The 49,947-nt window shown below is 70.5% G+C and carries 44 protein-coding genes and 2 pseudogenes; 19 read left to right on the top strand and 27 right to left on the bottom strand.

What is annotated here, in order from left to right; translation table 11 throughout:
- Window positions 1-170 precede the first annotated feature (170 nt).
- Window positions 171-1,145, bottom strand: coding sequence for an HpcH/HpaI aldolase/citrate lyase family protein (locus tag B8W67_RS13655; RefSeq protein WP_264033560.1), 975 nt, complete (start codon window positions 1,143-1,145; stop codon window positions 171-173).
- Between the two features lie 234 nt (window positions 1,146-1,379).
- Here B8W67_RS13655 and B8W67_RS13650 point away from each other — a divergent pair, with 234 nt between their 5' ends.
- A complete protein-coding gene (locus tag B8W67_RS13650) occupies window positions 1,380-2,711 on the top strand; it encodes a lytic transglycosylase domain-containing protein (RefSeq protein WP_234806761.1) in 1,332 nt (443 codons plus the stop codon).
- A gap of 24 nt (window positions 2,712-2,735) precedes the next feature.
- Window positions 2,736-3,887, top strand: a complete 1,152-nt coding sequence (locus tag B8W67_RS13645) for an Mrp/NBP35 family ATP-binding protein (protein ID WP_085304500.1) — start codon at window positions 2,736-2,738, stop codon at window positions 3,885-3,887.
- A 51-nt stretch (window positions 3,888-3,938) separates the two neighbouring features.
- Here B8W67_RS13645 and tatB read toward each other — a convergent pair whose 3' ends face one another.
- The 4 genes from tatB to sigE all read right to left on the bottom strand — a co-directional run bounded on the left by tatB (window position 3,939) and on the right by sigE (window position 7,096).
- The gene (gene tatB, locus B8W67_RS13640) at window positions 3,939-4,343 is read right to left on the bottom strand and encodes a Sec-independent protein translocase protein TatB (protein WP_069392108.1); all 405 of its coding nucleotides are present in this window, start codon (window positions 4,341-4,343) and stop codon (window positions 3,939-3,941) included.
- Entirely contained in the window at window positions 4,343-5,833 is a 1,491-nt protein-coding gene (gene htrA, locus B8W67_RS13635; RefSeq protein ID WP_069392109.1) for a serine protease HtrA, read from the bottom strand. Before htrA ends, tatB begins: the two co-directional genes overlap by 1 nt.
- A 92-nt stretch (window positions 5,834-5,925) precedes the next feature.
- Window positions 5,926-6,324, bottom strand: coding sequence for an anti-sigma E factor RseA (rseA, locus tag B8W67_RS13630; RefSeq protein ID WP_069392110.1), 399 nt, complete (start codon window positions 6,322-6,324; stop codon window positions 5,926-5,928).
- Window positions 6,325-6,415: 91 nt separating this feature from the next.
- Window positions 6,416-7,096, bottom strand: a complete 681-nt coding sequence (gene sigE / locus B8W67_RS13625) for an RNA polymerase sigma factor SigE (RefSeq protein ID WP_069392111.1) — start codon at window positions 7,094-7,096, stop codon at window positions 6,416-6,418.
- Between the two features lie 292 nt (window positions 7,097-7,388).
- Here sigE and B8W67_RS13620 point away from each other — a divergent pair, with 292 nt between their 5' ends.
- From B8W67_RS13620 to B8W67_RS13600, 5 genes are all read left to right on the top strand, one after another.
- On the top strand, window positions 7,389-8,057 hold the full coding sequence (locus tag B8W67_RS13620; protein ID WP_069392112.1) for an O-methyltransferase: 669 nt from the start codon (window positions 7,389-7,391) through the stop codon (window positions 8,055-8,057).
- A gap of 94 nt (window positions 8,058-8,151) precedes the next feature.
- A complete protein-coding gene (locus B8W67_RS13615) occupies window positions 8,152-8,820 on the top strand; it encodes a TetR/AcrR family transcriptional regulator (RefSeq protein ID WP_069392113.1) in 669 nt (222 codons plus the stop codon).
- The gene (locus B8W67_RS13610) at window positions 8,810-9,760 is read left to right on the top strand and encodes an ABC transporter ATP-binding protein (protein ID WP_069392114.1); all 951 of its coding nucleotides are present in this window, start codon (window positions 8,810-8,812) and stop codon (window positions 9,758-9,760) included. The genes B8W67_RS13615 and B8W67_RS13610 overlap by 11 nt, the downstream gene beginning before the upstream one ends.
- Complete coding sequence (locus B8W67_RS13605; protein ID WP_109470100.1) at window positions 9,757-11,397, top strand: ABC transporter permease; 1,641 nt, start codon at window positions 9,757-9,759, stop codon at window positions 11,395-11,397. The genes B8W67_RS13610 and B8W67_RS13605 overlap by 4 nt, the downstream gene beginning before the upstream one ends.
- Window positions 11,398-11,410: 13 nt before the next feature.
- Entirely contained in the window at window positions 11,411-12,085 is a 675-nt protein-coding gene (locus B8W67_RS13600; RefSeq protein ID WP_069392156.1) for a methyltransferase family protein, read from the top strand.
- Here the strand turns inward: B8W67_RS13600 and B8W67_RS13595 are convergent.
- Window positions 12,073-13,917 carry a DUF7159 family protein gene (locus B8W67_RS13595; RefSeq protein ID WP_085304498.1) on the bottom strand — a complete coding sequence of 615 codons (1,845 nt, stop codon included), beginning with the start codon at window positions 13,915-13,917 and terminating at the stop codon, window positions 12,073-12,075. The genes B8W67_RS13600 and B8W67_RS13595 overlap by 13 nt on opposite strands.
- Before the next feature lie 125 nt (window positions 13,918-14,042).
- Window positions 14,043-15,257, bottom strand: a complete 1,215-nt coding sequence (gene glgC, locus B8W67_RS13590; protein WP_069392116.1) for a glucose-1-phosphate adenylyltransferase — start codon at window positions 15,255-15,257, stop codon at window positions 14,043-14,045.
- A gap of 90 nt (window positions 15,258-15,347) precedes the next feature.
- On the opposite strand from glgC, the gene glgA reads away from it, so the two are divergent.
- The gene (glgA, locus tag B8W67_RS13585; protein ID WP_069392117.1) at window positions 15,348-16,529 is read left to right on the top strand and encodes a glycogen synthase; all 1,182 of its coding nucleotides are present in this window, start codon (window positions 15,348-15,350) and stop codon (window positions 16,527-16,529) included.
- Window positions 16,530-16,547: 18 nt separating this feature from the next.
- Here the strand turns inward: glgA and B8W67_RS13580 are convergent, their stop codons facing one another.
- The 7 genes from B8W67_RS13580 to B8W67_RS13550 form a co-directional block, all read right to left on the bottom strand.
- Entirely contained in the window at window positions 16,548-16,715 is a 168-nt protein-coding gene (locus B8W67_RS13580) for a DUF3117 domain-containing protein (RefSeq protein WP_069392118.1), read from the bottom strand.
- A gap of 132 nt (window positions 16,716-16,847) precedes the next feature.
- Window positions 16,848-17,450, bottom strand: coding sequence for a DNA-3-methyladenine glycosylase I (locus B8W67_RS13575; RefSeq protein ID WP_069392119.1), 603 nt, complete (start codon window positions 17,448-17,450; stop codon window positions 16,848-16,850).
- Window positions 17,447-17,830 (bottom strand): DivIVA domain-containing protein, encoded by a 384-nt coding sequence (locus tag B8W67_RS13570; RefSeq protein ID WP_069392120.1) that lies wholly within the window; start codon window positions 17,828-17,830, stop codon window positions 17,447-17,449. The genes B8W67_RS13575 and B8W67_RS13570 overlap by 4 nt, the downstream gene beginning before the upstream one ends.
- A 69-nt stretch (window positions 17,831-17,899) precedes the next feature.
- Window positions 17,900-18,877 (bottom strand): glucosyl-3-phosphoglycerate synthase, encoded by a 978-nt coding sequence (locus B8W67_RS13565; protein ID WP_069392121.1) that lies wholly within the window; start codon window positions 18,875-18,877, stop codon window positions 17,900-17,902.
- Entirely contained in the window at window positions 18,874-19,749 is an 876-nt protein-coding gene (gene folP / locus B8W67_RS13560) for a dihydropteroate synthase (RefSeq protein ID WP_069392157.1), read from the bottom strand. The genes B8W67_RS13565 and folP overlap by 4 nt, the downstream gene beginning before the upstream one ends.
- A gap of 26 nt (window positions 19,750-19,775) precedes the next feature.
- The gene (gene fadD6 / locus B8W67_RS13555; protein ID WP_069392122.1) at window positions 19,776-21,554 is read right to left on the bottom strand and encodes a long-chain-acyl-CoA synthetase FadD6; all 1,779 of its coding nucleotides are present in this window, start codon (window positions 21,552-21,554) and stop codon (window positions 19,776-19,778) included.
- Window positions 21,555-21,610: 56 nt separating this feature from the next.
- Entirely contained in the window at window positions 21,611-22,153 is a 543-nt protein-coding gene (locus B8W67_RS13550; RefSeq protein ID WP_069392123.1) for a cytokinin riboside 5'-monophosphate phosphoribohydrolase, read from the bottom strand.
- Window positions 22,154-22,221: 68 nt separating this feature from the next.
- Between B8W67_RS13550 and B8W67_RS13545 the strand changes: the two genes are divergently transcribed.
- The gene (locus B8W67_RS13545) at window positions 22,222-24,285 is read left to right on the top strand and encodes an AAA family ATPase (RefSeq protein ID WP_069392124.1); all 2,064 of its coding nucleotides are present in this window, start codon (window positions 22,222-22,224) and stop codon (window positions 24,283-24,285) included.
- Here the strand turns inward: B8W67_RS13545 and dapE are convergent.
- Entirely contained in the window at window positions 24,270-25,331 is a 1,062-nt protein-coding gene (gene dapE, locus B8W67_RS13540) for a succinyl-diaminopimelate desuccinylase (RefSeq protein ID WP_069392125.1), read from the bottom strand. The two genes, B8W67_RS13545 and dapE, sit on opposite strands and share 16 nt — an antisense overlap.
- Window positions 25,332-25,418: 87 nt before the next feature.
- Between dapE and B8W67_RS13535 the strand changes: the two genes are divergently transcribed.
- Window positions 25,419-26,237 (top strand): nucleotidyltransferase family protein, encoded by an 819-nt coding sequence (locus B8W67_RS13535; RefSeq protein ID WP_069392126.1) that lies wholly within the window; start codon window positions 25,419-25,421, stop codon window positions 26,235-26,237.
- Here the strand turns inward: B8W67_RS13535 and B8W67_RS13530 are convergent.
- On the bottom strand, window positions 26,234-27,256 hold the full coding sequence (locus B8W67_RS13530; RefSeq protein ID WP_084228765.1) for a carbon-nitrogen hydrolase family protein: 1,023 nt from the start codon (window positions 27,254-27,256) through the stop codon (window positions 26,234-26,236). The two genes, B8W67_RS13535 and B8W67_RS13530, sit on opposite strands and share 4 nt — an antisense overlap.
- A gap of 75 nt (window positions 27,257-27,331) precedes the next feature.
- Between B8W67_RS13530 and dapD the strand changes: the two genes are divergently transcribed.
- Window positions 27,332-28,276: a 2,3,4,5-tetrahydropyridine-2,6-dicarboxylate N-succinyltransferase gene (gene dapD, locus B8W67_RS13525; protein ID WP_069392128.1), complete on the top strand. Its 945-nt coding sequence runs from the start codon at window positions 27,332-27,334 to the stop codon at window positions 28,274-28,276.
- 29 nt (window positions 28,277-28,305) lie between these two features.
- On the opposite strand, the gene B8W67_RS13520 is transcribed toward dapD, so the two are convergent.
- Window positions 28,306-28,590 (bottom strand): hypothetical protein, encoded by a 285-nt coding sequence (locus tag B8W67_RS13520; protein WP_069392129.1) that lies wholly within the window; start codon window positions 28,588-28,590, stop codon window positions 28,306-28,308.
- Window positions 28,591-28,702: 112 nt separating this feature from the next.
- A complete protein-coding gene (locus B8W67_RS13515) occupies window positions 28,703-30,109 on the bottom strand; it encodes an acyl-CoA synthetase (RefSeq protein WP_069392130.1) in 1,407 nt (468 codons plus the stop codon).
- A 165-nt stretch (window positions 30,110-30,274) separates the two neighbouring features.
- Between B8W67_RS13515 and B8W67_RS13510 the strand changes: the two genes are divergently transcribed.
- The gene (locus B8W67_RS13510; RefSeq protein WP_069392131.1) at window positions 30,275-31,030 is read left to right on the top strand and encodes a helix-turn-helix transcriptional regulator; all 756 of its coding nucleotides are present in this window, start codon (window positions 30,275-30,277) and stop codon (window positions 31,028-31,030) included.
- Window positions 31,023-31,472: a group III truncated hemoglobin gene (locus tag B8W67_RS13505; RefSeq protein WP_069392132.1), complete on the top strand. Its 450-nt coding sequence runs from the start codon at window positions 31,023-31,025 to the stop codon at window positions 31,470-31,472. Before B8W67_RS13510 ends, B8W67_RS13505 begins: the two co-directional genes overlap by 8 nt.
- Before the next feature lie 4 nt (window positions 31,473-31,476).
- On the opposite strand, the gene ctaD is transcribed toward B8W67_RS13505, so the two are convergent.
- On the bottom strand, window positions 31,477-33,225 hold the full coding sequence (gene ctaD / locus B8W67_RS13500; protein WP_069392133.1) for an aa3-type cytochrome oxidase subunit I: 1,749 nt from the start codon (window positions 33,223-33,225) through the stop codon (window positions 31,477-31,479).
- A 175-nt stretch (window positions 33,226-33,400) separates the two neighbouring features.
- Here ctaD and B8W67_RS13495 point away from each other — a divergent pair, with 175 nt between their 5' ends.
- Together B8W67_RS13495 and B8W67_RS13490 are read left to right on the top strand one after the other, a co-directional pair.
- Window positions 33,401-33,646 (top strand): helix-turn-helix domain-containing protein, encoded by a 246-nt coding sequence (locus tag B8W67_RS13495; protein ID WP_069392134.1) that lies wholly within the window; start codon window positions 33,401-33,403, stop codon window positions 33,644-33,646.
- A gap of 106 nt (window positions 33,647-33,752) precedes the next feature.
- On the top strand, window positions 33,753-34,664 hold the full coding sequence (locus tag B8W67_RS13490; protein ID WP_084228755.1) for a GmrSD restriction endonuclease domain-containing protein: 912 nt from the start codon (window positions 33,753-33,755) through the stop codon (window positions 34,662-34,664).
- A 51-nt stretch (window positions 34,665-34,715) separates the two neighbouring features.
- Here B8W67_RS13490 and B8W67_RS13485 read toward each other — a convergent pair whose 3' ends face one another.
- The 3 genes from B8W67_RS13485 to fdxA form a co-directional block, all read right to left on the bottom strand.
- On the bottom strand, window positions 34,716-36,521 hold the full coding sequence (locus tag B8W67_RS13485; protein WP_069392136.1) for a serine/threonine-protein kinase PknH/PknJ: 1,806 nt from the start codon (window positions 36,519-36,521) through the stop codon (window positions 34,716-34,718).
- Window positions 36,522-36,613: 92 nt separating this feature from the next.
- Window positions 36,614-37,720, bottom strand: coding sequence for a succinyldiaminopimelate transaminase (dapC, locus tag B8W67_RS13480; protein WP_197747595.1), 1,107 nt, complete (start codon window positions 37,718-37,720; stop codon window positions 36,614-36,616).
- Window positions 37,717-38,043, bottom strand: coding sequence for a ferredoxin (gene fdxA, locus B8W67_RS13475; protein ID WP_069392158.1), 327 nt, complete (start codon window positions 38,041-38,043; stop codon window positions 37,717-37,719). The genes dapC and fdxA overlap by 4 nt, the downstream gene beginning before the upstream one ends.
- A gap of 181 nt (window positions 38,044-38,224) precedes the next feature.
- Here fdxA and B8W67_RS13470 point away from each other — a divergent pair, with 181 nt between their 5' ends.
- Entirely contained in the window at window positions 38,225-38,821 is a 597-nt protein-coding gene (locus tag B8W67_RS13470; RefSeq protein WP_069392138.1) for a PadR family transcriptional regulator, read from the top strand.
- Window positions 38,818-40,863, top strand: a complete 2,046-nt coding sequence (locus B8W67_RS13465) for an NADPH-dependent 2,4-dienoyl-CoA reductase (protein ID WP_069392139.1) — start codon at window positions 38,818-38,820, stop codon at window positions 40,861-40,863. Before B8W67_RS13470 ends, B8W67_RS13465 begins: the two co-directional genes overlap by 4 nt.
- Before the next feature lie 83 nt (window positions 40,864-40,946).
- Here B8W67_RS13465 and B8W67_RS13460 read toward each other — a convergent pair.
- Window positions 40,947-43,502: pseudogene (locus B8W67_RS13460) on the bottom strand (bifunctional FO biosynthesis protein CofGH); the annotation flags it as partial.
- Window positions 43,503-43,710: 208 nt separating this feature from the next.
- Here B8W67_RS13460 and B8W67_RS13455 point away from each other — a divergent pair.
- Window positions 43,711-44,427 (top strand): hypothetical protein, encoded by a 717-nt coding sequence (locus B8W67_RS13455; RefSeq protein WP_085304492.1) that lies wholly within the window; start codon window positions 43,711-43,713, stop codon window positions 44,425-44,427.
- Here the strand turns inward: B8W67_RS13455 and B8W67_RS13450 are convergent.
- From B8W67_RS13450 to B8W67_RS13435, 4 genes are all read right to left on the bottom strand, one after another.
- On the bottom strand, window positions 44,365-44,817 hold the full coding sequence (locus B8W67_RS13450) for a hypothetical protein (protein ID WP_069392159.1): 453 nt from the start codon (window positions 44,815-44,817) through the stop codon (window positions 44,365-44,367). The genes B8W67_RS13455 and B8W67_RS13450 overlap by 63 nt on opposite strands.
- Window positions 44,818-45,009: 192 nt before the next feature.
- Entirely contained in the window at window positions 45,010-45,918 is a 909-nt protein-coding gene (mshB, locus tag B8W67_RS13445; protein ID WP_085304491.1) for an N-acetyl-1-D-myo-inositol-2-amino-2-deoxy-alpha-D-glucopyranoside deacetylase, read from the bottom strand.
- A gap of 37 nt (window positions 45,919-45,955) precedes the next feature.
- Window positions 45,956-47,125, bottom strand: coding sequence for a hypothetical protein (locus B8W67_RS13440; RefSeq protein ID WP_133056113.1), 1,170 nt, complete (start codon window positions 47,123-47,125; stop codon window positions 45,956-45,958).
- 269 nt (window positions 47,126-47,394) lie between these two features.
- Window positions 47,395-49,260, bottom strand: a complete 1,866-nt coding sequence (locus B8W67_RS13435; protein WP_085304503.1) for an ABC transporter family substrate-binding protein — start codon at window positions 49,258-49,260, stop codon at window positions 47,395-47,397.
- 408 nt (window positions 49,261-49,668) lie between these two features.
- On the opposite strand from B8W67_RS13435, the pseudogene B8W67_RS20335 reads away from it, so the two are divergent.
- A pseudogene (locus B8W67_RS20335) lies at window positions 49,669-49,825 on the top strand (IS256 family transposase); the annotation flags it as partial.
- Window positions 49,826-49,947: the final 122 nt, after the last annotated feature.

Below are 49,947 nucleotides of genomic sequence, written 5' to 3'. Positions count from 1 at the left end.
CCCTAGAACCCCTGGCCCACGCCCCTCGACCGCCGAACGTGAAGTTGGGTTCACGTTCGCGCCCGAGCGTGAACCCAGCTTCACGTTCGGGGCGGGGGTGCCGTGCCGCGCGGGTGCCGTGCCGCGGGGGTGCCGTGCCGCGCGCCGGCGGCCCTAGCGCGGCGGCGGCCCTAGCGCGGCGGCTCGAACGGCGCGGCGACGCGGTGCATCCCGGCGGCGCGGCCCTTGGCGGCGATCACCAGCGCCATCTTGCGGCTGGCTTCATCGATCATCTCGTCACCGAGCATCACCGCGCCGCGTGCACCACCGGCGGTCGAGGTGTGCCACTCGTAGGCCTCCAGGATCAGTTCGGCGTGGTCGTAGTCGGCCTGCCGCGGGCTGAAGATCTCGTTGCCGGCGGCGATCTGGTCGGGGTGCAGCACCCACTTGCCGTCGTAGCCCAGCGCCGCCGAGCGCCCGGCCACCCGGCGGAACGCCTCGACGTCGCGGACCTTCAGGTACGGGCCGTCGACCGCGGCGACGCCGTAGGTGCGTGCGGCCACCAGGATCGTCATCAGCACGTGGTGGTAGGCGTCGCCCTCGACGTAGCCGTCGGGCTGTTCGCCGACCACCAGGGTGCGCATGTTGAGGCTGGCCATCAGGTCGGCCGGCCCGAGCACCAGCGCCTGCACCCGCGGGGCGGCGGCGATGGCGTCGATGTTGGTCAACCCCCGGGCGTCCTCGATCTGCGCGTCGATCCCGATCTGGCCGACGGGCAGCCCGTGCAGGGTCTCCAGTTGGGTCAGCAGCAGGTCCACGGCGTGCACCTCGGTGGCGGAACCGACCTTGGGCAACACCACCACGTCCAGGCGCGCGCCGGCGGCGCCGACCGCACTGACCACCTCGATGAGGTCGGCGTGGGTCCACGGCGTGGCCCAACCGTTGACCCGCACACCGCGGACCTGCTCGCCCCAGCCCGGCGCCGCCAACGCCGCGGCCACCCGGGTACGCGCCGCCGCCTTGGCGTCGATCGCCACCGCGTCCTCCAGATCGAGGAAGATCTGGTCGGCGGGCAGCCCCTTGGCTTTGTCGATCATCTTCTGGCTGCTGCCCGGCACCGACAGACAGGTTCGCCGGGGCCGGTACACGGGGGACGCGGTCGTCACGGGGCGCTCCTCATCTCGGTTCGTCGGGCGCCGTTGGCAAACACCGGCGCGAGCTGCTCGGGGCCGATCGGGCTGGGATCGAAGTCCGACACCCGGCCGCGCAGCAACCCCACCAATCCTGCCACTGCCGTCCCAGATGTTATGTATGGTGACCTAGTTCACCGAGGGTTCCCCACGGTTCCCAACGGCCCGGCGGGTCGTCGACGATCCGCCCAAACAGGTGAGGACACGCGCGTGCGCAACGGGGGCGAGTCGACGCAGACGGCGGTTTCCGTCGGCCGTACCCGTCGGCTCCGCAACGCCGCTCACCGGGTGGTGCGCACCCCGGCGTTCGGGCTGGCGGTGCTCACTCCGCTGGTACTGGCCGGCACCGTCGGCGCCACCCCGCCACGCACCGGGGAGATTCGGGCCGAGGCCGCCGCGCCCACCCCGCAGAATCCGGTCACCCCGCTGGCCGCGGTCCTGCCGGTCCCCGAGCCGGCCCCCGCCGACGACGACGGCCCGGCGGTCATCAGCATCAAACGTCCGCCCGCCAGTGTCCATATCGCGGTGGCCGCCGCCTCGGCGCCGCCACCGCCGAAGGTGGTCACCACCCCGGGCATGCTCGGCATCCCGGGAGTGGCGTTGACCGCCTACCGCAACGCCGAAACCATGATGGCCGAGTCCAACCCCGACTGCGGAGTCAGCTGGAACCTGTTGGCCGGAATCGGTCGCATCGAGTCGGGCCACGCCAACGGCGGGGCGACCGACGCGCGCGGCACCGCGGTCGTCCCGATCTTCGGACCCGCCCTCGACGGCACCCTGCCGGGCAACGAGATCATCGTGCAGAGCAACCGCAACGGCAACGTCACCTTCGCGCGCGCGATGGGGCCGATGCAGTTCCTGCCCGGCACCTGGTCGCGCTACGCCGCCGACGGCGACGGCGACGGAAAGGCCGACCCGCAGAACCTCTACGACTCGACGCTGGCGGCCGCGCGCTACCTGTGCAGCGGCAACATGAACCTGCGGGACCGCTCGCATGTGATGGCCGCGATCCTGCGCTACAACAACTCGGTGCCCTACGCCCAGAATGTGCTGGGGTGGGCGGCTGCCTACGCCACCGGCGTGGTGCCGATGGATCTGCCGCCGATCGTGGGTCCGGTTCCCCCGCTCGCCGACGCGCACTTCGACACCCCGCACGGGCTGGGGCCGGACCTGCCCGCACCCACCGAGCTCGACGCCGACATGCCGCAGTCGCATCTGCCGTTGATCCAGTTCGGCGCACCCCGTGGCCCGCAGGGGCCGGGCCAGCCGCCGCTGGGTCCGGAGAACTGCGCCGTGTTCTGCATCGGCCAGCAGAACCCGATGCCGCCGCCGATGTTCCCGCCGCCGGCGCCGTGGTCGCCCGCGCCGCCGTTCGGTCAGGCGCCGCCGCCACCGCTACCGCCGCGCCCGTTCTCCCCGCAGGCGCTGCCACCGGAACCCCAGCAGCCGTTCTCTCCGCAGGCGCAGCCGCCGGCACCGCCGGGCGTCCCGCCGGGGCCGGCACCCGGGCCGGCCGGCCCGGTCCCCGGACCGGCCCGCTGATCGTCAACGCCTACACTCGATGGTGTGTCCGAAACAAACGATGACACTGCCCAACTGACCGCAGCCATCCGTGCCTCGCTGTCGAAGGTGCTGGATCCGGAGATCCGTCGGCCGATCACCGAGCTCGGCATGGTCAAAAACATCGCCGTGGCACCGGACCGCAGCGTCCACGTCGAGATCTATCTGACCATCGCCGGCTGTCCGATGAAGGGTGACATCACCGACATGGTCACCAAGGCGGTCGCCGACACCCCCGGCACCGGGCCGGTGACGGTGAGCCTGGACGTGATGAGCGATGAGCAGCGCGCCGAGATGCGCAAGCAGTTGCGCGGTGACGCCCGCGAGCCGGTTATCCCGTTCGCCCAACCGGATTCGCTGACCCGGGTCTATGCGGTCGCGTCCGGGAAGGGCGGCGTCGGCAAATCGAGCGTGACGGTGAACCTGGCCGCGGCGATGGCCGCCCGCGGCCTGTCGGTCGGCGTGCTCGACGCCGACATCCACGGCCACTCGGTGCCCCGGATGATGGGCTGCACGGCGCGGCCGACGCAGGTCGAGAAGATGATCCTGCCGCCGATCGCCCACGATGTGCGGCTGATCTCGATCGCGATGTTCACCAAGGGCAACGAGGCGGTGGTGTGGCGCGGCCCGATGCTGCACCGGGCGTTGCAGCAGTTCCTCGCCGACGTTTACTGGGGCGACCTCGATGTGCTGCTGCTGGATCTGCCGCCGGGCACCGGCGACATCGCGATCTCGGTGGCGCAGTTGATTCCGGGCGCGGAGATCCTGGTGGTGACGACCCCGCAGATGGCGGCCGCGGAAGTGGCTGAGCGGGCGGGCAGCATCGCGCTGCAGACCCGTCAGCGCATCGCCGGGGTGGTGGAGAACATGTCCTGGTGGGTGGCACCGGACGGGTCGACGGTGAAGTTGTTCGGGGAGGGCGGCGGTCAGCGGGCCGCGGAGAACCTGTCCCGCTCCACCGGCACCGACGTCCCGCTGCTGGGGCAGGTCCCCCAGGACGCGGCGATGGTCGCCGCCGGCGACTCCGGGGACCCGATCGTGCTCAGCGCACCGGATTCCGAAGCCGGAAAAGCGCTGCGCAGCATCGCCGACGCCCTGTCGACGCGACGGCGCGGACTGGCCGGGATGTCGTTGGGCCTGGACCCGGCCGGTCGCTAGCACCCGCCGCGCGAACCCGCCGCGTCGACGATCAGATCGCCGACGATCAAATCAGGTCGCGTCGCTGTCGTAGGGCGGTTGCCCGTCAGGTGTCTGCGCCGACGGTGAGGCCGTCGGCGCCTCGGCGGACTGGATCCCCGGTGCGCCCGGCGCGCCCGGCGGGGTGTCGAACATCCCGAACAGGGAGTCATCGCCGTCGAACAGGTGCTTGGTCAGCGCGGCGCGCGGGGTCATGCCGCGCAGCTTCTGCAATTCGCTGAGCGGTTGACGGAGCTCGTCGAAGTCCGGACCGATCTCGTCGCGCAGTTGGCTGCTGGCGTTGCTGAGATAGTCGCGGGTCTGGCGCAGCGCGTCGGAGGTCCATCGGATGGCGCCGGGCAGCCGCTCGGGGCCGAGCACCACCAGCCCCACCACGATCAGGACCAGGATCTCGCCCCACCCGACGTTGGCGAACATCAGCTGTCCGCGATCGGGGTAACCGTCAACGTCACCGGCCGGCCCTGCCGCAGCACCTCGATCGGGGCCTCCTTCCCGATCTCGAGTTGGCGCACCGCGACCACGAACTCGTCGGCGTCGGCGACTTTGCGGTCACCGACCTTGACCACCACGTCGTTCTCCACGACGCCGGCCTTGTCGGCCGGCCCGCCGGTCATCACGTTGGCCACCTGCGCGCCGGACGCCAGCGAGTTGGACACCGATTTGGTGGTCAGCCCCAACGCGGGGTGGGCGATCTTGCCGTCTTTGATCAACGTCTCGGCAACGGCTTTCACCTCGTTGACCGGGATCGCGAACCCGAGGCCGCTGGAGCTGTCCGACAGCGACTTGCCGGCGGTGTTGATGCCGATCACCTGCGAGTCCATGTCGATGAGCGGCCCGCCGGAGTTGCCGTGGTTGATCGAGGCGTCGGTCTGGATGGCGTCGATGACCGTCGTGGTGTCCGACCCGTCCCCGGAGAGCGGCACCGGGCGGTGCAGGGCGCTGACGATGCCGTGGGTCACGGTGCTACGCAACCCCAGCGGCGCGCCGGCGGCGATCACCTCGTCGCCGACGTGGACGTTGTCGGCGTCGCCGAGCCGGGCCACCGTCAGGTTGTCGACGTTGTCGACCTTCAGCACCGCCAGGTCGGTCTTGGGGTCGCGGCCCACCAGGTTGGCCGGGACTTCGGTGCCGTCGTTGAAGATCACCGAGATCTTGTAGCGGTTCGGGTTCTTGGCGGCGTCGGAGATGACGTGGTTGTTGGTGACCACATAGCCGCGGTCGTCGATGACCACGCCGGAGCCCTGCGACCCGTCCTCGTCGCCGATCGCTTCGATGGTCACCACCGAGTCTTCGACGGCCGCGGCGACCTTGGCGAACCGGCCGGCCGGCTCCTCACCGTTGTCGGCGGTCGACAGGGTCACCTTCGAGGTGGTGAACGCCTCCACCACCTCGGCGGTCTTGCGGCCAACCACCCCGCCGATCAGCCCGATCACCAGGGCAATGGCGGCCAGCAGACCCAGCGCGACGTAGGAGACCCGCCCGCCGAACAGCACGTCGCGCACACCGAGCTTGCCGGTCTCGGCGGTTCCGGCGGCCGGCGGTGCCGCCGACACCGCGGGGTCACCGAGGGCGGCCCCGGCACCCGGGTCACGCCACGGGTCCGCCGGGGCGGGGTCGTCGTCCTCGTTGCGGTCCAACGCGTCGGCGTCGATGGGGTGCCGCTGCAGCGACGCGGCCTGCGGGAACGGCCGGCTGAACGCCTCTTTGAGCACCGGGTCCGCGGGCCGGCGCGGAGCCGCGGACTCCTGGCCGCGGAACTTGTCCGGACGCACCTCCTCGCCGACGAAGGAGCCGCGCACTCCGCTGGGCCGACCGAACGCCTGCCGCTGCGCCGGGTCGACGGGCGGGCGCGAGACCGGGCGCGGAGCCAGCCGTGGCGCTTCTGGTTTGTCCTGGTTGCGGCTCACTTGATCCTCTTACTCCGCTTCTGAGTCGCCCGGCACAACACTCGCTTCACCACGAGCAGCGGCCACCCGTCCGGTCATTACCGGCACTTAGCCTACCGGCGCTTGCGGCGGGGTCGGCGCTCCTGGTCGGCGGCACGCCCGGGCGGCGGGGCCGGGGCGTCCTCCGGCGGCGGCGCCTCGGGGATCTGAGCCAGCAGCCCCAGCAGCTCGCGGGGCACCTGCACGGGGCCGGATTCGCGCAGCGCCGCGCGGGCACTGCTCTGCCCCTCGACCTCGGCGGCGCACTGCGGGCACAGCGACAGATGGTGGGCGGCGCGCAGGTGCGCGCTCATCCGCAGCTCACCGTCGACGAACGCGGCGATCGCCTCCGGGGACAGGTGCTCGGTGGAGCCGAACTGCCGGGGCGCTCCGACCGGCGCGTCGTTCTGGGCGGCGAACTGGGCCGGCAGCCAGGAGAACGCCCGACGGAAGACATGCCCCGGATCGGCCATCACCGGCTCCTCTCCTCGGCCGCTAGCTCACCCCCACGAATGTAGCGCGGATGAGGTGCGCGACGAGTGCAGCCTCGCCGACCGGCCACGATCAAGCGGACGTGGACGCGGTCTGGTCGTCGTGCTGCCGGTGGGTGGCGAGATGCTCGCGCAGCGCCTGCCGGCCGCGGTGGATGCGGCTGCGCACGGTGCCGAGCTTCACCCCGAGGGTGGCGCCGATCTCCTCGTAGGAGAGGCCTTCGATGTCACACAGGACGACGGCGGCACGAAACTCCGGGGGCAACGCCGCCAAGGCGGCCTGCAGATCCGGTCCCAGCCGCGCATCGTGGTAGATCTGCTCCGGGGTGGGGTCGGTGGCCGGGACCCGGTCGTAGTCCTCCGGCAGGGCCTCCATCCGGATGCGGGCCCGGCGGCGCACCATGTCCAAAAACAGGTTCGTGGTGATGCGGTGCAGCCAGCCCTCGAAGGTTCCGGGCTGGTAGTTCTGCAGCGAGCGGAACACCCGGATGAAGGTCTCCTGGGTGAGGTCCTCGGCATCGTGCTGGTTGCCGGAGAGGCGGTAGGCCAACCGGTACACCCGATCGGCGTGTTCGCGCACCAAGTCGTCCCAGGACGGCATGGCTGCCTTGTCGCCGGTCGCGTCGAACACCGCGGTGCCGTGCAACTCCTCGGACGGCTCAACCCACCCCATCTCACGCGGTGGGGCCGGGTGCGACATGCTCGCCGGGTTCGTCGGTGTGGTGATGGTCAATCCCCTCCCACTTCTTGACACGCACTTCTTGACACGCTGTCATGGTCGTCAACGTGGCCGTCACGGCCAGTATTCCCCATTTCCTTAGCTGACCAAACCACGTTCTGGCTCCTACCGTCACGCACCAGATTGTGCCGACCGTGTGAGCTCCCTGAACGTTGACTAAGACTTACTCTCCGGCACCGACAAGACCACTTCGACCTGCGGCGATAGTGCGCCGGTCGGTGTGATTCGGCTAACGTGTCGGGTGTGTCGCGGTGCGGTGCGGGCGCGCCTGACACGGTGGCCTGCGCATTGGCCCTACGCTGCGAACATGGCCAGCACCGACGACACGTCCGCCGACACGGCCCAACGCAGTCGGGCTGAGGCGCTCTACACCCACGCCGAACAGTCCATCTCCGAAGACGACATCCTGGCCGCCGCGCGCGATCGCGCCGCAGAGATCGGCGCCGGGGCGATCAGCCCGGCGGTCGGCGCGCTGCTGAGCCTGCTCACCCGGCTCAGCGGCGGCAAGGCTGTCGTCGAGGTCGGCACCGGCGCGGGGGTCAGCGGCCTGTGGCTGCTCGCCGGCATGAGCGACGACGGGGTGCTGACCACCATCGACCTCGAACCGGAGTACCAGCGGGTCGCCAAACAGGCCTTCACCGAGGCCGGTTCGGCGCCGTCGCGCACCCGGCTCATCGCCGGCCGCGCCCAGGAGGTGCTGACCCGCCTCGCCGACGACTCCTACGACCTGGTGTTCATCGACGCCGACCCGATCGACCAGCCCGGCTACGTGATGGAAGGCATCCGGTTGTTGCGCCCCGGCGGGGTGATCGTGGTGAACCGGTCGGCGCTGGGCGGACGTGCCGGCGACCCCGACGCCCACGACGCCGAGGTGACCGCGGTGCGCGAGGCCGCACGGCTCATCGCCGAAGACGAGCGCCTCAACCCGGCGCTGATCCCGCTCGGCGAGGGTCTGCTCGCCGCGGTGCGCGACTGATCCCCGGCCCGCTTCTGCCCTGACCGCCCGGCACCTCCACCGCGGCGAGGAAAACCCTTGACCGCCGATTGAACAAGTGTTTAATCTATTGAACATGCGTTCAGTCGACGATTTGACGACGGTGGCACGCATCCGCGACGCGGCGCTCGCCCAGATCGGCGAGCACGGGTTCGCCGTGAGCATCCGGGCCATCGCCCGGGCCGCCGACGTCAGCCCGGGGCTGGTGATCCATCATTTCGGCTCCAAGGCGGGCCTGGTGCAGGCCTGCGACGACTATGTCGCCGAGGAGATCCGCACCGGCAAATCGGAGACCCTGCGCTCCCACGACCCGGCCACCTGGTTCGCCGCGATGGCCGAGATCGAGTCCTATGCACCGGTGATGGCCTATCTGGTGCGCAGCCTGCAGTCCGGCAGCGCACTGAGCAGTGCCCTGTGGCGTCGGATGATCGACAACGCCGCGGAGTACCTCGACGACGGGGTACGCGCCGGCACCCTCAAACCCAGCCGTGATCCAGGTGCCCGAGCCCGATATCTGGCGATCACCGGCGGCGGCGCGTTCCTGCTCTACCTGCAGTTGCACCCCACCCCCACCGACCTGCGTGCGGTGTTGCGCGACTACGCCGACGAGATGGTGCTGCCCGCATTGGAGATCTACAGCGAAGGCCTGCTGACCGATTCCGCCATGTTCGAGGCGTTCTCGGCTCGGGGCCATGCCAGCGATACCGATGAACCGCAACCCGAAGGAGACGCCGATGACCGTTGAGAACACCGGCAGCACCCAGAATGCGATCGTCATCGACGGTCTGGTCAAAGATTTCGGGACCGTCCGGGCGCTCGACGGCCTGACGATGACCGTGCGGCGCGGCGAGATCCACGGGTTCCTCGGACCCAACGGGGCGGGAAAGACCACCACCCTGCGCATCCTGCTCGGGTTGGTCCGCGCCGACGGCGGCACCGTGCGCCTGCTCGGCGGCGACCCGTGGGCCGATGCGGTGGCACTGCACCGCCACGTGGCCTACGTGCCCGGTGATGTCACGTTGTGGCCGTCGCTCACCGGCGGGGAGACCATCGATGTGTTGGCGCGCATGCGCGGTGGACTCGATCCGCGTCGCCGCGACGAGCTCGTCGAACGGTTCGATCTCGATCCCAGCAAGCGGGTACGCACCTACTCCAAGGGCAATCGTCAGAAGGTCTCGCTGATCGCGGCGTTCGCCTCCGACGTGCAGCTGTTGATTCTCGATGAACCCAGCAGTGGCCTGGACCCGTTGATGGAGAACGTGTTTCAGCGCTGTGTCGGTGAGGCTCGGCAGCGCGGTACGACGGTGCTGCTGTCCAGTCACATCCTCGCCGAGACCGAGGCGCTGTGCGACCGGGTGACGATCATCCGGGCCGGCAGAACCGTGGAGAGCGGATCGCTGGCGGCGTTGCGCCACCTAAGCCACACCTCGGTGACCGCGGATGTGGCCAGCAACCCCGGAGATCTGCGCCGCATCTCCGGGGTTCACGACCTGCGCTGGGACGGCACCACGATGCGCGCCCAGGTCGACAACGCCGCCCTCGGAGAGCTGATCCGCGTGCTCGGCGCGGCGGGGGTGCGCAGCCTCACCAGCCAGCCGCCGACGTTGGAGGAACTGTTCCTGCGTCACTATGACGCCACCGGAGCGCCTGCGGCGCAGCCGGTCTCCCCGCGGGGGCTGCGATGACCGCCACGGTGGCGGCCCGGCCCGCCTTTTCACCGGGGCTGCGTCTCGACGGCCGCTTCGCCGGCACCGGCGTGTTGTTGCGGCTGGCGCTGCGCCGCGACCGGGTGGTGTTGCCGCTGTGGATGCTGCTGCTGTCGGTGCCGCTGGCATCGGTGTACATCGGCAGCATCGCCGCGATCTACCCTGACGCGGCCGACCGGGCCAGCCTGGCCGCCTCGATCATGGCCAGCCCCGCCCAGCGTGCGCTCTACGGGCCGGTCTACAACGACAGTCTCGGCGCGGTCGGCATCTGGAAGGCCGGGATGTTCCATCTGCTGATCGCGGTGGCGGTGATCCTCACCGTCATCCGCCACACCCGGGCGGAGGAGGAGACCGGCCGCAGCGAGCTGGTCGGATCCGCGGTCATCGGCCGCGCCGCGGGGTTGACCGCCGCCCTGCTGCTGACCGGCGGTGCGGCGATCGGCACCGGGGTGATCGGGGCAGCGGGGCTGTTGACCACCGCGGTGCCGGCGGCGGGATCGCTGGCCTTCGGGGCCGCGCTGGCCGGATCCGGACTGGTGTTCACCGCAGTCGCGGCGGTGGCCGCCCAACTCGCCGCCAGCGCCCGGGTGTGCCGCGGGGTGGCGTTCGCGGTGCTCGGCGTCGCGTTCGCGGTGCGCGCGGTCGGTGACGTCGGGTCAGGGTCGCTGTCGTGGCTCTCCCCGCTGGGCTGGGCGCTGCAGGTGCGCCCCTACGCCGGGGAACGGTGGTGGGTGCTGTTGCTGCCGCTGCTGAGCACCGTCGTGCTGGTGGCCGTGGCCTACCGGCTGCAGGCCGGTCGCGACGTCGGGGCGGGACTGCTGCCCGACCGGCCCGGGCCCGCTGCGGCCGGGTCAGACCTGCGCGGGGTGACGGGGCTGGCCTGGCGCCTCGACCGCGGGTCGGTGCTGGTGTGGACGGTCGGATTGGTGCTCTACGGACTGCTGGTCGGCAGCGTCGCCCACGGCATCGGCGACGAATTGGGCGACAGCACCGCCGCCCACGACGTGGTGGCCCGGCTGGGCGGTACCACGGAGCTGGAGTCGGCGTTCATCGCGGTGGCGTTCTCCATGTTGGCGATGGCGGCCGCAGCGTTCGCGGTGTCGCTGACCCTGCGGCTGCACCAGGAGGAGGCCGGTGGGCGCGCCGAGAAGGTCCTGGCCGGGTCGGTGAGCCGAACCCGTTGGCTGGCAAGCCATCTGCTGTTCGCCGTCGGCGCCCCGGCGGTGGCGCTGCTGTGCTGCGGGGTGCTCACCGGCCTGGTCTACGGGGTGGCCGCCGACGACGTTGCGGGCGGCATCGCCACGGTGACGGGGACGGCCGCGGCGCAGCTGCCGGCGGTGTGGCTGCTGGTGGCGCTCACCGTGGCCCTGTTCGGGGTGGCACCGCGGTTCACCCCGGCCGCCTGGGCGGTGCTGGTGGGATTCGTCGCGGTGTATCTGCTGGGGTCGCTGTCGGGGATGCCGCAGTGGCTGCTCGATGCGGAACCGTTCGCCCATGTGCCCCGGGTGGGTGCCGGGGACTTCACCGCGGCCGGGCTGGGGTGGCTGCTGCTGCTCGACGGGGCTCTCATCGCGGTGGGCGTCCTCGGGTTTCAACGACGCGATCTGCGGGGGTGAGGCGATGTCGACGATGAGGACGGTACTGATCGCGACAGTCGAATCGGTGGTCGGGTTGGGACTGTTCGCGGTGGTGCTCTTCGGTGCCGCCGGCAGCGCGGACTACTGGCAGGCGTGGGTCTTCCTCGCGGTGTTCACCGCCGCCTCGGTGGCCGCGGCGCTGGTGCTGGGGCGTCGCGACCCGGCGGTGTTGCAACGCCGCATGCGGGCCGGGCCGCTGGCTGAGACCCGCGGCGTGCAGAGGCTGCTGGTGGGCCTGCTCATCGCGGTGGTGCTGGCGACCCTGCTGATCGGTGCGCTCGATCACCGCTTCGGCTGGTCGTCGGTCCCGCTCGCGGTGACCCTCGGCGGCGACGTGCTGGTCGCCGCCGCGCTGGCCGTCAGCATCCTGGTGGTGATCCAAAACGCTCACGCAAGCGCCACCATCGGCGTCGACGCGGACCAGCAGGTGATCAGCGACGGCCTCTACGGCCGGGTGCGTCACCCGATGTACACCGCGACGGTGGTGTTGATGGCCGGTATCGCGCTGGCGTTGGGCTCGTGGTGGGCGCTGGCGGCGCTGCCGGTCATCGTGGCGATCCTGGTGCTGCGACTGCGCGACGAGGAACGGCTGCTGCACGCCGATCTGCCCGGCTACGCCGACTATCAACGCCGGGTGCGCTACCGGCTGGTGCCCTACTTGTGGTGACCGCCGCCGCTGAACGGCAGCCGCAGGTCCGGTAGCCGCAGCTTCGGTCCCGATGGTGCCTTGGGCTGCCAGGCCGGCGGGTGGCTCGGCTGCCAGCTCGGCAGCTGCGGGGCTTTCGGCGCCCCTGGAGCCTTCGGCGCCTTCGGCGCTTTCGGCGCCTCCGGTTGCCAGCTCGGCGGCTCCCAGCTGGGGGGCTCCCAGCTGGGTCGCTCCGGCGCCTTGGGCGTCTTGGGTGTCTTGGGCGTCTTGGGGGTCTGGGGTTTGTCCGGTTGCCACGGCGGCTGCCAGCTCGGCGGCTCCGGGGCGGTCGGGATGTCGGGTTTCTTGGGTGTCTTGGGCGCCTTGGGTGCCTTGGGGGACTCCACGGTCGGTGGACTCTTCTTCGGCGGCGATTTCTCCACCGGGGCCTTCGGCGGGGAGAAGATCGGCACCTCGGGCAGCACCACCGGCAGCGGAATCGGCACCGGCACCGCAGCCGGGGGCGCCGCGGGCGGCGGGACGGGCGCGTGCACCGCGGGTGGCTCGGGCAGCGGCGCGGCCGGCGGATCGGGCATCGCGGCCTGCGGCGGTGCCGGCGCAGCGGGCGGTGGTGCCGGCGCAGCGGGCGGGGCGGCAACCTCCGGGACGCTCGGGGCCTGCGGGGCCGGCGGTGCGACAGCCGGTGCCTGCGGTTCCTGCGGGGGCACCGCCACATCCGGGGGCGGGGCCTGCTGCACCACCGGTGCGGGTTGCTGGATCGTCTGCGGCGGCGGAGGCGCCGGGGCCGCGGGGGTGTCACCGAAGTTGGGCAGCAGCCGCGCCGCCGGACGGACATCCATCGCCAACGAAATCACCAGGGCGACCATGCCGATGACCACGATCACCGCCATCGAACTGCCGACCAGCAGCGGGGTCCGGCGTTTCCGCGGCACCGGGACCCGCTGCGTCGCGGCCTCATGGTCGCCATGGTCGGGGTCGGCGTAGTCAACGGGGTCACCATGGTCGGCGTCGGCATACTCGGCGTCGGTCGGCCCGGCATCGATGCGGCCCGCGTGGGTGGATTCGGCACTGTAGGCGGGGCCGTCACCGCCGATGCCGTCGGCGAACCGGCGCGCCAGCTCCTCCGGATCCACCCCGCCGGTACCGGGGTCGCGGGAGTAGGCCAACGCCTGGGTGGACATGGTGAACAGCGGCGCATGGGCGGCGGCGACCGCCGCGCCGTGGGCCAGTGCGACCGCCGGCTCCTCGGGCACGTTGACCGGCAACGCGGTCACCGCCTCCACCGCGTCGCGCAGCGGCCGCACGTCGGCGCCCGCCCCCACCACGTACAGCCCTCCCGGGCGGGTCTCCAGCATCATCAACTCGGTGAGCGCCTCGGTCAGCACCGTGGTGGGATCACCGCCGGACTCGCTCAGCCCGCGCCGGTGCACCGCGCCGATCGCGCCGGTTCCGGAGTCGACCACCGCCACCGTCAGGGCCTGCGGCTCCACGTACAGCAGCCCGGTGTGCGGATAGCCCAGGGCCTTGCCGACGGTCTGGGTCAGTGCCGCCGCCGCCAGAAATCCCGACACCACCATCACGGTGCCGAGGTCGTGGTCGGCCAGCGCGTCGCTGAGCATCGCGGTGTCGGCCTGATCGACGCAGGTCACCCCGATCGAGGACAGCCGGTACCCGCCGTCGCGGGCCTGCTGACGCGCCGCTAACACCGCCGCGACCACCTCGTCGACCGCACGGTGATCGGCCGGCACGGCCAGCATGTCCTCGTCGATGGTCACGCCAGCGGCCCGATCCCCCTCGGCCAGCGAGGTGTAGATCGCCGACCGAGTCATCGAGACCCCCAGCACGACGTCCACGTTGCCTCCCCATCGCGGCGACCGTCGCCGCACCGCTCGCTGGTGTCGTCGGCATCCGCCGAACAACACCCGCAACCAGCATACATGCACACGTGCGAATATTTACCCCGGGTGGGGCGCGAGGCTCAAATCCACACGTTCTTGCCGACGGCGACCACACCCCCGGCGCTGATCGCGAACCGCTCCCGGTCCTTCTCCAGGTCCACCCCGACCATCTCCCCCGGCCCGACCACCACGTTCTTGTCCAGGATGGCGTGGCGCACCACCGCGCCGCGGCCCACCCGGGCCCCGGGCATGATCACCGAGCCCTCCACGATCGCGCCGTCCCCGATCACCACGTTCGACGACAGCACCGAGTTACGCACCGACGCCGCGGAGATGATGCTGCCCGCCCCCACCACCGATTCCTGCGCCGATCCGCCGTTGACGAATTTGGCCGGGGCGAGGTTCTCGGTCGCCCCGCGGATCGGCCACCGCGTGTTGTAGAGGTTGAACACCGGGTGCACCGACACCAAGTCCATGTGCGCGTCGTAGAACGCGTCGAGGGTTCCCACGTCGCGCCAGTAGCCGCGGTCACGGTCGGTGGCCCCGGGCACCTCGTTGTCGGAGAAGTCGTAGACCGCGGCCATCCCGTCGCCGACCAGTCGGGGAATGATGTCGCCGCCCATGTCGTGGTCGGAGTGGTCGTCGTCGGCGTCGGCGCAGATCGCGTCGACGAGCACCTTGGTGGTGAAGATGTAGTTGCCCATCGACACGTAGCTGACCTCCGGGTCGTCCGGGGTGCCCGGCGGGTCGGCGGGCTTCTCGACGAAGCGGCGGATGCGGCCGGATTCGTCGGCGTCGATGCAGCCGAACGCCGAGGCCTCCGCGCGCGGCACCCGGATACCGGCGACGGTGGCGCCCGCGCCGCTGTCGACGTGGAAGCGCACCATCTGCGCCGGATCCATCCGGTAGACGTGGTCGGCGCCGAAAACCACGATGTAGTCGGGGTCCTCGTCGAAGATCAGGTTCAGCGACTGGTAGATCGCGTCGGCGGAGCCGGTGTACCAGCGCGGGCCGAGTCGTTGCTGCGCCGGCACCGGGGTGATGTACTCCCCGGCCAGCCCGCTCAACCGCCAGTTCTGCGAGATGTGGCGGTCCAGCGAGTGCGACTTGTACTGGGTGAGCACACAGATCCGCAGCAGTCGCGCGTTGACCAGATTCGACAGCACGAAGTCGATCAGCCGGTAGGCACCACCGAACGGCACCGCCGGCTTGGCCCGGTCCGCGGTGAGCGGGTACAGCCGCTTGCCCTCCCCGCCGGCCAGCACGATGCCGAGCACATGTGGCGCTTCCCTCATGGCTTTCAACCTATCGGCCGCCGGGCGCGGCTGCCATAGCGACGGGTGGGCCCCGGCAGCCGGTGCCGCCCGGCCACTACCGTTTGCGGTATGCGGGTGGCAATGATGACGCGGGAGTATCCGCCGGAGGTCTATGGCGGCGCCGGGGTGCACGTCACCGAACTCGTCGCTGAGCTGCGTCATCTCTGCGAAGTCGATGTGCATTGCATGGGTGTGCCGCGCCCGGATGCGTTCGTCCACCAACCCGACCCGGCGTTACGCGGCGCCAACGCGGCGCTGTCGACCCTCTCCGCGGACCTGGTGATGGCCAACGCGGCGGCGTCGGCCGCGGTGGCGCACTCCCATACCTGGTACACCGGGCTGGCCGGGCATCTGGCCTCGCTGCTCTACGACATCCCGCACGTGCTCACCGCGCACTCGTTGGAACCGTTGCGGCCGTGGAAGGCTGAGCAACTCGGCGGTGGCTATCACGTGTCGTCGTGGGTGGAGCAGACCGCCACCGCCCACGCCGACGCGATCATCGCGGTCAGCGCGAGCATGCGCGACGACGTGCTGCGGGTGTACCCGTCGCTGGACCCGGGGATCGTGCACGTGGTGCACAACGGGATCGACACCGACACGTGGACTCCGGTGCGCACCGATGCCGGCACACCGGACGCGCCGCTGCTGGCCGAGCTGGGGGTGGATCCGGCGCGTCCGATCGTGGCGTTCGTCGGCCGCATCACCCGCCAGAAGGGCGTCACCGAGCTGTTGGCGGCCGCTCACCGCTTCGCCCCGCAGATTCAGCTGGTGCTGGCCGCCGGGGCGCCGGACACCCCGCAGATCGCCGCGGAAGTCTCGATGGCCGTCGACGAGTTGACCACCGAACGCGACGGGGTGTTCTGGCTGCCGGAGATGCTCTCAGGAGACCGGGTTCGCCAGATCCTGTCGGCGGCAACGGTGTTCGTCTGCCCGTCGGTGTATGAACCGTTGGGCATCGTCAACCTCGAGGCGATGGCCTGCGAGACCGCGGTGGTGGCCTCCGATGTGGGCGGCATCCCCGAAGTGGTCGCCGACGGCGTCACCGGAACGTTGGTGCGCTACACCACCGCCACCGACACTGACGGGACCGGCTTCGCCGCGCGCCTGGCCGACGCGGTCAACGCGCTGGTCGCCGACCCGGCCACCGCACGCGAGTACGGGCGCGCCGGCCGGCAGCGCTGCATCGAGCAGTTCTCCTGGGCGCGCAGCGCCGCGGAGACCTTCCGGATTTACCGCACCCTCTGCGGGTAGCAGGCGATGGTCGTGTCGTCAGGCGGTGACGTTTTTGAGTTCGTCGCCCAGGGCGGCCGCCTCGTCGGGGGTCAACTCGACGACGAGCCGACCACCGCCCTCCAGCGGTACCCGCATCACGATGCCGCGCCCCTCCTTGGTCGCTTCCAGTGGACCGTCGCCGGTCCGGGGCTTCATAGCCGCCATCGAGTGCTCCCTCCAAGCTAAGCCGGTTGACCTGTCCGACGCGGCCCCCACGGCCGACACGTCCAACGGTCACGCGCCACTTTGTCCCCCCATTGTCCCCTATCGGCCCCGGCGGGTGTGCACGACCCGGCCCTAATGTGATCTGCGTCGCTGCGCCGCGACGAAACAGCCCCGCAGATGGTCATCGACCATCCCGGTGGCCTGCATCAGCGCGTAGGCGGTGGTGGGACCGACGAAACGGAACCCGCGGCGGCGCAACGCGGTGGCCATCGCGGTCGATTCGGTGGTGACCGCCGGGATCTCGGCGTGACTCGCCGGGCGCCGGCGCGGCGGCGGCGCGAACGACCACAACAGGTCAGCCAGGTCCGCCGGCGAGTCCAGCGCGGCGACGATCCGGGCGTTGCCGATGACGGCCTCGATCTTGGCGCGGTTGCGCACGATGCCCGCGTCGTCGAGCAGCCGTTGCACGTCGTCGGTGGTGAACCCGGCGACCGACTCGATGCGGAAACCGTCGAACGCGCGCCGGAAGTTCTCCCGTTTACGCAGGATGGTCAGCCACGACAGGCCGCTTTGGAACGCCTCCAGGCTCATCCGTTCAAACAGCGCGGTCCCGTCGTGCACCGGCCGGCCCCACTCGTGGTCGTGGTAGTCGCGGTAGAGCTGCGCGCCGGGCCCGCTCAACCCGCTGGCCCAGGCGCAGCGGGTCAGGCCGTCGTCGTCGGCCGCGGCGGTCACGACGGGCCGAGGTCCTCACCACGGCCGGGGTCGACGGCGTGCGCGTCCTCGAAGTCCTGAACGTCTCGGGCGTCTTGGGCGTCTCGGGCGTTCTGGGTGGCCTGCACCGCGGCGAGTTGACCGCGCAGCAGGTCGAGTTCTTGGCCGAGCCGGTCGAGCACCCAGTCGACCTCGCTGGTTTTGTAGCCGCGCAGAACCTGGGTGAACGTCACCGCCTCCACGTCGTCGCCGGTCACCCCGGAGGCCGGCAGCACGGTGGCGGTGGTCCCGGCCGGCAGCGGGGGAAGCGGCTCACTGCGACCGAACAGCAGGCTGACCAGGCCGAACAGCACGGCCGCCAGCAGCACCAGCACCAGCGTGTACAGCAGCACCAACGTCACGCCCTCGATAGTGCCCTATCGGCGTCGCAGTGCCGGGAAACGGGTCCGCGGGGTCATGCGGGGAGAAGGTCAGCGCGGCCGCAGGGTGTTCATCGGGGGCCGGTCGTCCAGCGACACCGGGATCGGCCGGGCCAGATAGCCGTGCTGATCGGCCAGGAACTGGGTGAGCTCCCGGCCGGAGTCGGTGATCCCGCACCGCGACAGCAGCGTCGCGATGACCTGACGGCTCATCGCCCCCAGGTCGGCCAGCGCCCGGTTGCGATGCGCCCGCACTCCCAGGTTGACCTGGGCGATCGCCTCCAACCCCAGCCTGTCGTAGGTGTCGACCAGCAGCCCGATCTCCACCCCGTAGCCGGGCGCGAACGGCACCGAGGTCAACAACTCCCGGCTGCCGGCGTACTCCCCGCCCAGCGGTTGCAGCACGCAGCTGAGCTCCGGGCGCAGCGCAGCCAACAGCGGGCGGGCCACCAGTTCGGTGACCCGGCCGCCGCCGGTGGCGTCCTCGCCGCCGGCGACCTTCAGCGGCCGACGGTAGAAGCTCTTCACCAGGTGGATGCCGTCGTCGAGCAGCAGCGGCGCCACCAGCCGGGGCACGAACATCGGGTCGGGGTCGATCAGGTCGGAGTCGACGAACACGACGATGTCGCCGCTGGTGGCCGCCAGCGAGCGCCACAGCGCCTCCCCCTTGCCGGGGCGCGGCGCCATCTCCGGCAGGGCCTGCTCGCGGGTGACCACCCGGGCGCCGGCGGCGATTGCGCGGATCTCGGTGTCGTCGGTGGATCCGGAGTCCAGCACGATCAGCTCGTCGACCAGCCCGCCGACCACCGGGGTGATGCTGTCGATGACCGATTCGATGGTGGCTTCCTCGTCGAGCGCCGGCAGCACCACCGAGATCGTGCGCCCCGCCTTGGCGGCCTGCAGTTCGGCGATCGTCCAGGTGGCGCGGCGCCAACTGCGCCCGCCCAGCCAGATGTCGCCGGGCCGGGTGGTGATCGGCCCGACGGCACCGACACCGCCGTTGCCGGCGGCCAGGTCCGATGTCGTCATGCCAATCCCCTCACCGTGCGCGCCGGGGCGCGCTCACCGCGAATGGCGGCGACCATCTCCAATACCCGCCGGGTGGGTCCGACCTCGTGCACCCGGAACATCCGGGCGCCGGCGTCGGCCGCCAGTGCGGTGGCCGCCAACGTGCCCTCCAGCCGTTCCTCCAAGCCCACACCCAACGTCTCGCCGATGAAATCTTTGTTGCTCAGCGCCATCAGTACGGGCCACCCGGTTGTAACAAGGTCGCCGAGATGACGCAACAACGCTAACCCGTGGTACGTGTTCTTGCCGAAATCGTGGGTGGGGTCGATCAGCACCCGATCACGACGCACCCCGGCCGCGACGGCGCGCTCGGCGGCGGTGGTGACCTCGGCGATCACCGCGTCGACCACCCCGCGGGTGGTGGTGCCGTAGCTGACCCGGAACGGGCGGGTGCGCGGCGCCGCACCCCCGGTGTGCGAGCACACCAGCCCGACGTCGAACTCCGCGGCCACCGCCGGAAGCTGCGGGTCGGCGCCGGCCCAGGTGTCGTTGATCACGTCGGCGCCGGCGGCGCAGGCCTGTTTGGCCACCTCCGACCGCCAGGTGTCGATGCTGATCAGCTGGTCGGGGTACCGGGCGCGCAGCCATTCGATGAACGGCACCACCCGGGCGATCTCGGTGTCGGCGTCGACGACCTCACCGGGTCCGGCCTTGACCCCGCCGACGTCGATGACGTCGGCGCCGGCGGCGATGGCCTGCTCGGCGGCCGCCTGGGCGGGCGCGTCGGCGAAGGTCGCACCCCGGTCGTAGAACGAGTCCGGGGTCCGGTTGACGATCGCCATGATCAGCGCCCGGTCCGCGGCGACCGGACGGCCGCACCAGGTCGCCGACACCGCGCTGCCCTGCCTGGTCACCCGGGTCAGGCGGGCCGTTTGCCGGCCGCCACGTCCTCGGCGTAGTCGGGGTAGAACGGCACGTAGCCCTCGTCGCGGCCGGCCAGCACGTACAGCGGGTCGGTGACGTCCGCGCCGTAGGCCTGGTCGCGCAGCTCCACCTTGCGGCTTTTGAAGGTGGTGGTGTGGGCCATGGTGTCGACCAGCCGCACGAACAGCGGGATCGCATACGGCGGCAGCAGGTCGTAGACGATGCCGGCCAGTTCCTTGCCGTCGAACGGTGCGCCGTCGCGCAGTTTCAGCGCGGCCATCCCGGCGCGCCCGCCGGTGCGGGGCACCTCCACCCCGAACACCGCGCACTCCTCGACCGCGTCGCATTCGGTGAGCGCACCCTCGACCTCGGTGGTGGCGACGTTCTCGCCCTTCCAGCGGAACGTGTCGCCGAGCCGGTCGGCGAACGCCGCGTGCGACAGGCCCTGCGGGGTCATCAGATCGCCGGTGTTGAACCAGCAGTCGCCGTCCTTGAACGCGTTGCGGACCAGTTTCTTCTCGGTGGCCTCCGGCTCGGTGTAGCCGTCGAACGGCGAGAGCCGGTTCACCGGGCTCAGCAGCAGGCCCGGCTGCCCGTCGCGCACCCGGCGCACCCGCCCGTCGGGGCCGCGCACCGGCTCGCCGGTCTCCGGGTCGTAGTCGACGTAGGCCAGCGGCATCGGCGCGAACCCGGCGGTGCGCGGCAGGTTGAACATGTTGATGTAAGCGGCGTTGCCCTCGCTGGCGCCGTAGAACTCGCAGATGCGGGCGATGCCGAACCGTTCGGCGAACTCGTCCCAGATCTCCGGGCGCAGCCCGTTGCCGCAGATGACGCGCACCTTGTGGGCCCGGTCGGTCGGTTTGGGCGGCTGGTTGAGCAGGTAGCGGCAGATCTCACCGATGTAGACGAACGCGGTGGCGTCGGCGGCGATCACCCGGTCCCAGAACCGGGACGCCGAGAACCCGGTGTCCAGCGCCAGGGTGGCCCCGGAGGCCAGCACCGACGACAGCGCCACCGTCAACGCGTTGTTGTGGTACAGCGGCAGCGCGCAGTACAGGGTGTCGTCGCCGTGCAGCCGCAGCCCCAGCCCGCCGAACGCGGTGAGCGCCCGCAGCCAGCGCTGGTGGCTCATCACGCTGGCCTTGGGGAAGCCGGTGGTGCCGGAGGTGAAGATGTAGAAGGCGGGCTCTTTGGCGCGCACCGCGTTCACCGACTCCGGGTTGGCCGGCGACTCCGTCGCGGCGGCGGCCACCACGTCGTCGATGGTCAGCGGTTCGGGTCCCGGTGCCGCGCAGTCACCAACGGCGCCGACGAGGTCGGTCTCGGTGACCAGCACCGCGGCGTCGAGCAGGCCGAGGCTGTGGGCGAGCACCTCGCCCTGCTGGTGGTAGTTGACCATCCCGGCGATCGCCCCGCACTTCACCGCCGCCAGCATCATCAGCACCGCGTTCGGCGAGTTGCGCAGCATGATCCCGACGACGTCACCGCGGCCGACACCGCGCCCGGCGAGCACCGCGGCGTAGCGGTTGACGGTGGCGTTGGCCTCCCGGTAGGTCAGGCGGGTGTCGTCGAAACGCAGGAATACCCGGTCACCGTAGCGGGCGGCCCGCTGCTGGAAGACCTTGCCGATCGACATCGCGGTGCCCGGCTGGGCGCGCAGCCCGGTGGCGGCGGCCCGCAGGATCACCGGAATGTCGGGGATCAGGGCGGGCAGGCGCACGGCGATGTCGCGCAGCCGCACCGCTGGCAGTGCCGCCGATTCGTGCTCGGACACGGTTGTTCCTCGTTTCGCTGGTGTTCGCGCCGGCTCGCGGCCGCCCTGCTGTCAGCCTAATCCCGCGTCGTGCCGGGAGCGCAGGCCCTCAACGCCGCCTCGATGTCGTCGACGATGACCAGTCGGTCCAGGGCGTGTTTGGAGACATATCCGGCGTCGACCAGCCCGCCCAGCCAGCGCCACAGCCCGGCGTAGTGCCCGCTCGGGTCGAGCACCACCATCGGTTTGTCATGCATGCCCAGGTAACCGGCGGTCCAGGTTTCGAACAGTTCCTCAAGGGTGCCGATCCCGCCGGGCAGGGTGAGGAACGCGTCGGCGTGATCCTCCATGAGCTGTTTACGCTGCCGCATCGTGTCGGTGACGATCAGCTCGTCGGAGTCGACGTCGGCGACCTCCCGCTCGACCAGCGCGGCGGGGATCACCCCGACGGTGCGCCCGCCGCGGTCACGCATCGCGGTGGCCAGCGCCCCCATCGCCGACACGTTGCCCCCGCCCCACACCAACGCCCAGCCGCGGTCGGCGATCGCGGTGCCGACCTGCGACGCCAACGCCAACAGCTCCGGATGCGTCGGCCCGGACGCGCAGTAGACGCACACCATCCATTCCTCTGGCCATCGCACATCGGAAAGGCTAGCCGGGGCGTGGCCCGCACCGTAAACTCCGGCCGATGCCGATCCAGTGGAGGGTGCCCGAGCAGACCGAGGCGCTGGCCCGCCTCGATGCGGCGCTGACCGACCCGGACCGCCGCGGCGCGGTGCTGCTGGGCCCCGACGGGGTGGGGAAATCGACGTTGGCCCGCCGCGCCGCCGAGCATCTGCGCGCCGCCCGCCCCGACACCGTCACCCGCTGGGTGACCGGCACCCCCACCGAACGCGATGTGCCGTTCGGCGCGTTCAGCCACCTCGTCGACGTGGCCGACATCGGCAAACCCGCCGCGCTGCTGCGTGCGGCGCGCACCTCGCTGGTGGGGGCCGGCCGCGAACACGATCTGCTGCTGGTGGTCGACGACGCGCACCTGCTGGACGTCTTGTCGGCGACGCTGGTCTACCAGTTGGCGCTGGCGCGGGCGGCGCGCATGGTGGTCAGCGCCCGCGCCGATCAGGCCACCCCGGTCATCGCCGCACTGTGGACCGACCATCTGCTGGAACGCATCGAGGTCGCCCCGCCGCGCCCGGCCGGGGCGGCCGCCGAGGTGGCCGAGGTCGACGCCTTTTTGGCCGGGCTGGCGGCGCCGGCGCGCGCCGTGCTCGATTACCTGGCGGTCGCCGAACCGCTGCCGGTGGCCGATCTGACGACGCTCACCGGGCCCGACGCGGTGGCCCAGGCCGAACAGTGGGGGGCGGCGGAGACCCGGGAGCGCGGCGGACGCGGACCCGACCCGGTCGTCTACACCGCCCATCCGCTCTTCGCCGAGCGGGCGTTGGCCGCACTCGGCGGTGCCGACGGCCCGGCGGCGCGGCGCCTGCGCAGCGCGGTGGTGAGTACGCTCGACGCCCGACCCGATCCCACCGTCAGCGATCGGCTGCGGCTGGCCGGCCTCGCGGTCGCCAGCGACCATCCGCCCGCACCGGAGGAGACCGGCGCCGCCGCCGCGGAGGCGCTGCGCCTCGGCGACCTGGACTTGGCGCAGCGGCTGGCCGGCGCGGCCGTCGACGCCGGCGCGGGCCTGCCGGCGCGGCTGACCCTGGCCCAGGCGCTGGGCTACCGCGGCCGGGGCCGCGCCGCCGAGGCGGTGCTCGCCGCCGTCGACCCGGCCGCCCTGACCGAGGCGGAGGTGATCGCCTGGGCGCTGCCGCGGGCGGCCAACCAGTTCTTCATGCTCAACGAGCCGGAGCGGGCCACGGCGTTTCTGCAGAGCACCCGAGGACGGCTCACCGGGGCGTCCGGCCGGATCACCCTGGACGCGTTGAGCGCCACGTTCGCGATGAACGCCGGCAACATCGAGCGGGCCGTCGCGATGGCCACCGAGGTGCTCGGGGCCCCCGACGCCGAGGACACCGCGGTGGCCTGGGCGGGCAGCGCCGCGGCGCTCTGCGCCGCCCGGCAGGGCCGGTTCGACGACGTCGCGCCGGCCGCCCGCCGTGCGCTGGCCGTCGAACATCCCGGGCTGCTGCGGTTCACCATCGGGTTGGCCGAGGTGAGCACGCTGATCCTGGCCGACGATCTCGGTGCCGCCCGCGAGGTGGCGCAGCGGTTCACCGACTTCGCCGAGTTGCAGCAGCCGGGCCGCGCGATCGGCGAGGTGCTGTTGGCGACGACGCTGCTGGCCGCCGAGGAGTTCGGCGCGGCGGCTGCACTTCTCGAGCCGGCCTCGGCGGCGCTGGAGCCGACCGGCTACTCGTGGGGCCCGCTGTCGCTGATGCTGTTGGCCACCGCCCTGGCCCGCGGCGGCGACGTCGCCGGCGCCTCCAAGGTGCTCAGTCGCGCCGAGTCGCGGCACGGCACGAAATCGGCGTTGTTCACCCCCGAACTCGGCATGGCCCGGGCGTGGCGGCGGGCTTGCATGCGCGACGAGCACGGCGCGATCGCCGCCGCGCGGGACGCGGCCCGCGCCGCCGAACGCGGCGGGCAGTCGGCGGTGGCGCTTCAGGCCTGGCGCACCGCGGCCCTGCTCGGCGACATCCACGCCCACGAGCCGTTGGCACGGCTGGGCGCCGACATCGACTGTGCGGTCGCGCGTTCCGCGCTGAGCGAGGCCCGGGCGGTGGCGGCCGGTCAGCCGCCCAGGTAGCCGCGCAGCAGCTCGGTCACCGCGCTGATCTGGGCGACCGGGACGCGCTCGTCGCGGGCGTGGGCCAGGTTCGGGTCGCCGGGACCGTAGTTGACCGCGGCCACCCCGCGAGCGGCGAAGCGGGCCACGTCGGTCCAGCCGTATTTGGCTCGCACCTGACCGGCGGCCTCCACCAGCGACCGCGCCGCCGGTTTGCTCAGCCCCGGCAGGGCGCCGGCGGCGGCGTCGGTCTGCTCGACGGTCACGTCGAGCCCGTCGAGGACCTCGTGGACGTGGGCCAGCGCCTGCTGCGGGGTGCGGTCGGGGGCGAACCGGTAGTTCAGGGTCACCGACGCGGCGTCGGGGATGACGTTGCCGGCCACCCCGCCGTCGATCCGCACCGCCGACAGGCCCTCCCGGTAGACGCAGCCGTCGATGTCGACGTGGCGTGCCGTGTAGCCGGCCAGCCGGTCGAGCACCGCGCCGAGCTTGTGAATGGCGTTGTCGCCCAGCCAGGACCGCGCCGAATGCGCCCGGGTCCCGGTGGCGCGCACCACCACCCGCAGTGTGCCCTGGCAGCCGGCCTCGATGTAGCCGTCGGTGGGTTCGCCGAGCACCGCGAGGTCGGCGTCGAGCCAGTCGGGCAGGTCCCGTTCGATGCGGCCCAGACCGTTGGCGCTGGCGTCGATCTCCTCGCAGTCGTAGAAGACCAGGGTCAGATCGTGCGTGGGGTCCACGACGGTGGCGGCCAGGTGCAAGAACACCGCCACCCCGGATTTCATGTCGGCGGTGCCGCAGCCGTGCAGCACCGCCCCGTCGCGGCGGCTGGGCAGGTTGTCCGCGGCCGGCACGGTGTCGAGGTGGCCGGCCAGCAGCACCCGGCTGGGCCGGCCCAGCTGGGTGCGGGCGAGCACCGCGTTGCCGTTGCGCACGATCTCCCACCCGTCGGTCTGGGCGCGCAGCGCTGCCTCCACCTCGTCGGCGATGCACTGCTCGTGGCGCGACTCACTGGGAATGTCGACCAGGGTGGCGGTCAGGTCGATGGGGTCGCCGCGAAGATCGAGCACACCGACAACCTTAGTGACCGGTGGCCTCTACCCGGCCGACCGGTGGAGGTCCTACGGTCGGCGTAGCGGCGCGACGAGAGGACACCTGTGGACACCAGCAGTGGTGAGGACGTGTTGGCCGAGACCACCGCGGCGCTGACCGAGACGTTCGGGGACCGGTTGGCCGCGGTGTACGCCCTGGGCAGCCTGGCCCACGGCGGGTTCAGCCCGCTGGTCAGCGACGTCGACGTGGCCGCGATCCTCACCGATCCGCTCGCCGCCACCGACGCGGCGGCGGTGCATCGGGTGGGCGCGACGATCCGGGCCCGCGGCTCGGCGCTGCACGAGCGGGTCTCGCTGTTCTGGGGCTCGCCGGCCTCGCTGCGCGACGGGTCCGCCGAGGGCCGGTTCCCGCCGTTGGACCGGCTGTGCCTGTTCGAGCACGGCCGGCTGCTCGCCGGCACCGATGTCCGCGACGGCCTGCCGCGGCCCACCCGCGCGGAGCTGATCGTCGCCGGTGCGCAGTTCGCGCTCGACGTGCTCGCCGACCAGGTGGTCGGCCACGCCGGCGACCCGGCGGCGCTGCTGGATTCCGGGGTGCGGCGCACCACCAAGGTGGTGCTCTTCCCGGTGCGGTTTCTGCTGACCGCCGACACCGGCGGGGAGGGCACCAACGACGCCGCCGTGGGCCACTACCTGGACGGCCACAGCGGGGCGGCCGCCGATCTGGTGGCCGCGGCGTTCCAGTGGCGCCACGCCGCCCCGGGCGACCAGACCGCGGCGGGGCTGCTGCGCGCCGGGTTCGTCGCGCTCTACGACGACTATCTCGGCGATCACATCGCGCGGCTGACCGAGTTGGGTGAGCCGGTCCTGGCCGAGCAGTTCCGTGGCTGGCGCGCTCGGCTGCAGGCCGCCGCCCCCGGTTAGCGGTCCCCCGGTGGGCTGGTCAGGTCGAGCTCGTCGGGCTCGTCGGGCCGGTCGCGGCGCTGCAGGATGGTGGGGCGGCGGGTGTCGACGGTCAGCTGGAAGATGTCGGCCCGGTTGTAGGTGCCGACGATGTCGTGGGCCTGTTTGGCGATGATCTCGCGCTGCAGGTCGAGTTCGGCGTGCAGGATTCCCGGCTCGGTCAGCGGCCCGGACACCCCCCGCCCGTCGGGGCCGATGACCATCGCCGCCGGGGCGGTGGCGGTCAGCGCGGTCCGCAGACGCTCGTCGTCGCCGGCGACCGCCTCCAGCGCGGCCGCATCCAGGGCGGTGGCGGCCACGACCACGAAGACCTTGCCTTCGAAGGCGTGGGCGGCCGCGCGCAGTTCGATGGTGCGCGCCAGGTCGTAGTCGTAGTCGGTGGAGCGGCCGTCGAACGGCCACGCCGGCGGATAGCTGGCGACGTGGATGCGCTCGCCCTGGGCCAGCAGGGTGAACCGGGCCAGCGTGTTGGTGTTCTCCCCGCAGATCAGCGCCCCGAGCCGCCAGCCGTCCAGCTCGACCGGGCACAGATCGTGGGCGTCGCCGTGCGACCAGCTCAGGCGCTCGTACCAGGTGGCCACCAGTTTGCGGCGGTGGTTGACCACACGCCCGCGGCGATCGAAGATCAGGTTGGTGTTCCACAGCTGGCCCAGGCTGTCGGGGTTGCGTTCGTTGATTCCCACCGACAGCACCACCCGGTGCGCGCGGGCGATCGCCCCGAGCCGCTCGGTTTCCGGCCCCGGCACCACCAGCGACGACGCCACCAGTTGTTCATGGAAACCGTGCTGGTCGATCGGCGCCAGCACACCGTTCCAGATCGGGAACCCGGCGACGAAGCTCTCCCCGAACACCACCAGTTGCGCCCCGCCGGCGGCCGCCTCGGCGACCAGGGTGTCGAGTTTGTCCAGCGTCGCCGGCAGGTCCAGGAAGACCGGGGCGGCCAGCACCGCCGCCACCCGCACCGATGGAAGCCCAGCCATGCCGCCCATTCTCCCCCAGCCGGCCGCCGGGGTGGGGCTGCGCCGGGGCCGCGGCGGACAAGTAGCCTGACCGGCGTGAGTGCAGCTTCAGGGATTGGGTTGGCGACACTGGCCGCGGACGGATCGGTTCTCGACGTCTGGTTTCCGGCACCGGAACTTCGCGAGGACGCCGACGGCGCCACCACGCGGCTGTCGGCCGCGGAGGTGCCCGCGGAGTTCGCGGCGCTGACCGGGCGCGACGAGGACCGCGGCACCGAGACGGTCGTGGTGCGCACCGGCATCGCCGACCTGGGCGCCAAGGCCGCCGACGCCTACGACGGCTACCTGCGGCTGCATCTGCTGTCCCACCGGCTGGTCGCCCCGCACGGACTCAACGCCGACGGCCTGTTCGCGGTGTTGACCAACGTGGTCTGGACCAACCACGGCCCCTGCGCGGTCGACGGGTTCGAGACGGTGCGCGCCCGGCTGCGCCGGCGCGGCCCGGTGACCGTCTACGGGGTGGACAAGTTCCCCCGCATGGTCGACTACGTGGTGCCGGCCGGGGTGCGCATCGCCGACGCCGACCGGGTGCGCCTCGGCGCGCACCTGGCGTCGGGCACCACGGTGATGCACGAGGGGTTCGTCAACTTCAACGCCGGCACGTTGGGCGCCTCGATGGTCGAGGGCCGCATCTCGGCGGGGGTGGTCGTCGGCGACGGCTCCGACATCGGTGGTGGCGCTTCGATCATGGGCACGCTGTCCGGCGGCGGCAGCGAGGTGATCTCGGTCGGCCAGCGCTGCCTGCTGGGCGCCAACGCCGGGCTGGGCATCTCCCTCGGCGACGACTGTGTCATCGAGGCCGGGCTCTACGTCACCGCCGGCACCAAGGTGACGCTGCCCGACGGCGCGACGGTCAAGGCCCGGGAGCTCTCCGGGGCGAACAACCTACTGTTCCGCCGCAACTCGGTCTCCGGGGCGGTGGAGGCGGTCTCCCGTGACGGGCAGGGCATCGCGCTCAACGAGGCCCTGCACGCCAACTGAGGGAGACCGCCAACCAGGCGGCCTGCGGATCAGCTCAGGTCGGCTTCGCTGATCTTGCTGCTGTCCTTGCCGACGGTCTTGCAGAACGCGCCGACCGACACCTGCACAGCCGAGACCTCCAGGTTGGAGCCCTCTTCGGACTTGCGGTCCTTGATCATCTTCTCCACCGCGTCGCGCTGCTTGTTGTCCTCAAGCCCGTTGTATTCCTTGCACGTGGTGTCCCCGCCCTTGTTGATCACCCCGGCGGAGCATCCCGAAAGCAGGAAAGCCAGCGCGGTGAAGGCGGTGACGATGGTCAGCCCGAGTCGTTTCATGCTGCGGATGCCCCTCTCAGTTCCACCGGACCGTCCGGTGTTCGGGAGATTTAGTTCCCCGTCGAGCGTCAGCCTAACCACAGTGCCGCCGCGCCGAGTCAGCTCTCGGTGATCAACCGGTCATCAACGCTTTTTTAACTACCTTGCCCATGGCGTTGCGGGGCAGCGCGTCGACCTTGCGCACCTCGCGGGGACGTTTGTGCGCCGAGAGTTGCTCGCCGACCAGCGCGATGAGCTCGTCGGCCCCGGCGTCGCCGACGACGAACGCCACGATCCGCTGACCGAGGTCCGCGTCGGGCAGTCCGACCACGGCGGCCTCGGCCACCCCGGGATGGCCCAGCAGGACCGTCTCGATCTCGCCGGCCCCGACCCGGAAACCCCCGGTTTTGATCAGGTCCACCGATTCTCGTCCGACGATGCGGTGCATGCCCGCGGCGTCGATGACCGCCACATCCCCGGTGCGGTACCAGCCGTCGGCGTCGAACGCCTCGGCGGTGGCCTCAGGACGGTTGAGGTAGCCGTCGAAGAGCATCGGGCCGCGCACCTGCAGCCGGCCGATGGTCTCGCCGTCGCAGGGCACCGCCGCGTCGGCCTCGTCGACCAGCCGGGTGCTGACCCCGTCCAGCGGCAGCCCCACCCAGCCGGCCCGCCGCTCCCCCGCCACGCGGGTCGACAGCGTGATCAACGATTCGGTGCTGCCGTAGCGTTCGATCGGCTGGTGACCGGTGAGCGCGGCGAGCCGGTCGAAGACCGGCACCGGCAGCGGAGCGGAGCCGCTGACCAGCAGCCGTGCCGCGCCCATCGCGCCGGCCGCGGCGGGCTCGGCGACCAGCCGTGACCACACGGTGGGCACCCCGAAAAAGAGGGTGCCGCCCGCCGCGGCGGCCTCGGCGTAGCCGGCCGGGGTGGGTGTGCCGGTGTGGACGAAACGGTTGCCGACCCGCAGCGATCCCAGCAGCCCCAGCACCAGGCCGTGCACGTGGAACAGCGGCAGCCCGTGCACCAGGACGTCATCGGGGCTCCACTGCCACGCGGCGGCGAGCGCGTCGAGGTCGGCGGCGATCGCCCGGCGGCTCACCGGGACTCCCTTGGGCGCCCCGGTGGTGCCGGAGGTGTAGATGATCAGCGCGGTCGCCTCCGGGGACGGCTCGCGGTAGCGGTGAAACGACTGCGCGTAGCGGCGCACCGGGATGTGCGGCAGGCCCGCCGGATCGTCGGGGGCGCCGCCGAGCCAGGCTTGGGCGGCGGAGTCCGCGAGGATGTGGGCGCGTTCGGCGGACCCGGCATCGGGGGGCACCGGCACCACCGGCACCCCGGCGAGCAGACCACCGGCCACCGCGAGCACCGTTGAGACGGTGGGGGTGGCCAGTACCGCGACCCGGGAGAGCCCGCCGATGCGTTCGGCGACCGCGGTGGCCGCGCCGATCGCCTGGCTGCGGCTGAGCGTGGCGCCGTCGATGCGGATGACGTCGGGCAGGTCGGGCCCGGCGGCGTCGGGATTGAGCGAGGGCAACAGCACGGACCCGAGGCTACCGGCGGCGTCGGTTATGGTGGCGAACGGCGAACGGGGTGACTATCGGCACATCTCGACAGCCGGCCCCGATGCTAAAATTTCAACGATCGCTGTCCGTTATATACGGCGGCGAGTGCAGGTGCCGCACACGCGGTCGAAGGAGGCTCCCGGGTGGACGAGGACCGCAACGGACAGCAACCGGGCCGACAGGCGCGCTGGCCGCGCAATCGCCAGCGCGATCGGGTGCTCGGCCTGGTCCGCGAATACAACGGCGCGGTCGATGTCACCACGTTGGCGCAGCGCACCGGCCTGCACGTGACCACGGTCCGGTTCCACCTCGACGGCCTGTGCAGCGCGGGCCTGGTGGCCCGCACCCGAATCAACCGCCAGGGCGTGGGCCGGCCCCGCACCGGCTATGTCGCGGTGCAGGGGCGCATGGACTATCGCAGCGTGGTGGAGGTGCTGGCGATGGAACTCGGCGAGACCGTCGCCGAGCGTCGCCAGAAGGCCCAGCGGGCCGGACGCCGATGGGCGGCGCGGATCCTGACCGAGACCCCCCACGAGACCGACGGCGACGCCGACACCGCCGATGATCTGCTGGAGTCGCAGACCGCGTTGGCCACCACGGTGTTCGAGCGCATGGGCTTCGCCCCCGACCCGGACACCTCCACGACCCCTGCCGACGCCCCGAGCCGGGGTCGCGCCGCCCGCCAGCGCACCATCCGGTTGCGCGGCTGTCCGGTGCGCGAATTGGCCCTGGAGTATCCGGAAGTCAGTTGCGGCATCCATCTGGGGCTGCTGCAGGGGTTGGCCGACGCCGACCCCAACGCGGGGCCCGAACGCGGCGCCGGGTCGCAGTTGCAGGTGGACTTGGAGCCGTTTGTGACCCCGGAACTCTGTGTCGCGAAGGTGTTCCGCGATGCCTGACGCCGCCGGTACCGGCGCGGTGGGCGGCACCGACATCACCGACCGCACCGACGTGGAGGCCCTGCTGCGTCGCTTCTACGGGCAGATCCTCGTCGACGACGTGCTCGGCGAGCCGTTCGCCCAGGTCCGTGACGTCAACGGCCTGGATTCCCACATCCCGTTGATGACCGACTTCTGGGAGACGGTGCTGTTTCACGCCGGGCTGTACCGCGGCAGCCCGCTGCCGGCGCATCTGTCGGTGCACGAGCGCACTCCGTTGGCAGGTCGGCATTTCGTGCGCTGGCTGTCCACCTGGGTGGCGACCATCGACCAGATGTACCGCGGGCCGATGGCGCATCGGGCCAAGACCGAGGCCGCACGCATCGCATGGGCGATGCATCGCAAGCTCACCGGCGGCAACGCCGCCGACCTCGACGCGCTGGTCGCCACGACCCGCAGCTGAGGGGTTATTCGCCCACCGGCACCCCGAGGTGGCTGTGCGGCGGGTGGCCGGCCCCGATGTAGGCCTCGGACCGCATCCGTTCGATCATGTGCGGGTAGTGCAGCTCGAATGCGGGGCGCTCGGAGCGGATCCGCGGCAGTTCGGTGAAGTTGTGCCGCGGCGGCGGGCAACTGGTCGCCCACTCCAGCGAACAGCCGTAGCCCCACGGGTCGTCGACGGTGACGACCTCGCCGTAGCGCCAGCTCTTGAACACGTTCCACACGAACGGCAGCATCGAGGTCGCCAGGATCAGGGCACCGATGGTGGAGACGATGTTGAGCGGCTGGTAGCCGTCGATGTCGAGGTAGTCGGCGTAGCGGCGCGGCATGCCCTCGTTGCCCAGCCAGTGCTGCACCAAGAACGTGGTGTGGAACCCGATGAACGTCAGCCAGAAGTGCAGCTTGCCCAGACGTTCGTCGAGGAGACGACCGGTCATCTTGGGGAACCAGAAGTAGATCCCGGCGAACGTGGCGAACACGATCGTGCCGAACAGCACGTAGTGGAAGTGCGCCACCAGGAAGTAGGTGTCGGTGACGTGGAAGTCGATCGGCGGGCTGGCCAGCATGACCCCGGAGAGCCCACCGGCGAGGAACGTCACGGCGAACCCGAGGGAGAACAGCATCGGGGTCTCAAATGTCAACTGGCCCTTCCACATGGTGCCGATCCAGTTGAAGAACTTGATCCCGGTCGGCACCGCGATCATGTAGCTCAGCAGCGAGAAGAACGGCAGCAGCACCGCGCCGGTGGCGAACATGTGGTGCGCCCACACCGCGGTGGACAACCCCGCGATCGCCATCGTGGCGTAGACCATCATCGTGTAGCCGAAGACCGGTTTGCGGGAGAACACCGGGAAGATCTCGGTGACGATGCCGAAGAACGGCAACGCCACGATGTAGACCTCGGGGTGGCCGAAGAACCAGAACAGATGCTGCCACAGGATGACCCCGCCGCTGCCCGGGTCGTAGATGTGCCCGCCGAGGTGACGGTCGAATGCCAGCCCGAGCAGCGCCGCGGTCAACAGCGGAAACACGATCAGCACCATGATCATCGTGATGAGGATGTTCCAGGTGAAGATCGGCAACCGGAACATCGTCATTCCGGGGGCGCGCATGCACACCACGGTGGTGATCATGTTGACCGCACCCAAGATGGTGCCCAGACCGGCCACCGCCAGCCCGGTGATCCACAGGTCCGCGCCCGCGCCCGGCGAGTGCAGCGCGTTGGACAGCGGGGTGTAGCCGGTCCACCCGAATTCGGCGGCGCCGCCGGGGGTGAGGAACCCGCTGACGGTGATCAGCGCACCGAACAGATACAGCCAGTAACTGAACGCGTTGAGCCGCGGGAACGCCACGTCGGGGGCGCCGATCTGCAGCGGCAGCACCATGTTCGCGAAACCGAACACCACCGGCGTGGCATACAGCAGCAGCATGATCGTGCCGTGCATGGTGAACAGCTGGTTGTACTGCTCGTTGGAGAGGAACTGCAGTCCGGGGGCCGCCAGCTCCAGGCGCATGAACAGCGCCATCAGCCCACCGATCAAAAAGAAGCTGAACGTGGTGACCACGTACATGATCCCGAGCAGCTTCGGGTCGGTGGTGGTGATCGCCTTGTACAGGAAGGCGCCACGTGGAGCGGTTCGCGGCGGATAGGGCCGCACCGGGACGGGTTCGGTGGTGCTGGAGCGTTCGGCAAACGTTGTCACAGCATCACCCATACCCCGTTGTGCGGTCCGCCATGCACCGCCCCACCGACACCTGGGCAGGCGGCGCGGTAGCCAGGCGGCGCGGTGCACTGCCTTATACCGCACTATAGTACGTTAAATATGGCCTTCCGGGCGATCCGCGTCGTGGCCAACGCTTTTCCAGCCTCGCACCAACATAGGGGGTACGGTGACCGGTCCACGTCGAACCAGTCCCAGCCGTGCTGCGTCAACACCGGCCATCGCCGGGATCGGCGAACGGGTCGCTGCCCGCCGCATCGACCTTCAATTGACCCAGCAATCGTTGGCCGAACTTGCCGGCGTGTCCCGCTCCAGCGTGCAGGCGGTCGAGTACGGCGCCGGGTCGGTGAAACTGGAGCTGGTGGTGGCGATCACCAGCGTGCTCGGACTCAACCTCGAGGTGTCGCCGCGCTGAACCGGCGGTATCGACCGGAAGCGGTGGGCCATCGCCTAGGGTGAGCCCACCGGCGGTTGCGCCGTGGGAGCCGGCCCGCGCCGGCACGAGATCCGAGGAGTCAGCGGTGAGGCGGGCACCTTCTGCGCGTGCAGCGGCCCTGGCGGCGACGGCGGCCGTTCTCGCGACGGCGGTCTTTCTCACCGGCTGTACCGGGCACGGCGGCCTGACCGACGCGGTCACGGTGACTCCCGTGGCCACCGCCGAGGTGCCCGACGATTCTCCCAGCGCGCTGCTGGCCGGTCTGCCCGTCAAGGGCCGTGCGCCCAAAACCGGCTATGACCGCGCGCTGTTCGGTCAGGCATGGAGCGACGACGTGACCGTCGCCGGCGGCCACAACGGCTGCGACACCCGCAACGACGTTCTGCGCCGCGATCTCACCGACACCGAACTCAAACCGGGAACCAACGGCTGCGTCGTGCTGCGCGGAATCCTCGACGACCCCTACACCGGAACCGTCATCGACTTTCAGCGTGGCCGCGGCACCTCCGCGCACGTCCAGATCGATCACGTCGTCGCCCTCTCCGACGCCTGGCAGAAAGGCGCGCAGCAGTGGGACGGCGACACCCGACGCAACTTCGCCAACGATCCGGTCAACCTGCAGGCGACCTCCGGCCCGATCAATGAACAGAAGGGCGACGGCGACGCGGCAACGTGGCTGCCGCCGAACAAGGCCTACCGGTGCACCTACGTCTCCCGGATCGTCTCGGTGAAGGCCGATTACGGACTGTGGGTGACCCAGGCCGAACACGACGCGATCGCACGGATCTTCGCCGAGGACTGCGGGCAGCCACCGGTCGTTGTGGCCCCGATCCCGGTACCGTTGGCGCCCCCGCTGCCGCCGCCGGTGGACGGCCCCGCGGTGTATTTCCCCAACTGCGCTGCGGCGCGCGCGGCCGGGGCGGCCCCACTGTACGCCGGCAGTCCCGGATACCGACCTGAACTCGACGGCGACCGCGACGGCATCGCCTGCGAATGAGGATTAACCGTCAACCGCGGTGCCACAACGCTTTTCCCCGCAGCGCCCTTCTCAGCTGTGGGAGCTGACCTTATCGGCGATCGCGTCGATGACGTTGCGCACCACCATGTCACCGCCGTCCCGTTGGCACACCCACACCCGGATCACGACATTGTCACGCGAGGACAGCGCTTCCTGACACATGGCGTTGGCCGCGCCCTCCGGGACGCGGGTCGTGGACACGATGCCGTCGGCGTCGCTGACCGGACCGACCTTCCACATGAGGTCCTCGGAGTTCGTCTCCTGGGAGGCCCGGGCGTTGATGGTCCGGTTGGCGCACTTCTTCCAGACCTCGGCGCTGCGGTCGACGTAGTTCGTGGCGTCCTCGGCGCGGGTGAACGACACCACCGCCTGACCGACATCCCACCGCACGTCTTTGGGGTTGTCCTGCAACGCCCGCGAACGGATCGCGGTGTACCCGCTGCCGGCGTAGTCGGCCTGCGCGTTGACCATCACCACACTGTCGCAGTCCTTGTCGACGATCGTGTCCGACCACATGCTGTCCTGGTCTTTGACCACCGTCAGCGATGGGGCCCCGACTGCGTGGCTCAACTCCTCGGGACTCAACAGCACATCGGCGAGCGCCGACACCGGGACCACGCCGGTCGATTTGGCAGAACTCGGGGTGCTCGAGGCACTGGTCGCGCTGGTGTTCACCGCGGGGCTGCTCGAGGTGGGCGCGGTCGAACTCTTCGCTGTGGAATCGGAGTGAGACGCCTGGCGGATCAGCACGAGGACACCGACCAGTACCGCAACCGCCAACAGCGCTGCGGCCACGGCCAACGCCGCCGTCCGCCCCCGACCGGGCCGCTGTGGCGCCGGCGGTGTCCTCAGCGTGCTGGGGGTGCTCGGCGAGAGCCCCGGTGGGGGCCCACCGAAGAACTGCGGCCCCTGCGGTTGCATCGTCGGAGCGGCGTGCTGCGGCTGCCACTGCATCGGCGCGGGGTGGGCGACAGGGTGGGCGCCGGGGCCGACCTGCGCCGGCGTGCGCAGCGCCGCGTCGGCGGCCGCCGCCAACTCCGCGCCGCTGGCGTAGCGCTGGTCGGGCTCTTTGGCCAACGCCTTGGTCAGCACCGGGTCCAGTGCCGGCGGCAGCCACGGCGCGACCTCGGAGATCCGCGGCGGCGGTGTCTGCAGGTGCGCCATGATGACCGACGCCTGCGATCCGGTGCCCTCGAACGGCGAGCGCCCACTGAGCAACCGAAACAGTGTGCACCCCAACGAATACAGGTCGGCGCGCCCGTCGACCTGGCCACCGGAGATCACCTCCGGCGCGGCATAGGACACCGTGGCCATCACCCCGGCGGTACCGGTCAGGCCGACGTCGTCGAGTGCGCGGGCGATCCCGAAATCACCGAGCAGCGCACGTTCCTCGTCGCCGTCCCCACCGGTGAGCAGGATGTTCGCCGGCTTCACGTCGCGGTGGATCACCCCGCGTCGACGCGCGTAGTCCAGCGCCCTGCCGACCTCGCCGACGATGCGCACCGCACGTTGCGGGGACATCTGTCTGGCCCGCAGGGCCTGATCGGCGTTGACGCCGTCGACGAACTGCATGGCGATCCACAGCTGACCGTCCGGGGTGGTTCCGCGCCGGTAGATCGACACGATGTTGGGGTGGTCGAGCTGGGAGGCGACGTCGGCCTCGCGGATGAACCGGGCCCGGAAGTTGGGGTCGTTGGACAGCCCGGCGGAGAGCACCTTCAATGCGTCCCGGCGGGGCAGTTCGGGGTTGGCCACCAGATAGACAGCACCCATCCCGCCGACACCGAGTACCCGCTCGACCCGGTAGCCCGCGATGACGGCGCCGACGCCCAGCACCTGCTACCCCCTCGCCTTTCGTCGCTGCACACCGTGAACATACCGGTGGTGTGGACCCGTCAACGACGAAACTTCGCGCCGCCGGTTGTTGCTCACCGTGTCACCAGCCGCGCGACTGCGGCGTCGATCCGCTCGTCGGTGGCGGTCAGCGCCACCCGCACGTGGGCGGCGCCGTCCGGCCCGTAGAACTCACCGGGGGCGACCAGGATGCCGCGTGCGGCCAGCCAGTCGACGGTGGCGCGTGCGGGCTCACCGCGGGTGGCCCACAGGTACAGCCCCGCCTCGGAGTGGTCGACGCGGAACCCGGCGTCCCGCAGCGCCGGCAGCAGCGCCGCGCGCCGACGGGCGTAACGCTGCCGTTGGTCGTGTTCGTGGTCGTCGTCGGTGAGGGCGGCCACCATCGCCGCCTGCACCGGGGTGGACACCATCATCCCGGCGTGCCGGCGCACCGCGAGCAGCTCGCCGACCAGCGCCGGGTCCCCGGCGACGAAACCGGCGCGGTAGCCGGCCAGCGAGGACGTCTTCGACAGCGAATGCACCGCCAGAAGCCCGCTGTGGTCGCCGTCGCTCACCGACGGGTGCAGCACCGAGACGGGTTGACGGTCCCAACCCAGCCCCAGATAGCACTCGTCGGAGACGACCACCGCCCCGCAGTCGCGCGCCCAGGCGATGAGCTCCCGCAGCCGCGCCGCGTCGAGCACACGGCCGGTGGGGTTGCTCGGGGAGTTCAGGTACAGCAGGGCCGCCGGGTTGCCCGGCGCGTCGGAGCGCAGCACCGCACTGCCGGAGAGCCGCGCGCCCACCTCGTAGGTCGGGTAGGCCAGCTCCGGGACCACCACGGTGTCGGCCTCGCCGAGGCCGAGCAGCGTGGGCAGCCAGGCGATGAGTTCTTTGCTGCCGATCACCGGCAGCACCGCACCCTCGCCGAGCCCGGTGACCCCGTAGCGCCGGGCCAGCGCGGCGCGCATCGCGTCCCGCAGGGCATCGGTGCCCGCGGTGGTGGGGTAGCCGGGTTGGTCGCTGGCGGCGGCGAGCGCGGCACGGATGACCGGGGCGACGGCGTCGACCGGGGTGCCGACCGACAGGTCGACGATGCCGTCGGGGTGCGCCCTGGCCGTCGCGGCAGCCTCAGCCAGGGTGTCCCACGGGAACACCGGCAGCGACGCCGAGACCGCCCGGCGTCGGGTGACCCCGCTCAGTCGTCTCCGCCCTGGGGCGGCAGATCCTTGATCTGCTGGGGGTCGTGCTCGACCATGCCGACCTTCGCCGCGCCGCCGGGCGAGCCCAGCTCCTCGAAGAAGGCGGCGTTGAGGCCGATGTACTGCTCGAGCTCCTCGGGCAGGTCGTCCTCGTAGGAGATCGCCTCGACGGGGCAGACCGGCTCACAGGCCCCGCAGTCCACGCACTCGTCGGGGTGGATGTAGAGCATCCGGCTGCCCTCGTAAATGCAGTCGACGGGGCATTCCTCGACGCAGGATTTGTCTTTGACGTCGACGCAAGGTTCAGCGATCACGTACGTCATGAAGGTCTCCTCCATCCGCGGGTCACGATGCAGCAGCTCACACTAGCTGATCGACGGGCCGGCAGTCGCCAGTGACTCCCCCGTGCGGCACCGCGGTCCGGCCGGATCCACCACGCCCGCTATGCACGCTGCTGCACTGCACTTAGTTGCATATGGCGTCCGGGCGTCGTACTCTGCTCCGGTGGCGTTGCCCCATGCGATCCTGGTGTCGCTGTGTGAGCAGGCCGGCTCCGGATATGAGCTGGCCCGCCGGTTCGACCGGTCGATCGGCTATTTCTGGACCGCCACCCACCAGCAGATCTACCGGACCTTGCGGGTGATGGAGAACGACGGCTGGGTGCAGGCCCGGGCCGTGCCCCAGCAGGGCCGCCCGGACAAGAAGGTCTACACCGTCGCCGCGGCGGGCCGCGCGGAACTGGCCCGCTGGATCGCCGAACCCCTCGAAGGCCGCGGCAGCGCGCTCACCGACGCCCGCACCCGTGACATCGCGGTCAAGCTGCGCGGGGCCGCCCACGGCGACGTCGCCGCACTGCGCACCCAGATCGTCGCGCTGCGCGCCGAACGTGCCGCCCTGCTGCAGACCTACCGCGGTTTTCAGGCCGGACAGTTCCCCGACCCCACCGGCCTGACCGGCACCGCGCTGCATCAGTACCTGGTATTGCGAGGCGGGATCCGCGCGGAGGAGAGCGCGATCGACTGGCTCGACGAGGTCACCGCCGCACTCGATTCCGACCCGGCACCCCAGCCCGCACCCCAGCCCGCAGAGGAGACCGTATGACCCGCGCCGATGCCCCCGGCGAGCCGGATTTCCCGCACCTGCTCGCCCCGCTGGACCTGGGGTTCACCACGTTGCGCAACCGGGTGGTGATGGGGTCGATGCACACCGGCCTGGAGGACCGGGCCCGCGACGTCGACCGGCTCGCCGAGTACTTCGCCACCCGGGCGCGCGGCGGGGTCGGGATGATCATCACCGGCGGGTACGCCCCCAACCGGATCGGCTGGCTGCTGCCGTTCGGGTCGCAGCTGATCTCCAGCGCCGAGGCGCGCAGGCACCGTCGCATCACCGCCGCCGTGCACGACGGGGGCGCGAAGATCCTGCTGCAGGTGCTGCACGCCGGGCGCTACTCCTATCACCCGCTGTCGATGAGCGCCTCGGCGATCAAGTCCCCGATCACACCGTTTCGACCGCGCCAGTTCTCGGCGAAGGCGGTCGATGCCACGATCGCCGATTTCGTGCGCTGCGCCCGGCTGGCCCGTGAGGCCGGCTACGACGGGGTGGAGATCATGGGCAGCGAGGGCTATCTGATCAACCAGTTCCTCGCACCGCGGACCAACAAACGCACCGACGACTGGGGCGGAAGTCCCGCCAAGCGGCGGCGCTTCGCGGTGGAGATCGTGCGGCGCACCCGCGCCGCGGTCGGCGACGACTTCATCCTCTGCTACCGGATGTCGATGGCCGACTACGTCGAGGACGGCCAGACCTTCGAGGAGATCCTGGCGCTGGCCACCGAGATCGAGGACGCCGGCGCCACGCTGATCAACTCCGGGTTCGGCTGGCATGAGGCCCGCGTGCCCACCATCGTCACCTCGGTGCCCAACAGCGCGTTCGTCGACGTGAGTGCGGAGGTCGCCAAGCAGGTCGCGATCCCGGTGGTGGCGTCCAACCGGATCAACATGCCGCAGGCCGCCGAGCACATCCTGGCCACCAGCGGCGTGCAGTTGATCTCGATGGCCCGCCCGATGCTCGCCGACCCGGACTGGGTGGCCAAGGCGCAGGCCGGCCGCGCCGAGGAGATCAACACCTGCATCTCGTGCAACCAGGCCTGCCTGGATCACGCCTTCGCCAACAAGAAGGTGTCCTGCCTGGTCAACCCGCAGGCCGGTCATGAGACGACGCTGGTGTTGAGCCCGACGCGCCGTGCCCGCTCGGTCGCGGTGGTCGGCGCCGGCCCGGCCGGGCTTTCCACCGCGGTCAGCGCCGCTCGGCGCGGCCATCGGGTGACCCTGTTCGAGGCCAACGACATCATCGGCGGGCAATTCGACCTGGCGCGGCGCATCCCGGGCAAAGAGGAGTTCGCCGAGACCATCCGGTACTACACGACGATGCTGGAGAAGTACGCGGTGACCGTGCGCCTGGGCACCCGCGCCGACGCCGCCGACCTCACCGCGTTCGACGAGGTGGTGCTGGCCACCGGGGTCAGCCCCCGTATCCCGCAGATTCCCGGCATCGATCACCCGATGGTGATGGACTACGCCACCGCGATCACCGGGGAGCGCCCGGTCGGGCGGTCGGTGGCGGTGATCGGCGCCGGCGGAATCGGTTTCGACGTCAGCGAATTGCTGGTCACCGATTCCTCACCGACGCTGGATCTGGCCGAGTGGAAGACCGAGTGGGGTGTCAGCGACGCGGCCAACGTCCGCGGCGGGTTGACCGCTCCGGACCCCAGTCCCCCGGCACGCGAGGTGTTTCTGTTGCAGCGCACCGAGGGCCGCCAGGGCACCCGGCTGGGCAAGACCAGCGGCTGGGTGCACCGGGCATCACTGAAAGCCAAACGGGTGCATCAGATCTCCGATGTGCACTACGACCGGATCGACGACGACGGCCTGCACATCAGCTTCGGCAAGGACCGCAAACGCCCGCAGGTTCTCGCCGTCGACAACGTCGTGGTCTGCGCCGGGCAGGAGTCGGTGCGCGACCTCGATGACGCGCTGCGCGGCCTCGGCATCACCGCGCACGTCATCGGCGGCGCGGCCCTGGCGGTCGAGTTGGACGCCAAACGCGCCATCAAGCAGGGCACCGAACTGGCTGCGAAACTCTAACCGCCGGTACTCAGTTCGTCGGCGAGCATCCGCAGCTCCGGATGGTCCTCGGGGCCGATCACGATCGGCAAGGCGGGGGTGTCGGCGAGCGGTTCGTAGGTGGTGGTGCGCTGGCGCGCCGGGCGGCCGATGCCCTCGGCGATCGAGTGCAGCTCCGCAACGGTCTTCGCCGAGCCGTGCTCGGAGCCGGCCATCCGCGAGATGGTCTCCTCCATCAACGTGCCGCCCAGGTCGTTGGCGCCGCCGCGCAGCATCACCTGGGTGTGGGCGACTCCGAGTTTGACCCAGCTGGTCTGGATGTTGGCGATACGACCGTGCAGCATGATGCGGGCCAGCGCGTGCACCGCCCGGTTGTCGCGGTGGCTGGGGCCGGGGCGTGCGGCACCGGCCAGATACAGCGGTGAGCTCTGGTGCACGAACGGCAGCGGCACGAATTCGGTGAAACCGCCGGTGCGGTCCTGAATGGAGCGCAGCACGTTGAGGTGGCCGACCCAGTGGTGCGGCTGGTCGACGTGGCCGTACATCATCGTCGAACTCGACGGCAGGCCCACCTCGTGGGCGGTGGTGATGACCTCGGCCCACATCGAGGCGGGCAGTTTGCCTTTGGTGAGAACCCAGCGCACATCGTCGTCGAGGATCTCCGCGGCGGTTCCCGGGATGCTGCCCAATCCGGCTTCGCGCAGGCTGATCAGCCACTCCCGGATCGACAGCCCGCTTTTGGTGACACCGTTGGTGATCTCCATCGGCGAGAACGCATGCACGTGCATCGACGGCACCCGCGCCTTGACCGCCCGCACCAGATCGGCGTATCCGGTGACCGGCAGCTGCGGGTCGATGCCGCCTTGCATGCACACCTCGGTGGCGCCGGCGACGTGGGCCTGCCATGCGCGGTCGGCCACTTCGTCGGTGGACAGCGAGAACGCGTCGGCGTCGCCCTTGCGTTGGGCGAACGCGCAGAACCGGCAGCCGACGTAGCAGATGTTGGTGAAATTGATGTTGCGGTTGATGACGTAGGTGACGTCGTCGCCGGCGGTGTCGCGGCGCAGGGCGTCGGCCAGTGCGGCGACCGCATCGAGGGCCGCGCCGTCGGCGGTGGCCAGGGCGAGGTATTCGTCGTCGCTGCAGCCGGCGGGGTCGCGTTCGGCTGAACGCAGCGCGGAGAGCACGTCGGTGTCGATGCGTTCGGGGGCGCGGGCGGCCAGTTCGCTGACGTGGTCGCGGATCGAATCCCAGTCCCCGAACGCCGAATTCAAATCGCTGCGGGTGTCGGTGTTGCGCCCGACGGTGTCGATGGCGGTGTTGAGGTCGATGCGCCCGGTGGAGATCGCCTCGTCGGGCTCCTGCCAGGGCCGGCCGACCGGGGCGACGTCGCGGGCCAGCCCGGTCTGCGGGTCGGCGAGTGCGGCGACGTGTCCGCCGACGCGCGGGTCGATCCAGGCGGCGCCGGCCAGCACGTACGGCGGTTGGGCGGTCAGCCGCTCGACCAGGTCGTAGCCGGCGTCGGCGGTCACCAGTGCCAGTTCGTCAAGCGCCGGCCACGGCCGCTCGGGGTTGACGTGGTCGGGCGTGAGCGGGGAGACCCCGCCCCAGTCGTCGACGCCGGCGCCGATGAGCGCCAGGCATTCGCTGCGCGACACCAGGTTCGGCGGTGCCTGCACCCGCATCTTGGGACCCAGCACCAGCCGGGCGACAGCGATCGCGGCCAGGAACTCGTCGATGTCGGCATCGGGGGTGCCGGCCATCGCGGTGTGTTGTTTGGCTCGGAAGTTCTGCACGATCACTTCCTGGATGTGGCCGAATTCCTTGGCCACCTTGCGGATCGCGTGCAGGGTCTCGGCACGTTCGGTGACGGTCTCACCGATGCCGACCAACAGGCCGGTGGTGAACGGGATCGACAGCCGCCCGGCGTCGGTGAGGGTGCGCAGCCGCACCTGCGGGTCCTTGTCGGGGCTGCCGTAGTGGGCTAGGCCCTTGGTCTCGAACAGCCGCCGCGAGGTGGTCTCGAGCATCATGCCCATCGACGGGGCAACCGGTTTGAGCAGCGACAGCTCCGACCAGCTCATCACGCCGGGGTTGAGGTGCGGCAGCAGGCCGGTCTCCTCGAGCACCCGGATCGCCATCGCCCGCACGTAAGTCAAGGTGGAGTCGTAGCCGCGTTCGTCGAGCCATTGGCGAGCCTCGGGCCAGCGGGCCTCGGGGCGGTCCCCGAGGGTGAAAAGGGCTTCTTTGCAACCCAGTTCGGCGCCCTCGCGGGCGACGGCGAGGATCTCGTCGGGCTCCATGTACATGCCCTTGCCCTGGGCGCGCAGCTTGCCCGGCACGGTCACGAAGGTGCAGTAGTGGCAGGTGTCGCGGCACAGGTGGGTGACCGGGATGAACACCTTGCGTGAATAGCTGATGGGTAGCCGCCCGGTGGCCCCGCGCAGTCCGGTGGAGGTCAGTCCGGCGTCGCGGACGCGGGCGGCGGCGGCACACAACTCGTGCAGATCGTCGCCGCGGGCGGTCAGGGCGACGGCGGCCTCGTCGACGTTGAGCACCGCGCCGTCACGCGCGCGGCGCAGCACCCGGCGCATCGCCGACGCACTTGGTTGGGCGGGCACCGCCTGATCGGGTGCACCGCGGTCGGGGGTTACAGCCACGTCCGGGTAACCCAGGTCCGTTCGCGATTCATTCCGCGCACCTCTTCACTCTCCATAGCCCCGTGCGCTGTTCATCTGTTCACACTATCCCCGCCGCGGGCGGTGCCGCCGAGCCCGGGGGCCGACGCGCGCCCCCAACACGACCCGCCACGACCCCCAGGCTGATAATTTCTCAGATGACGTGTGCAGGGCGTGTGAAGGAGGGGCGATGACCGCGACAACCCGAAGGACCGCCCCGGCGGGGATCGCGCTGCTCGGTGCGACGGTGGTGGCGCTGCCGGTGGCCGCGGCCCCGGCGACCCCCGCCCCGGCCTGGTCGGTCCCGTCGATCGAGTTGACGGCGTCGGCGGCGCTGGATCTGGTCGATTCTGTCGCGGACTGGCTTCAGCCGTCACTCACCACCGCGCTGGTCGAGACGCTGGTCACCGCCCCGGATGCCACCGGACCGATCGGCGGCGCCATCGAGTCGCTGTACTCCGCGCTGGAGTACTGGGTGAACTACGGCGTGACCCTGGTCGAGTGGGCTGCCGAGTGGGTGCCGTTCGTCGGGCTCCTGGCGCCGCAGATCGGGTTCATCTACGACTTCGGCGAGTCACTGGTGCAAAGCGCGCTGTGGAGCAGCATCGCGGTGTTGGACGGCAGTATCAGCTTCGGCGCGGGCCTGAGCGATTTCGGCACCGACTTCGCCGCAGCAGTCGGAGCGTTCATCACCGACCAGATCCGATGGATCAAGGACTTGCTCCCGCCGCTGCCATTCCCGATCGGACTGAGTACCACCATGCTGCCGGATCTGGCGAGTGCGCTCGCTCCGGATCTGACCACGATGCTGCAACCGGGTGCGGATCTGGGCGCGGGGGCGTTGTCAGGCGTGGCCGGGGACCTGGCCGCTAACCTGAGCCAACTGCTGCTGGGCCTGTTCGCCTGACGCCTCCAGCAGTGTCTCGAGGTGGCGGCGCCGGCGCCACAGCACCCAGCCGGGCGGGATGGCGCCGAAGATGATCAGCAGCAGCACCCCGTAGCCCATCAGCCCGCGGCCGCCGAAGATGGTGTCGTCGGCGGGCCCGCCGAAGGTCATCACGGCCACCGCCAACAGCCAGGCCCACAGCGGCAGGGCGGCGGTGCGCGGTGAGGCGGTCCAGTGCTTGGCCGCCCAGACCAGCGCGGCGTTGACCAGACCGCTGAGCACTGCGCTGATCGGGAAGGGCGTCGCCCCCAGGTAGGAGGGGAGGAACAGGGCCGCGGCCACCGCGGAGAGGGCACCGTCGGCAGCCAGCAAGGTCAGAACGACGAACCGGGCGAACGGTCCCGCCGTGATGGTGTCAGTGGTCGGTTCGGTGTGCTGCGCCGGTGCCGTCAAGTCGGAATGCTGTCGAGCAAACCGACGAGCGAACCCACCACCCACTGGAAGTCGTCGGTCCGCACCTGCCAGCGCTCCAGGTTCGGATCCAGATCGGGGTCCATACCTCTGCCTTCCCGGGTGCTCTGCGTGTTGTCTGCGGGAAGAATGTTACCCCGTTGCCGACTCGGTGAGGTCCACTCCGGCCAACAGATCGGTCTCCCAGCCGCGGGCGTCGCGCTCCCCGGCGGTTCCGGCGACCAGAACGTAGTGTTCAGCGGCGAGTATCGGCAGCGCGATCCGATTCGACAACGCGAACGCCCGCCCGGTGGGTCCGACCTGCACCTGGGTGGCGTGGGCACCCAAGGCGGCGATCTTCGCCTCCAGCGCGTGCGGGTCCTCGATGACCGCGTCGATCTGCTCGTCGGGGTAGCTGAACCCGAAGTCGGCGTTCGGGTCGTGGGTCCAGCCCTCCCCCAGGTCCTGCGGGGTCAGCGCCTTCAGTCCGGCGCGGGTGGCGGCGGCGGCGCTGACGGTCCAGTACAGCTTGGGCACCCACCACGGCCGGCCCGGGTGCTCCTCGCTGGCGGCGGCGGTGACCGCGGCGGTGGTCAGGGTGTGGGTGTGGATGTGGTCGGGGTGCCCGTAGCCGCCGCGCGGGTCGTAGGTGACCACGACGTGCGGGCGCAGCTCGCGGATGACGGTCACCAGCGCGCCGATCGCCTCGCGCTGATCGGCGTCGATGAACCGTTGATGCCGCCGTGCCGGGGTGCCGGCCATGCCCGAGTCGCGCCAGCGCCCGGCCCCGCCGAGAAACATCGGCGGCTCAGCACCCAAAGCGGCCAGAGCGGCGGTGAGCTCCCCGATGCGGTAGCCACCGAGCTGGTCGGCGGAGTCCACGGCCAGCCGGGCGTAGCGCTCCCCGATGACCTCGCCCTCCTCACCGAGGGTGCAGGTGACCACCTGCACCCGTGCACCCCGGGCGGCGTAGTGGGCGATGGTCGCCCCGGTGGTGATGGTCTCGTCGTCGGGATGGGCGTGGACGAACAGCAGGCGCGGCGGCGAGGGGACGGGAACCATCAGGTTCTGATGGTAGTTGCGGCCCTCGGTGCTGCCATCAGATCCCGATAAAGCTCAACAAGATAGCGCCGAGGTCGGTGCCCACCGGCCCCAGCGCGTCGAAGGCCGGGCCAAATGCGCTTACGTCGAAGGCGCCGAAGAGTGCCGGGAAGACGTTTAGCAGATTGATCGCTCCGAAGTCGATGTTGAAGGTGCTGGGGTCCAGAACCAGGCCGGCCAGGTTGGTGAACATGGACAAGGTCTGGTTGAAAGCACCCATCAGTCCTCCGATCGTGCCGTCGTTCAGAGGCGCATCGGCGATGTACGGGGTGAACATTAGGCTGTTGGTGAGCTCAAGTGGACTATAACCGCTGTAGCTTATCCCGAGGAGACCGTTGAGGCTCTGCTGCTGTGCGTCGAGCAGCATGTTCAACGCGTTGAAACCGCGGTTGACGATACCGTTGAGGGCGTTATCGGTACCGAACAAGGCTTTCTCGATACCAAGCTGACTGGTTACTAGGTTGTCGTTAAACGCCAATTGCCCGGATACCAGGGCCCGATCAAACGTGCTGAAAGCATCTTGCAGAGCCGCAAAATCCGCTTTCTCGGGGCCCGGAACCAGGTTAAAACCGAGGTTGTCGTTGATAATTCCCTTCAGATTACCGAAGGCGTAGGGGATGGCCGCCGCGACGTTTTGCAGTCCACCGATGTCCCCGCTATGGAACAAGTTGTTCGGGTTGGCGGCGTCTGCCAACAATGTATTGGTTAGAGCCAACGGTGAAAGGGCCGCTGGGTTTGAACCGATTCCGAGCAGGCCCATGAACGCTTGTTCGTTGCCGCTGAGGAACATATTCACCGCGTCGAACAGACGACTGAATGTGCCGTTCAGGACATTCTGACCACTCGTACCCATGTCCTCAAGGGGTAAGTTCTTTACCAGTTGATACACCGCACCGCTGATCTCGCGCTCAACACCTAATAGACCGGTGAAGTCGGCATACGCCCCCCCACCGCCGTTAAGGCCAGGAATGAGCCCGCCGGCCCCGAAGAGGCTCGCACCGAAATCGAGTTCGGCGTCGAGGAGCGGCTGCCAGATGCTGTTGGCGGTGAGGTCAATATTGGACAGCGTCACATCTGGGGCGGTCGGGACAACTGGTGCCGCCACAATCAGCCCAGCTGTCGCCAGGGCAACACCAGCGGTGACGGTGGGGCGAACTGTTAGTTCCATGACTGACTCCTCGCTAAGGCCGCAACCCCCTCCCGGCAACGGCGTTAATTTTGGAGAGTACCTATGCGTGTGCTTAGAAACAAGTAAGAAATCTAGCGGCTGTTCCAAGACCCGTGCCTGCAGCACGACGCCGCCAAGGTCCGGCTAACACCCAGTTAGCACCGTAACTTGAGTTATCTAGCGCGGAATGACGCCAAAGCCAGGAGCGACTGTTTCTACTCGACACCGAGGCGCGATATCTAAGATCGCTCAGCAAAATCACAGCCGCTCTAGGGTGCGGTCTTGACCCACTGCCCGGCGTTGCCGACGATGCCCACCGGCACCGCCCCGGACAGCTCCACGCCTTCCACGCTGGGCCCGGCGGCCACGATCGTGGTGTCCTGCAGGATCGGCAGCACCGTGGCCATGCTCCACAGCTTGGGCTCCACCGCCTTGATCACCTCGTCGATGGGCTTGCTGCCGTCGAGGGCGGCGTCGATGTTGGCCTGCACCCCGGGGTCGCAGATGCCGGTGAGGTTCGACGGCGCCTGGATCAACGTGCTCGTCGTCCCGCTCGGCGGGGGTGTGCTGGTCGGGGTCGACGACGGTGTCGCGCTGCTCGGCGGCGTGGTGCTGCTTGAGGTCGGTGCGGGGTCGGGCTCGCTCTCCGGGGCGGTCGGCACCGGGGTGGCCTGCAGTGCGGTGCAGCCGTAGCGCGACGCCAGCAGGGTGGCCAGGTCGCCGCCGGTGCGGCGCCACCCGACGATGGCGTCGACCTTGTTGTTCAGCAGGGCATCGCCGTAGAGCTGCACCGGGTCGAGGGCCTGCACGGTGGCGGCGATGCCGACGTTGCGCAACTGGTCGGCGGCGGTGTTGGCCACCGCGACCGAGGTGGGGTCGTTGGCGGCCACCCCGATGGCCAGCCCGAGTTGTTCACCGTTTTTGCTGACCCGCCCGCGGGTGAGCACCGACGACGGCGGCGGCGGGGGGTTGCCCGGTGGCGGGCGCGTCGTCGTGGTGGGGTCCTCCTCGATGCGGTAGCCCGCCCCGCTGAGCAGCTCCAGCGCCTCGGCTTCGGTCATCGACGGCGGCGCGGTGGGCACATAGCCCGGGTCGCTGGGCGCGCGCACCTGAGCGCGGTCCAGGGTGACGGCGTTCTCGCTGCTGGCGCCGACCGCGGCCAGAAGCTCCACGTCGAGCAGCCCCAGCAGGGCTTTACGCACGTGCACGTCGCGCAGCGCGGGGGTGTGGGCGCGCAGCGTCAACGCCATCGCCCGCGGGGTCACCAGCCGCCCGGTGCGCACCTCCGGGATCGCCGATAGCTGAGCGAACGCCGCGGACCCGCCGTGCACCTGCGCGACCTGGGTGTCGCTGTTGCGGATGGAGTCGGCCAGCGCCGCCGGTGAGCCGGCCCGGCGGAACAGGATCAGATCCGGTTTGGCCGGCGGCCCCCAGTAGCGGTCGTTGCGGGCCAGCAGGATCACGTCGCGCTGCGGGTCGATGTTCTCCACCCGGAACTGCCCGCCGGTGACCGGCAGGGCGCGGGCCAACCCGGCGGCGAACCCGCCGGGCACGTCCTTGACGATGTGGGCCGGCAACAGATTGTCGAACAGTTCCCGCCACGCCGGGTACGGCTGGGCGAACGTCACCACCGCCAACTTGCCGCCCTCCAGCGACTGCACCCCGGTGATGAGGTCGTAGCCGGCCGGGTCGACGACGCCGGGATGGCTGACCATCTGGCGCCACAGATACCAGAAGTCGTCGGCGGCGATCGGGGCGTTGTCGGTCCAGGACGCCTCGGGGCGGATGCGGTAGGTGACGGTGAACGGGTTCTGGTTGGTGACCTCGGCGGACACCAGCAGGGTCGGGTCCATCTCCCAGCGCGACCCGGTCGGTGTGTCGACGTCCTGGATCGGCCGGAACGCGCTGGGCAGCACCAGGGCGCTGACCGCGGCGTTCACCGGTGACAGGTCGGAGAGCAGGTGCGGGTTGAAGCCGGGGCCGATCCAGTCGATCGCCATGATGATCTGGGTGACCCGCGCCGCCGGCGGCGGCGGGCCCTGCGGGGTTTCGGTGCTCTGCGGCGCGGGCGGGGGGTTGACCATGCACCCGGCCACCGCCACCAGCAGCGTGGAAAACACTGCCCCCAGCATCATCGGGATTCGGTGGCGGCCCAGTTTTGACACGCTCCACAGGCTATCGGGACTCCGCTCAACCACTGTCCTGGGCTCGCGAGCGGGCCCAGGACAGTGGGTCACGGCCACACATTGCTCGACCGTACAGAATTCCGCCGCGCGCTTTCAGGTCCAGCTGGATCGTATTTGCCAAGGTTCCGATAACATCGGCCACCGAGCCCGCAGGTTAGTCAACTGATATGTGGGTAGCTCGTGTCAAGAGGCATGACGAGGCGACCGGGAAAGTCCCTCGGGATGGTGGGGATTCGGGCCCGAGGACGACGGGGGCGGATGGGACCTGGCGTGGCGTTGAGGGCTTCACGGTGAGCCATCATGTAGTGCTCAATGAGCTGCCGGCCAGAGCGGCTCAAGCAGAGGACACACGACGCCATGACCCACGATCGTTCTGCCGTGCTCGCCCAACTCGATGCACTCAAGTCCGCTGATGGCGGGGCGGTGTTTGTCGAGTTGATCCGCGCCAGGCTGCCGGCGCGGATCCAAGCCGAGGCCACCGAAGGCCATCGGCACCGGTCGGTATCAACGTTCGGCATAACGACAGTGCGGCTGAGGGGGACCCGTTTGGTGGTCCAGTGGGTCTGCTGCACGATCAGGTGACATCTGAGTTGGCTTGCCCACGATGGGCGGGCTGGAAGGATGTCCCCATGGCAA

The organism is Mycolicibacillus koreensis (genome assembly GCF_002104795.1).
Lineage (GTDB): Bacteria > Actinomycetota > Actinomycetes > Mycobacteriales > Mycobacteriaceae > Mycobacterium > Mycobacterium koreense.
This window is presented reverse-complemented; position numbering and strand designations above follow the sequence as displayed.

Coding starts and splice junctions, on each gene's coding strand:
- tatB (WP_069392108.1), bottom strand. CDS start 4,343: ATGTTCGCCAACGTCGGGTGGGGCGAGATCCTGGTCCTGATCGTGGTG.
- rseA (WP_069392110.1), bottom strand. CDS start 6,324: ATGGCCGATCCGGGGCATGTCTTCCGTCGGGCGTTCTCCTGGCTGCCG.
- B8W67_RS13620 (WP_069392112.1), top strand. CDS start 7,389: ATGGCCAGCACCGACGACACGTCCGCCGACACGGCCCAACGCAGTCGG.
- B8W67_RS13615 (WP_069392113.1), top strand. CDS start 8,152: ATGCGTTCAGTCGACGATTTGACGACGGTGGCACGCATCCGCGACGCG.
- B8W67_RS13610 (WP_069392114.1), top strand. CDS start 8,810: ATGACCGTTGAGAACACCGGCAGCACCCAGAATGCGATCGTCATCGAC.
- B8W67_RS13605 (WP_109470100.1), top strand. CDS start 9,757: ATGACCGCCACGGTGGCGGCCCGGCCCGCCTTTTCACCGGGGCTGCGT.
- B8W67_RS13600 (WP_069392156.1), top strand. CDS start 11,411: ATGAGGACGGTACTGATCGCGACAGTCGAATCGGTGGTCGGGTTGGGA.
- glgC (WP_069392116.1), bottom strand. CDS start 15,257: ATGAGGGAAGCGCCACATGTGCTCGGCATCGTGCTGGCCGGCGGGGAG.
- glgA (WP_069392117.1), top strand. CDS start 15,348: ATGCGGGTGGCAATGATGACGCGGGAGTATCCGCCGGAGGTCTATGGC.
- B8W67_RS13580 (WP_069392118.1), bottom strand. CDS start 16,715: ATGGCGGCTATGAAGCCCCGGACCGGCGACGGTCCACTGGAAGCGACC.
- B8W67_RS13565 (WP_069392121.1), bottom strand. CDS start 18,877: ATGACGACATCGGACCTGGCCGCCGGCAACGGCGGTGTCGGTGCCGTC.
- B8W67_RS13550 (WP_069392123.1), bottom strand. CDS start 22,153: ATGGTGTGCGTCTACTGCGCGTCCGGGCCGACGCATCCGGAGCTGTTG.
- B8W67_RS13545 (WP_069392124.1), top strand. CDS start 22,222: ATGCCGATCCAGTGGAGGGTGCCCGAGCAGACCGAGGCGCTGGCCCGC.
- B8W67_RS13530 (WP_084228765.1), bottom strand. CDS start 27,256: ATGGCTGGGCTTCCATCGGTGCGGGTGGCGGCGGTGCTGGCCGCCCCG.
- B8W67_RS13520 (WP_069392129.1), bottom strand. CDS start 28,590: ATGAAACGACTCGGGCTGACCATCGTCACCGCCTTCACCGCGCTGGCT.
- B8W67_RS13505 (WP_069392132.1), top strand. CDS start 31,023: ATGCCTGACGCCGCCGGTACCGGCGCGGTGGGCGGCACCGACATCACC.
- ctaD (WP_069392133.1), bottom strand. CDS start 33,225: ATGGGTGATGCTGTGACAACGTTTGCCGAACGCTCCAGCACCACCGAA.
- fdxA (WP_069392158.1), bottom strand. CDS start 38,043: ATGACGTACGTGATCGCTGAACCTTGCGTCGACGTCAAAGACAAATCC.
- B8W67_RS13465 (WP_069392139.1), top strand. CDS start 38,818: ATGACCCGCGCCGATGCCCCCGGCGAGCCGGATTTCCCGCACCTGCTC.
- B8W67_RS13455 (WP_085304492.1), top strand. CDS start 43,711: ATGACCGCGACAACCCGAAGGACCGCCCCGGCGGGGATCGCGCTGCTC.
- mshB (WP_085304491.1), bottom strand. CDS start 45,918: ATGGTTCCCGTCCCCTCGCCGCCGCGCCTGCTGTTCGTCCACGCCCAT.
- B8W67_RS13440 (WP_133056113.1), bottom strand. CDS start 47,125: ATGGAACTAACAGTTCGCCCCACCGTCACCGCTGGTGTTGCCCTGGCG.
- B8W67_RS13435 (WP_085304503.1), bottom strand. CDS start 49,260: ATGATGCTGGGGGCAGTGTTTTCCACGCTGCTGGTGGCGGTGGCCGGG.